The sequence below is a fragment of the Sphingomonas yantingensis genome (genome assembly GCF_014199325.1).
In the GTDB taxonomy this organism is placed as follows: Bacteria; Pseudomonadota; Alphaproteobacteria; order Sphingomonadales; family Sphingomonadaceae; genus Sphingomonas; species Sphingomonas yantingensis.
In genome coordinates this window covers 1-56,543 of the sequence record NZ_JACIJJ010000003.1, presented here as the reverse complement: position 1 = coordinate 56,543, position 56,543 = coordinate 1, and the positions used below count along the sequence as shown (strand labels likewise).

The window sequence follows — 56,543 nt, the reverse complement described above, 5'->3', positions numbered from 1 at the left end:
CGCGCGCTGTCGTCGGCACTGGCGGCGGTGCGCGGCGACGATGGCCGTTGCCGGCTGCACGACCGGATCGTGCGGCCGATGGCTGCTTGCGCGCACTTCGACGGTAAGCCTGCGACCGCCGACGCCATCGCGCCGGCAGCTCCACGATGGCCGCCCTTACAAAGCCATGTCGGCGTTCGCCGCTAGCGATCGAGGGCGAGGAGCGCGAAGGTCGCGAGCCAGTGTTCGCCCATATAATCGTCGCCCAGATGCGGCAGGCTGGCGGCCAGATGGCGAACCGCGCTCGCTTCCGAGAGGCTGGCGACCGGGTGGACTTCTCCCAGCGCGGCGGCGATTTCGCGCCAGCACCAAGCCCGGCTGAGGTTGAGGCCGTCGAGATGTGCGATCTTGCCGTCGCTGCGGTCGGAAACCCGCGCGGGGGTGAACAACGTCGCCGGATCGCCCGATGCGGCGCGGGGCAAGAAGCCGTCGAACCAGTCCCGGAACGCCCCGGCGCCGAGCACCCGGCTCATCAGCAGCGCCTCGCAAAGGGCGGGCGACAGGAACTCGTCGCCGCCCGGCTCCCATGCCTGGCAATCGCGATCGCCGCCGAACCAGCCGGTCGCCGCGTTGACGATCGCCTCGCGGAGGTGCGCGTCGCGGGCCTCGGCCCATTCCCAGGCGAGCGTCAGCGCGAACGCGATGTTGAAATGCGTGCCGACCCGGAGTGGGTAGGTCAGGCGCGGCAGGAACGTCGCCAGCCGCTCGGCCAGCAACCGGGCGAGCGGTTCCAGCGCCTCTCCCCACCCCGCGTCGTGGCGAACCGCCTCGCCATGCAGCGCCAGCGCCCATGCCCAGCCATAGGGCCGCTCGAACCCGGCCGCGCCCGGCCGCAGGAAATAGGCGACCTCGCCCGCCACCTTTTCGCCCACGAACATCGCGTCGGCACGCGCGCGGATCGCGGGGGTGAGATCGATATCGGGGAATCGGCGGATAAGGCGAAGCAACTGCCACCAGCCATGGACACAGCTGTGCCAGTCGAAACTGCCATAGAAGATCGGATGCAGCGCCGAGGGCGTCTGCGCATCCTCCGGCCCGTTCAGCAAATGCATCAGCACGTTGGGATATTCGCGATCGATATGCCCGAAGGTCATCGTGGCGAAACGGGCGGCGGTGTCGCGGTCGAGCTGGGTCATGCGATCATCAGGTAGAGGAGCGCGATGTTGAACGCGAGTAGCGGCAGCGCGGTCGGCACCTGTGCCCGGATCACGCCGTATCTGTCCTTCAGATCCAGCAGAGCGGCCGGCAGCAGATTGAAGTTCGCCGCCATCGGCGTGAGGAGCGTGCCGCAGAACCCCGCCAGCATGCCCACCGCCGCGACGATCGCCGGATCGCCCCCCGCCCCGCGGATCAGGAGCGGCACGCCGACCGCGGCCGCCATCACCGGGAACGCGGCGAAGGCGTTGCCCATCACGATCGTGAACACCGCCATGCCGATGCCATAGGCGGCGACCGCGCCGAAGACGCTGCCTGCCGGGATGACGGCACCGATCAGCCGGCCGACCACTTCGCCCACCCCGGCCAGCGCGAACACCGCGCCGAGGCTGGCGAGCATCTGCGGCATCACCGCGACCCAGCCAATATCGTCGATCAGCCCGCGCCCGGCAACGATCGGCTCGTGAAGCCGCGCCCGCAAGAGCCAGGCACATAGGCCGAGCGCGACCAGCGTCCCGATCGTAAGCGCGACCAGCGTCGCCTGCTTGGGATCGACCCAGCCGGGAAACGCCTTGAACGCGAGCGTCCCGAGCACAGCCGTCGCCGGAATGACGAGCGCGGGTGCGAATACGCGGGCGCCGTACCGATCCTCGGCCGGCGGTGCGGGCTCGGCACGGCGCATCCGGCCCGAGGCGGCGATGCCGACCAGCGCAAGGACGAGCACGCCATTGGCGATATCGCCCAGCCGATTGCCAGCCAGGAACGACAGCGCGATCAGCCCGTGGAACGCGGCATTGGCCCAGCGCCGGTCGCGCACGCTCGACACCGCAAAGATCGCGAAGACCGCGCCCGCGACGCCATAAACGAGGTCGAGGCCGATCACTTCGCGCGCCCCAGTCGCCGGTCGAGCCAAAGCAGCCGTGCGCCATGGATCAGGAACGCCACGATCGCGGTCGGGATCGCCCAGACCGAGAGCTGGAACGGCTCGAGCGCGATGCCATAGCCCTCCAGCACACCCTTCATCAGCAGGATCGATCCGATCGCGATGAAGATATCCTCGCCGAAGAACAGCCCGACATTGTCGGTAGCGGCGGCCATCGCCTTTACGCGTTCGCCCTCGCCCGCATCGCCGACCTGCCGCTCCGCCGCGGCCTCCGCCATCGGCGCGACGAGCGGGCGGACGGTCTGCGCCGGGCCGCCGACCGAGGTGAGGCCGAGTGCCGCGGTCACCTGTCGAAACAGGAGATAGCCAACCAGTAACCGGCCCGCCGTCGCCCCCTTGAGCCGCGCCACGAGCGCACGCGCGCGGGTCTGTAACCCTCGACGCTCCAGCAGGCCGATCACCGGCAGCACCATATAGATGGCGGTCACGTACCGTGTCTCGTTGAACGCATGGCCGAACGTGCCGAGGATGCGGACGGGGTCGAGCCCGGCGGCAAGCCCGGTGACCGCGGCCGAGACGATGATGACGAGCAGCGGATTGAACCGCAGCAGGAACCCGCCCGCGATCACCGCGATGCCGGCGAGGACGAGCATCAGCGCTTCACCCCATATCCGCCGCCGCCGGGCGTCTCGATCACCATGACGTCGCCCATGCCCATGTCAGCGATCGCGGTCGAGCCGAGGGTCTCGATGCGGCCGTCCGCGCGTTCGATCCGGTTGGCCCCCGCTCGGCCCGGCTCGCCGCCCGCGAGCCCGAAGGGCGGCACGCGGCGACGGTTGCTGAGGAGGCCGGCACGCATCGGCGCGAGAAAGCGCAGCCGGCGCACGGTGCCGTCGCCCCCGCGTCGTTCGCCCGCCCCGCCCGATCCGCGGCGGATCGCGAACTGCTCGACGAGCACGGGATAGCGTGCCTCCAGCACTTCGGGATCGGTCAGGCGGCTGTTGGTCATGTGCGTCTGGATCGCGTCGGCGCCGTCATGGTTCGGCCCTGCCCCGGCGCCGCCCGCGATCGTCTCGTAATATTGATAGGTTGCGTCGCCGAAGGTGAGGTTGTTCATCGTCCCCTGGCTTCCCGCCATCGCGCCGAGCGCGCCGAGCAGCGCATCGGTGACGACCTGGCTCACCTCGACATTGCCCGCGACGATGGCAGCCGGGTGGCGGGGGTTGAGCATCGACCCTTCGGGCACGATCAGCGTGACGGGGCGGAGGAACCCTTCGTTCAGCGGCACCGCCTCGTCCACCAGCAGGCGCAGGACATAAAGGACGGCAGCCCGCGTGACCGCGAGCGGCGCGTTGAAGTTGGTCGGACGCTGCTCGCTGGTGCCGGTGAAGTCGATCGTCGCCTCACCTGCCGCGCGATCGACGCGGACGGCGACCTTTACGACGGCGCCGTCGTCGAGTTCGTAGGCGAAGCTGCCGTCATCGAGCGCAGCGATCATCCGCCGCGCCATCGCCTCCGCATGGGCCTGAAGATGCGTCATGTAGCGGGTGACGATGCCCTGGCCCTGCTGCGCTGCGAGTTGTCGAAGCCCCTCTGCCCCACGCGCGCAGGCGGCGACCTGTGCCGCAAGATCGGCGAGGTTCTGGTCGATGTTGCGCGCCGGGTGCGCGCCGCTCGAAAGCAGCGCACGGATCGGTTCCGACTGCATGACGCCATCGGCGACGATCGGCACATCGTCGAAGATCACGCCCTCGTCCTCGATCGTCCGGCTGTCCGGCGGCATCGAGCCGGGCGTCGTCCCGCCAACATCCGCATGGTGCCCGCGCGCAGCGACATAGTAGGCGGGCACCTCGTCGCCCGCGAATACCGGCATGATGACGGTGATGTCGGGCAGGTGCGTGCCGCCGCGATAGGGGTCGTTGAGGGCATAGACCTCCCCCTCACGCATCGTGCCCGCGCGATTGGCCATGACGGTGCGGATACTCTCGCCCATCGAGCCCAGATGAACCGGGATATGCGGCGCGTTGGCGACTAGCCCCCCGTCGCCATCGAAGATCGCGCAGGAGAAATCGAGCCGCTCGCGGATGTTGACCGACGCGGCGCTTCGCTGGAGCGCGGCGCCCATCTCCTCGGCGATGCCCATGAACAGGCCGGCAAAGATTTCGAGGCGGACGGGATCGGCGGCCTCGCCGGCCCGCGCGACCGAGCGCGCCTCGCCGCGCTCGAGGTGCAGCGTTCCTTCGGACAGGACGGTTGCCGTCCAACCGGGTTCGACGACGACGGTCGAGACGGGATCGAGGATCAGCGCCGGCCCCTCAAGCACCTGCCCCACGGCCAGCGCCTCGCGCCGATAGACGGAGACGGCATGCGCAGCGCCGGCGAGGTACATGCCGACCCGCTCGATCGGTTCGCCCGGCCGCTCGGGCAGCGCGGCAGGGGGCAGCGCCTCGCCATCGCTGGCGCTGGCCTCGACACGAAGCCGCTCGACCACCAGCGTGTCGTTGCCAACGAAGCCGAAGCGCTGGCGATGCGCCGCGGCAAAGGCGGCGGTCATCGCCGCGGGGGTGCTCCAGGGCACCTCGATCGTTTGGTCGCCCCGGGCGTAGCGCAGGTGGGCGGCGGCCGCGATGCCGATGGTATCGCGGGTGACGCCCTGCGCCGAGAGCGCACCGCGCGCCTCGTCAGTAAGGGCTTCTAGCGCGGTGGACACGTCTGCATCGCCGAGGGAGACCCCGACCGTCGCCTCTCGCACCACACTGCGCTCGGCAAGGCCGATGCCGACGGCGGACAGCACGCCCGCCAGCGGGTGGATCAGCACCTGTCGCATTCCCAGCGCATCGGCGACGAGACAGGCATGCTGCCCGCCCGCGCCGCCGAAGCAGGCGAGCGCATAGGCAGAGGGATCCTCGCCCCGCGCGACCGAGACCGAGCGGATCGCGCGCGCCATGTTGGCGACCGCGATCGCGACGAGACCCTCGGCCGCGACCTCACGCGTCAGGCGGTCGCCGGTCGCGGCTTCGACCTGGTCGAGCAGCGCGTCGAGCGCCGCCTCCGATGCTACGCGATCGGGCGGCAGGTCGCGGTTCGGGCCGAACAGCGCGGGGAAATGATCGGGCTGGATCTTGCCAAGCACGAGATTGCAGTCGGTGATCGTCAGCGGCCCGCCGCGCCGGTAACAGGCCGGCCCCGGATCCGCGCCCGCCGACGCCGGGCCGACGAGCAGCCGCCCGCCGTCGAAGTGACAGATCGACCCGCCGCCCGCCGCGACGGTGTCGATCCGCATCATCGGCACCGCGACGCGCACCCCCGCCAGCACCGCGTCCGATCGCCGGTCGTAGTGGCCGGCATAGAGCGACACGTCGGTGGAAGTCCCACCCATGTCGAAGCCGATCACGCGCTCGAACCCCGCCGCCGCCGCCGTCCGCGCCATCCCGACGATCCCGCCCGCGGGGCCGGAAAGCAGCGCATCCTTGCCGCCGAAACCGTTGCCGGCGACCAGCCCGCCACTCGACTGCATGAACAGCAGGTCCGTCCCCAGCGACGCCTCCAGCCCCTCGACATAGTGGCGCAGCACCGGCGAAAGGTATGCGTCGGCGAGCATGGTATCCCCGCGCGCGACGAGGCGGGTCAGCGGCGCGGTACGGTGGCTGACCGAAATCTGCGTGAAACCCGCCGCGGCGGCGAGGTCGGCCAGCGCCGCTTCGTGCATGGTGTGCTTCCACCCGTGCATCAGCACGATCGCGACGGCGCGCAGACCCTTTGCATAGGCCGCGGCGAACGCGGCCGCAGCGGCGTCGCGGTCCAACGGAGTCACGACCGTGCCGTCCTCCGCTACCCGCTCGTCGATCTCGATCACCTCGGCGAACAGCGGCGGGGCGCGGCGGATGTCGCGGGCGAAGATGTCGGGCCGGTCCTGATAGCCGATCGTCAGCGCGTCGCCGAACCCGCGCGTGATCGCCAGCAGCACCGGCTCGCCCGCGCGCTCGAGCAGCGCATTGGTCGCGATCGTCGTACCGATGCGGATGCGGCAGGGGGGCAGCGGCCCCTCACCCACTCCAGTCAGGTCGCGGATCGCCGCCTCCGCCGCGTCATGGCGGCGGTCGGGATCGATCGAGAGCAGCTTCGCGGTGGCAAGGCTCCCGTCGGGGCGACGGGCCACCACATCCGTGAAGGTGCCGCCGCGGTCGATCCAGAAACGCCATTCGCTCATGCCGCGTGTCTGGCATCCTTCGGCCCCTTGGGGAAGCGCGCGCAGCCTGCTAGGCGGCGGCGATGCTCAACTTGAACGACGTGACCGTGCGCCTTGGCGGCCGGACCATCATCGACGGCGCCAGCGCGCGCCTGCCGCCGAAGGGTCGCATCGGCCTGATTGGGCGGAACGGCGCGGGCAAGACGACGCTGGTGCGCACGATCACCGGCGGGATCGAGGCGGATGCCGGCAGCATCGACATGCCGCGCGGCGCGCGCCTCGGCTATATTGCGCAGGAAGCGCCCGCGGGCGACAGGACGCCGTTCGAGACGGTGCTCGCCGCCGATACCGAGCGCGCGGCGCTGATGATCGAGAGCGAGACGTGCGAGGATCCCGATCGCCTCGGCGACGTGTACGAGCGGCTGATTGCGATCGACGCCTATACTGCGCCATCGCGCGCGGCGCAGATCCTCGTCGGCCTCGGCTTCGACGAGGCGATGCAGCAGCGGCCGCTCGACAGCTTTTCGGGCGGGTGGAAGATGCGCGTGGCGCTCGCTAGCCTTCTGTTCTCGCAGCCCGACCTGCTGCTCCTCGACGAGCCCTCGAACCACCTCGACCTTGAAGCCGTGATGTGGCTCGAGGATTTCCTCAAAAGCTATCCCGCGACGATCCTGCTGGTCAGCCACGAGCGCGATTTCCTTAACAACGTCGTCGACCACATCCTGCATCTGGGCGGCGGCAAGCTGACTCTCTACCCCGGCGGCTACGACGCGTTCGAGCGACAGCGGGCCGAGCGGCAGGCGCAGCTCGCCTCGGCGCGCGCCAAGCAGCAGGCCGAGCGCGAAAAGCTTCAGGATTACGTCGCGCGCAATTCCGCCCGCGCCTCCACCGCCAAACAGGCACAGGCGCGCGCAAAGATGCTCGCCAAGATGCAGCCGATCGCCGAGCTGATCGACGATCCCACGCTGTCCTTCGGCTTCCCCGATCCCGAGGAACTGCGCCCGCCGCTCGTCACGCTCGACATGGCGGCGGTCGGTTACGACGCGGTGCCGATCCTGAAGCGCCTCAACCTGCGCCTCGACCCCGACGACCGCCTTGCGCTGCTCGGGCGCAACGGCAACGGCAAGACGACGCTGGCGCGGCTGCTGGCGGCGCAGCTGCCGGCGATGGAAGGCGGCATGAATGCCAGTGGCAAAATGCGCGTCGGATACTTCACCCAGTATCAGGTGGAGGAGCTCGACCGCGACGAAACGCCGCTTCAGCATATGACGATCGCGATGAAGGGCGCCTCGCCCGGCGCGGTGCGCGCGCAGCTCGGCCGGTTCGGTTTCGCGGGCCAGAAGGCGACGACGCAGGTCGGCAAGCTGTCGGGCGGCGAGCGCGCGCGGCTGGCGCTGGCGCTCATCACCCGCGACGCGCCTCACATGCTGATCCTCGACGAGCCGACCAACCACCTCGACGTCGACGCGCGAGAGGCGCTGATCCAGGCGCTCAACGCCTATACCGGCGCGGTGGTGATCGTCAGCCACGACCGCCACATGATCGAGATGACCGCCGACCGCCTCGTCCTGGTCGACAACGGCACCGCGCGCGATTTCGACGGATCGGTCGACGACTATATCGCGATGATTCTCGGTAAGGAGCTGCCAGCCAAGGCAGAGGCGCGCGCAGCGGAGAAGAAGTCGGGCTTCGACCGCGACCAGCTCAAGGCGCTGCGCCAGCGGGCGAAGGCGGCGGAAAGCGATCTCGCCAAGCTCACCGAACAGCGCGAGGCGATCGACCGCGCGCTCGCCGACCCGGCGAAGGCGACGCAGCCGGTCGGCGACCTGATGAAGCGCCGCAACGAACTCAACGCCGCGGTGGAGACGGCGGAAGCGGCGTGGATGGAAGCAACCGAGGCGCTGGAAACGATGGCGGCGTAGGCGGCGCCAAAAGCGATGCCTTCGACTGGCGACTTCCCTCTGCTTTGTTCCCCGGCGAAGGCCGGGGTCCAGTTTCGGGGAGGGAAGCGAGGGTGCGAAACCTCACCGCCCGCATCGTAACTGGACCCCGGCCTTCGCCGGGGAACGCAGTACTGTGTGATGCCGATATGTGCCGTCTGTCCGGGCTAAGCTCGGAGAAGCCCTGCCTTTCTTCCAAAAGGCAGGGCTTCGAGCAGTTTACGCGCGCATCTGCTTCACCGCGTGATCCGCCGCACGAGCGGTCAGCGCCATGAAGGTCAGCGACGGATTGACGCACGACACCGACGCCATCTGCGCGCCGTCGGTGATGTAGAGGTTCGGCGCGTCGTGCGCCTGGCTGAACCCGTTGAGCACCGAATTGCGAGGATCGGCCCCCATCCGCGCGCCGCCCATTTCGTGGATCGCGTCGCCGGGCACGTGCTCGCTCTCGCCGCTGGTCACGTTGGTGAGGCCCGCGGCCTTCAGCATCGCCTCGCCCTGCGCCTTGGCGTCCGCCATCATCTTCAGCTCGTTCTCGCGGAAGGTGACGTCGAACTTCATCAGCGGCACGCCGAAGCGGTCGACCTTGCTCGCGTGCAGCGAGACGCGGTTGTCCTTGTAGGGCAGGCATTCGCCGAACGCGCCCATGTCGAACCGCCACGGTGCATATTTGCGCATCCCGTGCTTCATCTCCGCGCCAAAGCCGACCGGCGGCATCGGGCTGCGCGAAGCGCTGCCCTGATAGCCGTAACCGCGCTTGAACCCGACGCCCTCCTCACCGCCGATGTTGCGGAAGCGGGGGATGTAGACGCCGCCGGGACGACGGCCATATTCGATGAGGTCGGTCATGCCCGGGATCTCGCCCGACACGCCGACGCGGAAGATATGGTCCATGACGTAGCGACCAAGCGTGCCGCTATTGTCGAACCAGCTCTTCTCGCTGCCCGGCGCGCGCGAGTTCATCAGCACCTGCACCGACCCCATCGCCGAAGCGCAGAGGAAGACGAGGTTCGCGTTGACGACCTGCGCCTGCCCGGTCTTGGCGTCGATGTAGCGGACGCCGGTCACGCGCTTGGCCTTGGAATCGTATTCAAGGTTGGTGACCACCGCATCCGACTGGAGCGTCAACCGTCCGGTTGCGCGTGCAGCGGGCAGCGTCACCGCCTGCGTCGAGAAATACGCACCGAAGGAGCAGCCATTGCCGCACTGGTTGCGATGCTGGCACTTGGTCCGGTTCTGCTCGGGCTTGTCGACAGTGATGTTCGACAGCCGCGTGTTGATGAGCTTGCGGCCCGGAAACTTCGACTCCAGCCGCTGCTTCAGCCACTTCTCCGCGACGTTCATCGGCATCGGCGGCATGAATTCGCTGTCGGGCAGGTACGGCAGGTTTTCCCGCGAGCCCGAGACGCCGATATATTTCTCGACCGTGCTGTACCAGGGCGCAAGGTCGTCATAGCCGATCGGCCAGACGCCATCGATCCCCTCGCGCTTGTTTGCGGTGAAGTCCTCCTCGGCCCAGCGGAAGGACCAGCGGCCCCAGATCAGCGACTTGCCGCCGACCGCACCGGGACGGATCCAGTAGAACTTGCTGCCCTCGTCATAGGCATAGGGGTTCAGCCGGTCGTCGTTATAGAATTTGCGGCTGCTCGGCGCGACATAGCCGTGCTTGGCGATGAAGTAATCGCTGTCGCGTAGCGGTTCGGGCATCCGGTTACGCGCCGGCACCTCGAACGCGGGTTTGCCTTCATAGTCATAGCCTTCGCTGTGCTCGACCATCACGCCGCGGTCGAGCATGAGGACCTTCAGGCCCTTCTCGGTCAGTTCCTTGGCGGCATAGCCGCCGCTGATCCCCGATCCGATGACGATCGCATCGAAACGGTTGGTGGAAGCCGTCTGCATAAATCCCTCCCGGTACGCGCTCAGTACTTCAGCGCGCGCAGCGTCTTGAAGCTGGTGGTAATGTCGGGGAGATAGGGCGCGGGCGCCTCGTCATTCTCGACATAGAAATGGCGGACGTTCTTGGTCGAGGGGCGCGCGAACAGCTTGCCGAAATCGACGGTGCCGCTGCCGACCGCGGTCATCTTGCCATCAGCGCGCTGGTCCTTGACGTGGAAGGCGTAGAGCCGCGGCGCGAGCCGGTCGAGCAGCGCGCCCATGTCCTGCCCCGCGACGATCGCCCAGAACAGGTCGAGCTCGATCTTGACCAGCGCCGGGTCGGTCGCCTCGAGCAGCAGGTCGTAGAGCGTCTTGTCGCCGACCTTCGTCGTGAACTCGAAATCGTGATTGTGATAGCCGAAGCCGAGCCCCGCCTTCTTCATCTCGGTCGCGAAGCGGTTGATGTTGAGCAGCGCCGCCTTCCACGCCGCCTCGTTGCGGAACTCGGCGTTCATATAGGGCAGGATGACGGTGTCGGCGCCCAGCGTCTTCGCCATCGCGATCTGCTTAGGCAGGTCGGCGAGCAGCGCGTCATAGCCGATATGCACCGACGGCGCCTTGAGCTTCAGCCGGTCCATCGTCCGGCGCAGCATCCTGTGGTCCATAGCGTCGTAACCGCCGCCGCCATATTCGACCTCGCGATAGCCGATGCGGGCAACGGCCTCGAGCGTCTTGACGGGATCCTTCTGGAACAGCTCGCGCACGGTATAGAGCTGGAGGCCGATCGCCTTGAGCTGCGCGCCCATGGCAAGGCGCGGCATGGCGGCAAGGGCGAGCGCGCCGCCCGCGCCGCCGATCAGGGTACGCCGGTTTATCATGAGCTGTAGACCTTGTTGACCTGCGAATAGGGGAAGGCGCCGTTATACTCGCCGGGCACGGGCAGGTATTCGCGCTCCTGCGTGATGCCGATCTCGGACGTGTAATAGCCGGTGATGACGAGCTGGCGGAAGGCCTCGAACCAGTCCTTGCCGCCGGGGATCTGGCCATTCATCGCCAGCGTCAAGAGCGCGTCCTGCTGCTTTGCCGTCGCCTTGGCACCCGCGACCTTGAAGTCGGCCATCGACCGCTTGTCGATCGCGTCGAGGCCGGCGATCACCGGCTCGCGCTCCTTGGTGTACGACCAGTCGGCGAGCAGCTTCTCGATATATTGCGGCACGCCCGCGGCGATCGCGCCCGGGGTGTCGGTGGTCGGGATCACCCGCTCCGACAGCGCGGTCAGCAGCGCGCGCTGGGCTGGTGTGAAGACCGCCACGCTCGGCGGGCCTTCGCTGATGCCGGGGATGACGGCACCCTTGGTCTGCGCGGCGGTGGCGGCGGCGCGGGCGATCGGGGCAAAGGCCCCGGCCCCGAACATCGCGGCCACCCCGGCCAGCGCGGTTCTGCGGTCGATAATCACTTGGGCTCTCCTGGCAGGTCCTGCGCGATCGCCGCCTCGGGCAGCGGGCGCACCCAGATGTTGCGGAAGGATACGGGGGAGTCGTGATCCTGAAGCTGAATGGGCAGCGCGTCGGCGTGCGCGGTGTAGCTGGCGACCTTGCGCCACACGGTCGTGCCCAGCATCGCCTGATGGTTCTGGACGAGCACGCCGTTCAGGAACGCGGTGATGTAGGCGGGACGCAGCAGCTTGCCCGCCGCGTCGAAGCGCGGCCGCTCGAACACGATGTCGTAGCTCTGCCACTCGCCGGGCTTGCGCGAGGCGTTGGCGAGCGCCGGCTTAAAGCCATAGACCGAGCCCACCGTCCCGTCGGCGTAGGTGGGGTTGTTATAGCCGTCGAGGATCTGGATCTCGTAGCGTTCCATGAACCAGATACCGCTGTTGCCGCGATCCTGCGACGTCTTGGTCGGCGGGTTGGGGCTGCGGAACTCGAGGTGGAGCTGGACGTCGCCGAAGCTCTGCTTCGTGGTGAGCGGCCCGGCACCCTTGGGAATGGTCATCGCGCCGTCGGCGACCGTCCACGGTGCCTTGTCCGCTTTCCAGGCGTCGAGCGACTTGCCGTCGAACAGGACGACCGCATCCGCGGGGGCACCGCCGGGCTGCGCGGCGGGCGTCACGACGGTCGGATAGGGGCGGTCGGCGTCGTGGACGCGCCACTGATTGTTCGGCAGGACGGGCGTGTCCTTGAACCCGGGCTTGTCCTGCGCAGTCGCCGCGCCGGCCAGCCCCACCGCCGCGATCGCGGCCAGACGGATGGCTTTCACTCTCACTCCCCTCACACCTTATCGGCGGCGCGATAGGCGGCGATCAGCCGATCCTCCCCCGCGCGGCCGTCGATCGAATTGCCATGCTCCATACCGATCACGCCGTCATAGCGCTTCGACTTGAGCCATTTGACGATGTTGCCGTAATTCACCTCGCCCGACCCCGGCTCCTTGCGGCCGGGATTGTCGCCGAACTGGATATAGGCAATCTGGTCCCAGGCGTTGCCGAGCGACGGGATCAGGTTCCCCGACTGGATCTGCTCGTGATAGCAGTCCGCCAGCACCTTGATCCCCGGCCGGTCGACCGCGGTCGCCACCGCAAAGCCTTGCGCGATCGTCTGCATGAACACGCCGGGATGATCGGTTCGGGTATTGAGCGGCTCCATCACCAGCGTCAGGCCCGAATTGGTGACGATATCGCCCGCGCGCCGCATCGTGTCGACGACGCGCGCGGTCTGAATGTCGAGCGGCAGCTTGGGATCGAGAAAGCCCGTAACGATCGTCGCGCGGCTGGCGTTCAGGCGCTTGGCCACGTCGAGCGAGGCGCGGATGTCGGCAAGGAACGCGTCGCGCTCGGCCGCGTCGCCGGCGCCAAAGCGGGGACGGCTCTCGCCCCACTTCGGCATCGAGGCGACAAACACGCCCATCGTCATGCCGCGGCTCGCCAGTGCCTTCGCCATCGCGGTCTGTTCGGCGACGGTGCGGCCCGCCGCCTCGTTATCCTCCCACGCGGTGAAGCCCTGGTCGGCGGCATAGGCGATCTGTTCGATCCGCCCGCCGCGGCTCGCGAAGCTGCCCTCGTGCGGCGCGAACTTCATTGAGAAGTGCGCGGCGTTCGACTGCGGCGCCTCGGCACAGGCCGCCCCGGCGACCAGCGGTGTCGCCGCCGCAGCGGCGATCAGGCTGCGGCGAGTGACCCTCACGGCTGCATGCCGCCGCGGCTGTTGTCGCGGAAGCTGAACTGGAAGATGAGCGCGATCAACGCCGCGGCGATGGCGGGGGCGACCCACATCCCCTGCCAGTCGGCAATGGTCGGGTTGGCGGGCAGCTGCGCATAGAGGATGCCGCCGATCTGCGAGCCGAGCAGCATGCCCACGCCGTAGGTGAACAGCGTCAGCATCCCCTGCGCCTGCGCGTTCACGCCCTTGGGCGCGGCAATCGTTTGCGTATAGATCGCACCGGCGACGAAGAAGAAGTCGTAGCAGATGCCGTGTAGCGCGACGCCCAGATAGACCGCCCACAGCCCCGCCCCGCCGTCACCGATCGCGAACAGCGCGTAGCGGATCGCCCAGGCGGCCATGCCGACGAGCAGCAGCGGCTTCACGCCGAAGCGGCGATAGAGGAACGGCATCGAGAACATGAAGACGAGCTCGGACATCTGCCCGATGGCGAGCGTGCCGCCGACATTCTCGATCCCCGCCGCGCCGACATAGGGCGACGCATAGGCATAATACATGGCAAGCGGGATCGAGATCAGCGTGGCGCAGGTGACGAAGATCAGGAACGAGCGCTGCTTGAGCAGCCCGAACGCCTCGACGCACAGTACCTGGCGGACGATGCTCCCACCCTGCGGCGCATCGGCCTCTACGTTGGGAAGCGTCAGGCTGTAGAAGCCGAGCGCGAGCGACACGACCGCGGCGACGCGAAAAATCTCGGGGCTGGCCGATAGCCCCGCCCAGCCGATGATGAGGCCGGCGGCGATCCAACCGATGGTGCCGAAGGCGCGGACGAAGGGAAAGCGATCGACCCGCTCGCCGAAGCTCTTGAGCGCGATCGTGTTCGCGAGGCCCACGGTCGGCATGTAGAGGATCATGTAGCAAAGCAGCAGCCAGACGAAGGTACTGCCACCCTCCGGATTGATGAACCCCGGGAGGATGAAGAGCAGCACGCCGCCGACCAGATGCAGGATCACCATCAGCATCTTGGGGCTGAGGAAGCGCGTGGCGGCCATGCCGAGCAGGAAGGAGCCGACGATCGAAGCGATCGGCCCTACCGAAAAGGCGTTGGCAATGAGGTCGCCGATGCCCACCGTCTGCATGACCAGGCCGAGCGTCACCGCACCCGCGCCCCAGACAAAGAACTGCATGAACATCAATGCGCTGAGGCGCACCGTCAGCATGCCCGACGCCGGTCGCGCCGCGCCCGAATAGATACCTTCCGCAGCGGCCATCCGCTCGTCCTCCCCAGCGCGGGTTGCCCGCTTTGCTCCGGTGACAGGGGTATGCAGGCGATGGCGACGTGTAAAGGGTTACAATGCGGCCGCCGCAGAAAATGTGAACGCTCTCCGGGCTTCGCAATTCTTCTCAAGATACGGCTCCAACCAATTTTGAGAACAGTAAAAAGAATGATCGCCCTGTGCGATGGCGTCGCGGTTTCAAGCATGATTTACCTCGGCGGCGAGCGCAGCAGCATACGTAAACATGATTGGGGAAATGTCTGAAGATGCGAGGGGAGCGGCGCTTAATCGCGCCGCGTCGCCATCGACTGCATCCGACCTGGCGTGTGATTATTTTGGATCACCAACATAGGCTAGAAAGCAGGTGCCCTCGCCTGCCCGCTCCTGCTAGGGCGGACTGATGACGCCGCCAGACGCCCCGCTCCGCAGCCCGCCCCTGCGCGACTGGACCGAGGCCGAGCGTATCGAGGCGCTCGACGACTATGGCATCCTCGACACTCCTGCCGAGGCCGATTTCGACGAGATCGCGCAACTCGCCGCCGACGCGCTGGAGGCGCCGATCGCGCTGGTCAGCCTCGTCTCTCGCGATCGCCAGTGGTTCAAGTCCGAGGTTGGGTTCGGCGAGCGAGAGACGCCGATCGGTTCCTCGGTGTGCGCCCATGCGCTTCGAGGCGACGGTTTCCTGGTCGTGCCCGACCTGACCGCTGATCCGCGTTTCGTCGACAATCCGCTGGTCGCGGCGCCCGACGGCATCCGTTTCTATTGCGGCGCCGTCCTCTATGGAAAGCAGGGGCTCCCGCTCGGCACCCTTTGCGTTATCGACCGCGTGGCCCGGCCGGCGGGCGTGACCTCTGCGCAGCGACGCCTCCTCGAGCTGCTCGCGCGCCAAGTCGTCGCCCAGATCGAGCTGCGCCGGGCGATCGACGATGCGCGCTCGCGACGCGAAGAGCGGCAGGCCGTCGAGGCGCGCTACCAGCTCGCCGCAAGCGCGACGACCGACGCGATCTGGGACTGGGACCTCCTGACCGATCGCGTCCAGTGGAATGCCGCGCTCGAGACCGCCTATGGCCACCATCTCGACGCTGCCGAGACCGAGGGCGACTGGTGGCTGAGCCGCGTCCACCCCGACGATCGCGGCCATGTGGCGCGCAGTATCGAGGCAGCGATCGCACGCGGCGACGCGGGCTGGGCCGCTGACTATCGCTTCGTGCGGGCCGATGGCACCTATGCGCCGGTCTACGACCGCGGGTCGATCCTGCGCGACGAGAGCGGGCGCGCGGTCCGCATGGTCGGCGCGATGCTCGACCTGACCGAGCGGCGGGCGCACGAGGCGGAGCTGCGCGCCAGCAACGCGCGGTTCCGGGCGGCGGTCGATGCGATCGACGGCTATGTCTGGACCAATACGCCCGAGGGCGAGATGCACGGCGACCAGCCTGGCTGGCACGCGCTGACCGGCCAGAGCGAAGCCGAATATTCGGGCTATGGCTGGACCGCGGCGGTTCACCCGGAGGATGTCGAACCCTCGATCGCCGCGTGGAAAGCGGCACTCGCCACGCGGGGCATGTACGCGCACGAGCATCGGGTCCGGACCGCGAGGGGCGAATGGCGGCGGTTCGCAACGCGCGCAGTGCCGATGATCGGCGAGGACGGTTCGCTGCTCGAATGGGTAGGCATCCACACCGACGTGACCGAACGCCGCGAGCAGCAGGCGGCGCTTCGCGAGAGCCAGGCGCGGTTGCAATTCCTCGACGACCTGGGCCGCGCGACGGCGGAGGCGAGCGTGCCCGACGCGATCATGGCGACGACCACGCGCATGATGGCCGAACGGATGCGCGTGGCCAACTGCGCCTATGCCGATATCGATCCGGATGGCGACGGCTTCACGATCCGCGGCGACTGGTCGCGGAACGCGGCGCATTCGCTGGTCGGTCATTACCGGCTGTCGGACTATGGCGAGGAAATCTCCGGGGCGCTTCACGCGGGCCGCACCGTCGTCCTGTCCGACATTCCCAACGAACTGACCGGCGGCGCGGCGGCGAAGGCGGACAGCCTTCAGGTCGCGGCGACAGTCTGCGTCCCGCTGATCCGCCACGGCCGGTTCGTCGCGATGATGGCGGTCCACGACGACGTGCCGCACGCATGGACCGACGAAGAGGTCGCGCTGGTCGCCGCCGTCGCCGAGCGATCCTGGGCACATATCGAGCGGGTCAGCGCCGCGCGTGAGCTGGCCGAACTCAATGCCAGCCTGGAGGCGCGCGTCGCCGAGCGCAGCCGCGAGCTGCTCGTCGCCGAGGAGGCGCTGCGTCAGGCGCAGAAGATGGAGGCGGTCGGCCAGTTGACCGGCGGCATCGCCCACGACTTCAACAACCTGCTGACGATCGTCATCGGCAGTGTCGATATCGCCCGCCGCGCGCTGGGCGTCGGCGACGCGATGCGCGCGACCCGCGCGATGGGCAATGCGCAGAAAGGCGCGGAGCGGGCCGCGGCGCTGACCCAGCGCTTGCTCGCCTTTTCCCGCCGCCAGCCGCTCGATCCCAAGCCGCTCGATGTTGGCCGGTTGGTCGACGGGATGCTCGACCTCGTCAACCGCGCGCTGGGCGAGACGGTCTCGCTCGAGGTCGTCGGCGATCCTGCGCTATGGCGGGTCGAGGCCGATCCCAACCAGCTCGAGAACGCGATCCTCAACCTGGCCGTCAACGCGCGTGACGCGATGCCGGAGGGTGGCCGCTTGGTCATCGAGACGCGCAACGCCCGGGTCGAGCCGGGCGACGCGGCAGAGGTGGCGCCGGGCGATTATGTCATGGTCGCGGTGACCGACACCGGCACCGGCATGTCGCGCGACACGCTGGGGCGCGTGTTCGAACCCTTCTTCACCACCAAGGACGTCGGCCGCGGCACTGGCCTGGGGCTCAGCCAGGTCTATGGCTTCGTCCGGCAGTCGGGCGGGCAGGTGAAGATCTTTTCGCAGGAGCATGTCGGCACGACGGTACGCATCTACCTGCCGCGACTCCACCGCGAGGGGGAGGCGCCGGAGGACGAAGCGATTGCGCTCGCCGCCGCCCCGTCGCGTCAGGACGAGACGATCATGGTCGTCGAGGATGACGACGACGTTCGCGCCTATACGGTCGAGGTGCTGCGCGAGCTCGGCTATCGCGTGCTCGAGGCGCATGACGGGATGACCGCGCTGCGCCTGCTCGAACGGCGCGAAACGGCGATCGACCTGCTGTTCACCGACGTGGTGATGCCCGGCATGTCGGGCAGCGAACTGGTCGAGCGCGCCCGCGAGCTGAAAGCGGAGCTCAAGGTACTCTATGCCAGCGGCTATACCCGCAACGCGATAATGCAGGGCGGGCGGCTGGAGCCCGGCGTCGAACTGATCGCCAAGCCGTTCACCTACGAAAGCCTGGCGCGCAAGATCCGCGACGTGCTCGAGGTCTGAGCCCGTACGCCGATTGCGCTTGCGGACGCCCGCGCTTGCGCTAAAGGCCGGCGCGTCGGCCGGGCCAGCCCGGACGGCAAAGATCGCGCCGGTGCCCGAAAGGGCTTCAAAGGGAATGCGGTGCGGGCCCGATCGGCCCTAATCCGCAGCTGTCCCTGCAACTGTAAGCGGCGAGCGAGGCGAGCACGTGTCCGGCATGGCCGGGCACAGCCACTGGGGAAACCTGGGAAGGCGCCCGCCGAGCCTTGACCCGCGAGCCAGGAGACCTGCCGGCGCTGTCGCTCATCGCTGCGGTCCAGGGGATGGCCATGGCGCGGGACATGCTTCCGTTCGAGCGACGAAGCCGCGCGGCCTTTGGGGGTCGTGAACGGTGCCGGTCGCCCGGGGGCATCGCGTTCGCTCCCGCTGCGCCTGTGCGCCGTCGTTCGTCCGCGAACAGCCCCCGAACCCGTGTCCTTTGGAGCAACGCGGGGGAACTTGTTACCGATGAATACCAGCCAGATTTCGCTGATCGCGCTTGCCGCGACAGCCGCGTTTGCCGCACCTGCCGCCGCACAGACCGATCCGAGCCAGCCGGCGCGCGACGCCGAGGGCAACGAGATCGTCGTCACCGCCACCCGCTCGGCCGGCGCGGTCGAAGCGTCGAAGGTGCCCGCCTCGCTCACCATCCTGTCCGCCGACGACCTTCAGGAACGACAGGTGCGGGTCGTCAGCGACGCGCTGCGCGACGTGCCCGGCATCGCGGTCAGCCAGACCGGCGGGCGCGGCGGCCTGACCCAGGTGCGCATCCGTGGGTCCGAGAGCAACCACGTCCTCGTCCTCGTCGACGGGATCGAGGTGTCGGACCCGTATCAGGGCGAGTTCGACTGGAACACGCTGGCCGCCGACGACGGCGCGCGGATCGAGGTGCTGCGCGGGCAGCAATCGTCGCTCTACGGCTCCGACGCGATCGGCGGCGTCATTCACTACATCACCGCGACCGGACGCGAGGCGCCGGGCGTCTCGATCCGGGCGGAGGGCGGGTCGTTCGATACGCTGGCGGGCAATGCCCGGATCGCTGGCGCGGGCGACACGATCGACTATGCGCTGACGGGCACGGTCTACCGCACCGACGGCCAGCCGACCGCGCGCGGCGGCGTCCGCAACGTCGGCGTCACCAGCGCCTCGGGCAGCGCGAAGGCGAGCTGGACGCCCGCCGACAATCTCCGCCTGACCGCGGTCGGCCGCTACAGCTATACCGACGCGCTGACCAACAACAGCGACGGCGACCCGGCGAGCCCGACCTTCGGCTACACCGTCGATAGCCCCGGCGTGCGCACGAGAATCGACGGCGCCTATGGCCTCGTCCGCGGCGACCTCTCGCTGCTGGATGGCCGCTGGACGCATGCGCTGACCGGGCAGGTCGCCGACACCGTTCGGCAGGGGCTGACCCCCGCCGGCCTCGATTATGGCAACAAGGGTCGCCGCTGGAAGGGCAGCTACGAAACGGGCCTGCGCCTCGGCGACGATCGCGTCGGCCACCGCCTGTCCGCCGCAGTCGATTACGAGCATGAGGCATATCGGACGACCACCCCCTCCCCCTTCGCGTTTCAGGGTCGGCGCACGACCGAGAACTGGGGCTTCGTCGGCCAGTACGAACTAACGGTGGGCGAGGCGCTGTCGGCGGGGGCAAGCATCCGCCATGACGCCAACAATCGCTTCGCCGACGCGACGACGTGGCGGGCGCAGGCGGGATATCGCCTGCCCTTCGGCCTGCGCGTACGCGGCGCCTATGGCACGGGCGTCAAGAACCCCGGCTATTTCGACTTGTTCGGCTATTCGGACGGGCGGTACATCGGCAACCCGAACCTGCGCCCCGAAAAGTCGGAGGGTTGGGAAGCCGGGCTCGATCAGCAGATCGGCGACCGCGCGACGTTCGGCGCGACATATTTCGACAACCGGCTGAAGGACGAGATCTTCGTCACCTATCCCGCGCCCGATTTCGTCGCGACGCCGTCGAACCGCGCCACGCGGTCGAAGCAGCACGGGGTCGAGGCGTTCGTGTCGGCGCGGCCGGTCGAGCAGCTCAAGATCGACCTCGCCTACACCTACACTGACGCTACCGAGAACGGCGTGCGCGAGGTGCGGCGTCCCCGCCATATCGGCAGCGTCAACGTGACCGCGTTCAGCGCCGACAAGCGCTTCTCGGGCACCTTTACCGCACGCTACAACGGGCGGCAGGACGATCTGGCGTTCATCGACCCCAGCTTCGTCCCCGTCACCGTGTCGCTGGAGGAGTTCGTGATCGTCAACCTCGCCGCCGACTACAAGCTGACCGATCGGCTCTCGTTGTTCGGCCGGGTCGAGAACCTCGTCGGCGAGCGGAACGAGCAGGTGTTCAGCTTCGTCGGCAATGGCCGTGCCGCCTATGGCGGCGTGCGCGCGCGCTTCTGATGCGGCGGGCGGCGGCATCGCTGGTGCTGCTGCTGGCGGCCGGGTGTTCGCGCCCGGCCGCGGTGCCTGCCGCATCCGCGAAACCGCTACGCGTCATGAGTGTCAACCAGTGCACCGACCAGATCGTCCTCGCGCTGCTGCCGCCCGAGCGGATCGCGTCGGTCAGTTGGCTGTCACGCGATCCGGCCGGCTCGCTGATGGCGGGGGCGGCAAACCGCGTGCCGGTCAATCACGGCCAAGCCGAGGAAGTGCTGGCCGAGGCCCCTGATCTCGTTGTCGCCGGCAGCTTCACCACCCCGGCGCTGCGCGGCATGCTCAAGCGCATCGGTTGGCCGATGATCGAGGTCGATCACTCCAGCAGCTTCGACGATATCCGCCGCACCGTGCGACAGGTCGCCGCCGCAGTCGGCGAACCCGCGCGCGGTGAGGCGCTGATCGCGGGGATGGACGCCCGGCTGGCGGAGGCGGCGCGGCGGTCGGTCCACCACCCGCGAGTCGCGGCGTGGGACGGCAGCGGCTTTGGCGCCGCGTCGGGGACGCTTTACGACGCGGTGCTGACCGCCGCTGGCGCCCGCAACGTTGTGCGCGAAATGGGCGGCTACAGTTATGGCCGGCCCGACATCGAGACATTGCTCAAGCTCGCCCCAGACCTGATCGTACAGGGCGCCGCCGTCCGCGCGGGCGGCAGCTTGGGCGACGAGATCACCAACCACCGCGTCGTGCGCGAACGGTGGAAAGGTAGGACGCTTCGCATCCCGCAGGCCTATTATGTCTGTGGCACACCGATGATCGGCGAGGCGGTGCTGCGACTGCAGGCGGAGATGGCGGCGTGAGGCGGCTGGTCCTGCCGTTGCTGACGCTCGCGATCCTCGCGCTGGCGGCCGCATCGCTGCTCGCCGGACCCGTCTGGCTGTCGCCCGCGACAGTCGCGGCGGCGCTTGCCGATCCGCAGCCCTCGCTTGCCCGGCTGCTGATCGTCGAGGTGCGGCTGCCGCGCCTCGTGCTTTCGCTGATGGTCGGGGCGATCCTCGGACTCGCGGGCGCGGTGTTGCAGGGGCTACTGCGCAATCCGCTGGCCGAGCCGGGGCTGCTGGGCGCATCGTCGGGCGCGTCGCTGGGCGCGGTGATCGCCATCTATTACGGGTTCGCCGCCAGCGCCGGGCTGGCGACGCCGATCTTCGCGCTCGTCGGCGCGCTGGTGGCGGTGGGCATCGCCTTTGCGCTGTCGCGGACGGGGGGCACGCTGTCGCTGATCCTTGCCGGAGTCGCGGTTTCCACGCTGGCGTCGGCGGGGGTCAGCCTGGCGCTCAACCTCGCACCCAATCCGTTCGCCGCATACGAGATCGTCACGTGGCTGATGGGGTCGCTCGCCGACCGGAGCTGGGACCATGTGACCCTGGCCGCGCCATTCATCGCGCTCGGGGCGACGCTTCTCGCATTCACCGCGCGCGGACTCGATGCCCTTACGCTCGGCGAACGACAGGCGGAGAGCCTTGGCGTCGACGTGAGCCGACTGCGGCTGCTGGCGCTGATCGGCACCGCTGCCGGCGTCGGCGCGGCAACGGCGGTGACGGGCGCGGTGGGCTTTGTCGGACTGATCGCGCCGCATCTCGCCCGGCCGCTGGTGGGGCATCGGCCCGGCGCCGCGCTGGCGCCGGCGGCGTTGATCGGCGCCGCGCTCGTCCTTGCGGCCGACGTCGCGACAAAGATCGCCGGGCCGGCGCTCGACCTCAAGCTCGGGGTGCTGATCGCGGTGGTCGGCGCGCCTTTCTTCCTGTGGCTGGTCCTGCGTGTGCGACAGGTGGCGCCGTGACGCGGCTTGCGCTCGGCGGCATCACGCATCGACGGGGTGCGCGCACGGTGCTCGCCGGCGTCGATGCGGCGTTCGAGAGCGGGCGGCTGACCGCGGTCATCGGTCCCAACGGCGCGGGCAAGTCGACGCTGCTCGCGATCGCCGCCGGGCTGCTGCGCCCTGACGCCGGAACCATCACGCTCGACGAACGGGCGATCCGGGCCATCCCGCCACGCGAGCTCGCCGCGGTCCGGGCCTATCTGCCGCAATCGCCGCGCGCGGAATGGCCCGTCCGCGTCGAGCGGCTGGTCGCGCTCGGCCTGTCGCAACATCTGCCCGTCTTCGGTCCGTTGCCGGGGCGCTGGCGGTTGGCGGTCAGCGGTGCGCTGGCGCGGTTCGACCTGATCGCGCTGCGTGATCGCCCGGCGACGCGGCTGTCGGGCGGCGAGCTTGCCCGCGCGATGCTCGCGCGCGCGGTGGTGGGCGAGCCGCGGGTGCTGATCGTCGACGAACCGAGCGCCGGGCTCGATCCACGCCACGCGCATGAGGCCGCGCGCCAGTTGCGGGCGCTGGCGGACGACGGGTGTGCGGTCGTCGTCGCGCTCCACGATCTCGATCTCGTCAGCCGCATCGCCGACGATGTCGTCGCGCTGAAGGATGGCCGCCTGCATGCGAGCGGCCCCGCCGAAGCAGTCCTGACCGAACCGACGCTCGGCGCGCTCTACGACATGCCGGTCCGGGTCGACCGGGCGGGCGGGCGCGCATCGGTCCGGTTCGGGGACTGAGCCCCCTGTCCCATCGCCCGCCTTTCCTTTGGCGCGGGGCATGGTAACAGCAGGACCGATGTCGCGCAGCGTCCCCCCTCCCGAAATCGATCCCGCAACGGGCCGTGCGATCGTCACGTCGTTCGATGTGGCCGCGGCGGCGGGGGTGTCGCAATCGACGGTCTCGCGCGCGCTCCGCAACCTCGACAGCGTCAGCGCCGAGACGCGCGAGCGGGTGCTCGAGGCGGCGGCGCAGCTCGGCTATCTGCCCGACCTGCGCGCCGCCCGCCTGCGACAGGCGACGACGGGGTGTATCGCGCTGGTCCTGATCGTGCCTGCGGGGCTCGACCGGGCGACGCTCAATCCCTTCTATTACGACCTCGTCGCCGCAATCGAGGGGGCGGCCGCGGTCGACGGTCGCCGCATCCTGCTCTCGTTCCAGGACGAGGAAACGGGCTTCGATGCCGAGTTCGAGCAGCGGCGAGAGGCCGACGGCATGATCGTCGTCGGCAGCGCGACCAACGCGGCCGGCTGGGCGCACTTCACCCGCGCTGCCGCACAGGGGCGGCGCGTCGTCGCCTGGGGCTCGCCGCACGACGACCTGCCCACCGTCCGTGCCGACAATCGCGACGGCGCGCGCCAGGCGGTCGAGCACCTCCATGCCCGCGGTCGCCGCCGCATCGCCTTTGCCGGACCCGGCTGGGAACGGCACGCCGCCTACGCCGAGCGGCGCGAGGGCTATCTGGCCGCGCTGGCCGCCGTCGGGCTCGACCCCATCGACGTGTCCGGTGCGAGCATCGGCGAGCGCGAGGCACAAGGAGCAGCGGCGATCGCCGGCCTGATCGACACCGATCCGCGCGCCGATGCACTGTTCGCCGCCAGCGATCTCGTCGCGCTCGGCGCGTTGCGGGCGCTGCGCGAAGCGGGGCTGTCGGTGCCGGGCGATGTGGCGGTCGTCGGCTTCGACGGCATCCAGGGTGTCCGCCACTGCGATCCGGCGCTGACGACGGTGGCACAGGATGCGCCCGCCGCGGGCCGTGCGCTGGTCGACGCGCTTCTGCGCAACATCGCCGGCGCGCCCGTCGGATCGAGCCGGGTCCCCGTCCGGCTGGTCGTCCGCGCCAGCACCTAAGGTCGCTTGTCACCGCCCGCGCCGCGGCGCACAACCTCGATCAGTGTGTTTTCGGGGAGCAAGGCATGGCGACGATCTACGACGGACAGGTGCAGCGATATAACAGCGTCGCCCGGGCGCTGCACTGGATCCTCGCCATCCTCATTATCGGCAATCTGGCGGGTGGGCTGCTCCATGACGCGCTGGAAGGCGTGGTCGAGGTCATGCCGATCCACAAGGCGACGGGGCTGCTGATCCTTGCACTCACCGTCTTTCGGATCGTCTGGCGGCTGACCAATCGCCCGCCGCCGCTGCCCGGCCATGTGCACGGGCTGGAGCGGACCGCGGCGCAGGCGGCGCACGCCGGCCTCTATGCGCTGATGCTCGTCATGCCGCTGACCGGCTGGATCTTCAGCTCGGCGGGCAAGTGGCCGCTGAGCTTCTACGGCCTGTTCGACGTGCCCAAACTGCCCTTCACCAAGGGCGATCCGATCGTCGGCGCGGCGCATGAGGGGCACGAGATCCTCGGCTGGGTGTTCCTCGCGCTGATCGTCCTGCACATCGCGGCGGCGCTGCGCCACCATTTTGTCCTCAAGGACAACGTCCTGCGCCGCATGGCGTGACGGCAACGAAGCCCCTCCCTGACAGGGAAGGGGTTGGGGTGGGTCGGCTTGTTCGTGGCGATTGGCTCGCCCATCACGGGCCTACCCACCCCCGGCCCCTCCCTTTCAGGGAGGGGAGGATCTTCTATTTCAGCGTCGGCGAGTCGAGGTTGAGCGCGCTCGCCGGCAGTACTTCGAGATTCGGATAGGCCTTCCGCAGCGGCTCGACGAAGCTCTTGGCGTCGCCGACCACGACGATGCTCGTTCCCTTCGTATCGAACAGCCGCGCCGCCGCGGCCCGTACCGCTGCCGGATCGACCCCCTCGACCGAGGGGATGAAGCGGCCGAGTTCGTCGATCCCCACTTGCTCGACGACATAGTCACCGACCAGCCCGGCGATCCCCGCATTGGTCTCGATCGTCCGGCCGAAGCTGCCGACGAGCACGGCCTTGCGCGTGGCAAGTTCGCTCGCCGGTGCGGGCTGCATGCCGAGGCGCTGCATCTCGGCGGTGATGATCGACACGACGTCGGGCGCGGACGGGTTCTTGGTCTGGGTCGAGGCGGTGAACGGCCCCACCCCGCGCCGCGCGTCGAGGCCCGATCGCGCTCCATAGGCAAGGCCGCGTTTGATACGAATCTCCTGATTGAGCCGCGAGGTGAAGCCGACGCCGAGCGTCGCGTTCGCCACCTGCCCCGCATAATATTGCGGGTCCGACCGCGCGAGGCCGGGCCGCGCGACGACGACGCCCGCCTGCCCCGCATCAGGCAGGTCGACGACGATCACGCGCGGCGCAGCGGCGGCGGTCTCGACCCTGGCCGCAGGGGCGGCCGCGCCCTGCCCCTTCCAGTCGCCGAACAGGCGCTGCGCCAGCGCGCGCCCCGCATCGGCGCGCACGTCGCCGACGAGGATCAGCGTGCTGCGCTCGGGCCGCCAACTCGCGCGATAAGCCGCGGTCAGATCGGCGGGCGTGATCGACTTCAGGCTGGCGGGCGTCCCGCTTTCGGGATTGCCATAGGGCGCGGCACCATAGACCGCGCGCGCGGCGACCAGCTGCGACAGCGCGCCCGGGTCCTTGAGCTGCACCGTGAGGCCGTCGATCGTCTGTGCCCGCGCGCGGTCGAGTTCTTCGGCGGCGAAGGCCGGGTTGCGCGCGACGTCCGCCAGGATCGTCATCGCGGGCGCGAACTGGTCCGACTTCACCGACAGCGTGACCGCCGACCCGTCCCAATCGGCGTCGCTACCGATCGATCCGCCTAGCGACTCGACCGCCTGTGCGATCTGCGTCGCACTGCGTGTCTTCGTTCCCTTGGTCAGCAGCCCGGCGGTCATGCCCGCCAGCCCCGCCTTGCCCGACGGATCGAGCGCCGCGCCGCCATCGGCGACGAGCTGTGCCGAGACGAGCGGCAGGCCGGGTCGGTCGACGACGATGACGCGCATCCCGTTGGCCAAACGAGTCTCGACCGGCTTCGGCAATACCGGCACCACCGCGGCACCCGGCGCGGGCGGCGCGATGCGGTCGGCGGCGGCGGCCTGGGTATGGACGACGATGCCGGGCGGCACAGTCAGCGGTGTCGCGCGGACCGTGGAGGCGATGGCGATCGTGTCGCCCTTCGCGCCCTTTGCCGCATCGGCCGAGTTATAAAGCACGGTCGAGGACCGCTGCGGCGTCAGATAGCGGCGGGCGACGCGCTGGACGTCGGCGGGCGTGACCGCGGCGATCGCGGCGAGCCGCTTGTCCGCGGCGGCGGGGTCGCGCTCGACGATCACCCCCTGCGCCAGTTGCGATGCCTTGCCCTCGGCCGTCTCGCGGCTCTGCAGCGCCTCGGTCAGCAGTTCGTTCTTGGCCTCGGCCAGTTCGGCGGCGGTGACGGGTGCATCGCGCAGCCGCGCGATCTCGGCGGTCAGCCCCGCCTCACCCTCGGCCGCGGTCTTGCCGCCGGCGAGGATCGCATAGACGCTGAACAAGCCGGTGCCCTGCTTTGAATCGTAGAAGCTCGCCGCCTGTGCTGCAGTCTGATCGCGGTAGACGAGGCTCTGATAGAGCCGCGAGTTTTCGCCGCCCGCCAGCACGGTGTTTAGCACCGACAGCGCCGCGGCGTCCGGGCTGTTCGCCGGCGGGATCGGATAGCTGACGAGGACGGCGGGCAGCGGCGTGTTCGGCTCGTACACCGTATAGCGCTTCGCCGCGGTCGGCTCGGGCTCCGCCACGGTCACGCGGGGGATCGGGCGGTCGGGCTTCTTGATGCCGGCGAAATACTTGTCGACCCAGGCATCCAGCTGCTTCGGGTCGAAATTACCCGCCACGACCAGCACCGCATTGTCGGGCCGGTAATAGGTCGCGTGAAAGGCGCGGATGTCCTCGACCGTCGCGGCGTCCAGATCCTCGATGCTGCCGATGCCGGGGCGCGCATAGGGATGCACGGTGTACGCCGCCATCGGGCGATAGAGGTAGAAGAGCTTGCCATAGGGCTGGGCCAGCACGCGGCTGCGCAGCTCCTCCTTCACCACGTCGCGTTCGGAGGCGAAGACCTTGGGGTCGACCACCAGCGTCGCCATCCGGTCGGCCTCGGCGAACAGCAGCCGTTCGAGGTGATTGGCGGGCACCACTTCGTAATAGTTGGTATAGTCGTCGTCGGTGGAGGCGTTGTTGTAGCCGCCGACATCCTCGGTCAGGCGGTCGAGCTGCTCGTCGACCAGGTTGCGCGTGCCCTTGAACATCAGATGCTCGAACATGTGCGCGAACCCCGACCGGCCGGCGGGATCGTCCTTCGACCCCACATCGTACCAGACCTGCACCGACACGTTCGCCGTCTTGGTATCGCGGATGGCATAGACGCGCAGGCCGTTTGGCAGCGTGCGCTGGGTAAAGGCGATCGGCTCGACGCGGGTGGCGGCGGGGCGGTCCGCCTGCGCCAGCGCGGGAACGGGCGAAAGCAGGGTCGCGGCGAGCAGGATGGCGGCGAAACGGGGCATCGGTCACTCCGGCAGACGGAAGCGCGGAGTTGTGGCGCGCGCGCGGCGACTGTCAATCGCGCGGTTGCGGATGTTACCGGTCGCGGGTTCCGTCCCATCATCGGACAGGCGCAAATCGACCCCTGCTGCCCGCCCGCGCTTTCCTATATGGCGCGGCGATGCAGTGGCGGCGGATCAACGGACGGTGGGCGGCGGGCGCGATCGCGCTCGCGCTGGTCGGCGCGTTCGGTGCGCATGCCACGATCGCCAGCCGCGAGCAGGTCGAGCAGCCCGCACCCATCCTCGCCGACGGTTACGACGCGGCCGAGCATTTTCCCGGTGCCGCGCTCGAACTGGCGGTCGCCGACAATGCGGCGCCTGCCCCGGGCACGACGGGCACGATGCCGCTGCCCGACCTGCCCATCCCGACGAGCGCGGTCTATACCGGATCGGCGGGCATCGTCGCGGCGCAGCCCTTTCGCCTGCGCGGGTCGGCGATCGACCAGTCGCGCGCGCTCAACTGCCTGACGACGGCGATCTATTACGAGGCGGCGAGCGAGCCCGATGCCGGGCAGCGCGCGGTCGCACAGGTGATCCTCAATCGCGTTCGCCACCCGGCCTTTCCGGCAACCGTCTGCGGCGTCGTCTATCAGGGGTCGGACAAGCGCGGGTGCCAGTTCAGCTTCGCGTGCGACGGGGCGATGGCGCGCGTGCCGATGCGCCGCTGGTGGGAGCGCGCGCAGCGGGTCGCGGCGGCGGCGCTCAACGGTCAGGTGTTCGCGCCGGTGGGCTTGGCGACGCACTATCACACCTACGCGGTGACGCCCGCGTGGAACCGCGGGCTGGTGATGACCGATGCGGAGGGCGCGCATTTCTTCCATCGGTGGAAAGGCTATTGGGGCACCGCCGCGGCCTTTCGCGACCGCTATTTCGGCGGCGAGCCGATGCCGGGGCCGCTTCGCCCAGCGCTGAACTTCGCGAGCGTCGTGTCGGGCGGGGCGGCATCGCCTGCGCCAGTAGCAGCGCCGGTTGTCGCAGGCCCGCCTAGTGCGCCGGCCGCGGCACTCGTCACCCCGCCGCAGCAGGTCCAGGCGGCGTATGCGGAAAGCGGCACCGCCGTCGCGAAGGCGGACGAGTCGCAGGTGCTCGACAAGTGGAAGGACAGCGGCAAGCCGATCCGGTGAGCCCTGCCGAGATGACGAAAGAAGGGGTGGCTCCTTCGCGAAGCCACCCCATCCATCAGCGCCGATACTGGCGGTCGTTCTTCTGCACCTTGATCCGCGCCGACAGCGCATCGAAGCGGCGGTCGAGGTCGCGGCGCTCCTGAAGCGAGAGCCCGCCGCCCGACCGGCGATAGCGGTTCTCCAAGACCGTCAGGTCGCGGAACTGCGCGCGAAGCCGCACCGCCTCGTTCCGGTTGAGCGCGCCCGAGCGGATGCCCTGATTGATCCGCTGCTCCAGCCGCGCCTGCCGGGCGTTGATGTTCTGCCACGCCTGCGCATTGGCGGCCATCGGAACCGAGGTGGCGGCGACGGCGAGGCCGGCGAGCATCAGCGAAAACTTCTTCATGATCTGTCTCCTCCAGAACCGGCCGGGGGCGGCCGATGGGGAGGGTTATGACCATCGGCTGTCGCGAAGGTTTCGCGGGGGCCGCCCGAAATTGTCGCAAACCGTCCCCGGCCGTCCCGGTTCGTTCAGGTCAGTCCATGCCCGGATACATCTCGAACCGGGGGAGCGAGCCGATGCTGTCCATCCACGGCAACCGATCGCGCACCATGATCTCCGCGCCCGGCGGCGCGGCTTCCGGCGCATCGAGCGTCGCCGACTGGATATCGACGATGCCAGGCAGGACCGCCGCGTTGCGGTAGAAAAGCCCCGTGCCGCAGGTGCCGCAAAAGGCGCGCATCGCGCCTGGCGAGGATTCGTAATCGGTGGGCGTGCCGCTGACCGTCACCTGATCCTCCTTGAAGGCGATCCAGCCGACCATCGGGGCGCCCGCCGAGCGGCGGCAATCGGCGCAGTGACAGATAGCGTGATGCTCGGGCTCGCCGATCGCCTCGTACCGCACCGCGCCGCATCGGCATCCGCCCGTCATCGTCATGAGACTTCCTCCCGCCTATTGTTCGATGTATGTTCTCACGCAATCCGTGGCGCCGCAAGCGCCTAACTTGCCGCCCCCCTGCCCCGACCTTACGTGCGAGCCGATGACCGATCCGCGAAACGCCCTTACCGACGCGCCCTATCTCAAGAGCCTGAACGAGCCGCAGCGTCAGGCGGTGCTGACCACCGACGGCCCGGTGCTGGTGCTCGCGGGCGCGGGAACGGGCAAGACCGCAGCGCTCACAGCCCGGCTCGCGCACCTGATCTATACCCGCAAGGCATGGCCGTCGGAAATCCTCGCCGTCACCTTCACCAACAAGGCGGCGCGCGAGATGCGCGAGCGCGTCGGCCGGCTGATCGGCGACGCGGTGGAGGGGATGCCGTGGCTCGGCACCTTCCACTCGATCGGCGCGAAGATGTTGCGCCGCCATGCCGAGCTGATCGGGCTGCAATCGAACTTTACGATCCTCGACACCGATGACCAGTTGCGGCTGCTCAAGCAGCTCATCACCGCTGCCGATCTCGACGAGAAACGATGGCCCGCGCGTGCCCTCGCCGGGCTGATCGACGAGTGGAAGAACAAGGGGCTGACCCCCGCTGATGTCGATGCGGGCGAGAGCGAGCGTTACGCGAACGGGCGCGGACAGGAGCTGTACCAGCAATATCAGGCGCGGCTGCTCGCGGTGAACGCCTGCGACTTTGGCGACCTGCTGCTCCACGCGCTGACGCTCTTGCGCAAGCACCGCGAGGTGCTGGAGCAGTATCAGCAGCGGTTCAAATACATCATGGTGGACGAGTATCAGGACACCAACAGCGTCCAGTATCTGTGGCTGCGCCTGCTGGCGCAGCAGCGCCGCAACCTGTGCTGTGTCGGCGACGACGACCAGTCGATCTATTCGTGGCGCGGCGCGCAGGTGGAGAACATCCTGCGGTTCGAGCGCGACTTTCCCGGCGCGACGGTGATCCGGCTCGAGCAGAATTACCGCTCGACCCCGCATATCCTGGGCGCGGCGGGCGGGGTCATCGCCAACAATGGCGGGCGGCTCGGTAAGACGCTGTGGACCGAACTCGATGCGGGCGAGAAGGTGCGCGTGCTCGGCGTGTGGGACGGGCCGGAGGAAGCGCGCCGCGTCGGCGAGGAGATCGAGAGCCAGCAGCGGCGTGGTCTATCTCTCGACGACGTCGCCATCCTCGTGCGGGCGCAGCACCAGACACGCGAGTTCGAGGACCGCTTCATCTCGATCGGGATGCCGTACCGCATCGTCGGCGGCTTCCGCTTCTATGAGCGTGCCGAGATCCGCGACGCGCTCGCCTATCTCCGCGTGGTGTCGCAGCCTGCCGACGACCTCGCCTTTGAGCGGATCGTCAACGTGCCCAAGCGCGGCCTCGGCGACAAGGCGGTGCAGAAGGTGCACCAGCTTGCCCGCGCCGAAGGACTGCCGCTGACGAGCGCGGCGGCACGCATCCTCGATACTGACGAGCTGACGCCGCAGGCACGGCGGTCGCTGGGCAATTTCGTCGGCGATATCGCCCGCTGGCGCCAGATGGGCCAGACGCTTCCCCACCCCGAACTCGCTCGCCAGATCCTCGACGAGAGCGGCTACACCGCCATGCTCCAGAACGAGAAGTCGGCGGAGGCGGCGGGGCGGCTCGAGAATCTGTCCGAGCTCGTCCGCGCGATGGAGGAGTATGAGAGCCTCGGCGCGTTTCTCGAGCATGTCAGCCTGGTGATGGAGCGCGAGGGCGGCGTGCGCCAGCCCGAGGTGACGATCATGACGATCCACGCCGCCAAGGGGCTGGAGTTCGACACCGTCTTCCTCGCCGGGTGGGAGGAAGGGCTGTTCCCCTCACAGCGCGCGCTGGACGAGGGCGGGACCGCCAGCCTGGAGGAGGAGCGCCGCCTCGCCTATGTCGCGATCACGCGCGCGCGGCAGCGGGCGACGATCCTGCACGCGGCCAATCGCCGCATCTACGGGCAGTGGACCAGTTCGCTGCCCAGCCGTTTCGTCGGCGAATTGCCGCCCGAGCATGTCGAGGTCGAGACCACCATGTCCGGCGGTGAGAGCCTGTGGCGCGCCAACTGGTCCGAGCGCGCCGACCCGTTCGCCGATGTCGGCCGCGGCACCGGCCGCGGGCCGGGGTGGCAGCGCGCGGCCGCCGGCGGCTTCACCCGCGATGCCCCGCGGGTGGTCGAGGCGCGCGCGTCGGCGATCAGCTTCGGCAACAAGGGGCGCGACGACTTGTCGACCGGGATGCGCGTCTTTCACCAGAAATTCGGCTACGGCACGATCGACGCGATCGAGGGCAACAAGCTGGAGGTCGAGTTCGAGCACGCCGGACGCAAACGCGTGATGGACAGCTTCGTCTCGATCGGTTGATCGAAATCAGCTTCAATCGAAACGCGGAGGTAAGGATCGCGGGGTTAAGCGGCCGTTATGAACCAGAGGGTCGCGCCTCCCCAACCTGCCCCTCACGTGCCTGCCGACGCGGCGCGTTGGATGGACGCGATGCGCGCCATCCTCGCGATCACCGTCGCCTTCTCGCATGGCTGGGGGCTGATCGTCGCCGATCACCGGCCGGGTGACGCGCTGGTCGGGCGACCGTTCTTCTTCCTCGCCGGCTTCGCGCATCCGGCGGTGATGCTATTCTTCGTGCTGAGCGGGTTCTGGATCGCCAAGAGCGTCGCCTCGCTCAATGCGCGCGGTTGGTCGTGGCGCGTGTTCCTGTCCGATCGGTGGAGCCGTCTTGCGATCGTGGTCTATCCGGCGCTGCTGATCGGCGGGCTGATCGACGCGGCCGGCCTCTGGTGGCTGCGAACGCCGACCCATCTGGGCCAGACCGACGTGTGGTTCCTGCCCAGCGACCTATCCCCGGCGCTGACGATGAAGGCGCTGGCGGGGAACTTCGTCTTTCTCCAGCACATCGCCTTTCACCCGCTCGGCTCGAACGGCCCCTTGTGGAGCGTCGCGTTCGAGTTCTGGTTCTACATCTGGTTCGCCGCGCTTTGGCTCGCGATCCGGCGACGGCGATTCGAGCCGCTGCTGCTGACGCTGGCGCTCGGGTTCGTCTCGCCGATGCTTGCCTATGGCTTCCTTTGCTGGCTGACGGGCGTCGCGGCCTACCACCTGCGTACGCGCAGTTCGCCGCGCTCGCTGGTGCCGTTTGGGTTCATCCTGGGGATCGCGCTGATCTGGGCGCGGATGGGTGACTGGTTCGGCGAGGACCTGATCCTCGCGAGCGCCGCCGCGCTGTTCGTCGCGGCGCTGGCGATGCGCGATCCGCGCTTTCCCGCGATCCTGGCCCCGATCGCCCGCTTCGGCGCGTCGAGCAGCTTCTCGCTTTATGCGATCCACTTTCCCATCATGACGCTGGCGGCGGGGCTGATCGTCGGCCCTGCACGACTGGCGCCGGGCATGGCGGCGATCGGGGTGGTGATCGCGGTGCTTGCCGGGACCATCGCCGTCGCGCACGTCTTTTCCCGGCTGACCGAGGCGAGAACGGCCGTGCTCCGCCGGTGGCTGACCGCCCCGCGCGGCGCGGCCCAACCCGCCGAATAGATCAGCGCTCGACCGCGAAAACAACCTCGCCGCCGTACTTGTCGTCGAGCGGGTTGAATTCATGGAACACGTCGAACGGCTCGTCGGTGCGGCCGATGTTCGACAGACCGATCAGCTTGAACGTGCCGAGCTTGGTCTCACGGGGCGGATTGCCGTTTAGGCGCACCGTCACGGCATCGACGAACATGTCGCCATGCCGCGTCCAGATCGCGTGCGGGGCGAGCAACACGTCAGTGCGATTATAGGTCGCCGCCACGCACGCCTTGCGGACGATGGCTTCGAAAATGGTCGGCGCGGGGCCTTCGGGCTGGGTCAAGGGAGCATTCCTGTGCTTCAAAAGCGAGGCCCGCCTAGCGCCTCTGCCGCGGTGCAGCAACAATCGGTTCGCGCAAGCTCGGTTCCCTCCGGCGCAATCGTCCGGTCACGGAACGCGGCTATCGCCGGCTCGTTCGCGCTATCCTGAACGAGGAGTTTAACGACATGCCCTATGTGAAGACGCAGGACGGAACCGATCTGTACGTCAAGGACTGGGGCAGCGGCCGCCCGGTCGTGCTCATCCATGGCTGGCCGCTCAACGCCGACAGCTGGGAGCCGCAGGCGATTGCGCTGGCCGAGGCCGGGTATCGCGCCATTGCCTATGACCGGCGCGGGTTCGGCCGGTCGGGCCAGCCTTGGGGCGGGCACGACTATGACACTTATGCCGACGACCTGAAGGCGGTGCTGGAAGCCGCGGGCGCGACCGAGGGCGTCGCCCTGGTCGGCTTTTCGATGGGCGGCGGCGAGATCGCGCGGTACATGAGCCGGCATGGCGGCGCGGGCGTGACGCATGCCGCGCTGATCGGTTCGGTCGTACCGGGTATCGTCCAGAGCGACGCCAACCCGCACGGCGTGCCCGAGGCGCAGCTGGCCGAGATCGCCGGCCAGATCACCAAGGATCGCGCGAAGTTCTTCCAGGGCTTCTTCCGCGACTTCTACGGCGTCGGCCTCGTCAGCCACCCGGTGAGCGACGCGTTCCTTCAGGATAGCTGGAACGTCGCGATGCAGGCCAGCCTGCATGCGACGCTGGAAGCGGCCAAGGCGTGGGGCTTCACCGACTTCACCCCGGACCTCACGGCATTTCAGGTGCCGACGCTCATCATCCACGGCACGGGCGATGCGACGGTGCCGATCCAAGCGACTGCGCATCGGGCGGTCGACGGGATCGCCCGCAATCAGCTGGTGGAATATGCCGGCGCGCCGCACGGCCTGTTCGCCACCGAGAGCGATCGCCTGACGAAGGACCTGCTCACCTTTCTGGGCGGCTAGTCCTCGTGGCGATGGTGCCGCCGCCGCCATTTGGCGGCGGTGCGCACTCGCCAGAACCAGTCAGCAGCGAAATAGCCAACGAGCGCGCTGACCGCCGAAATGACGAGCAGTCCGAACAGCATCGCCGGCGCAGCTTCCGAAAACAGCCAGCCGAGCCACTCCGACACGCTGGCCTTGGTTTCGATCAGCGCCATGAAGCCCGATACGTCGGCGCTTCGCCTCAACAGGAAATTGCCGAGCCACGCCGAGGCGAGCAGGATGAACGGCGTGGTCAGCGGGTTGCTAAGGAACGTCATTCCCGCCGCGATCGGGATGTTTGCCCGGAACGGCAGCGCCAGCATCGCCGCCCCCGCGATCTGAAGGCCGGGGATCATTAGGAAGATGCCGACGAACAGGCCGAGCGCGGTGCCGCGCGGCACCGACCGGCGGGTGAACCGCCACAATTCGGGCGCAAGGACGCGGTGCGCGACAGGGCGCAGGATGCGGACCTGCTCCAGTTGCTCGCGCGTCGGCACGTTCGCCGCGATCTGGCGCGCCAGCCAGTCCTTGCGCTTCTTGGGCTTCACGTCAGCCGCGGTCGCGCAGCAGGCGCTGCTGCTCGCGCTTCCAGTCGCGCTCCTTGATCGTCTCGCGCTTGTCATGCGCCTTCTTGCCCTTGGCGAGCGCCAGCTCGACCTTGGCCCGCCCGCGTCCATTGAAATAGATGCTGAGCGGCACGAGGGTCATCCCCTCGCGCGCGACCGCGCCGTGGAGCTTGGCTATCTCACGCGCGTGAAGCAGCAGTTTACGCGGCCGCTTGGGCACGTGATTGTGCCGGTTGCCGTGGCTGAACTCGGGGATGTTAGCGTTGACGAGCCACACCTGTTCGTCGCGTACCTCGGCATAGCTTTCGGCGATCGACCCCTCGCCGAACCGCAGCGACTTCACCTCGGTGCCGGTGAGCGCCAGCCCCGCCTCATACACGTCCTCGATGAAATATTCGAAGCGGGCGCGCCGATTCTCGGCGACGATCTTCTTCTTGTCGAATGTGGTGGGGCGCGGACGTGACATGGGAGGGCGGGAGATAAGCGCGGGCGACGCGAAAGGGAAGCGCGGCTTGCAACGAACGGCGCCAGTAGGCATCATCGGCACACTGTGCGAGGAGATCGCGATGCTGACGTCCATCCTGATCCTCACTTTCGCCGCTGCCAACCCTACGGGACAGGCACGCGCGCGCGATGCCGGTTCGGTCTCGACCATCGGCCAGCCGACCAATACCTACGGCCATGCCAAGGCGAGCGAACGGGCCATTTGCCTGCGCAACAAGATCAGCAAGCAGAACGAATGCCGCACGCGGGCCGAGTGGACGCGTGTCGCGGCGCAGATGCGGCCCGAGCGCTGACCCCATCCGGCCGGGGAGCGGCGTCGGTACCGCCCCTTGGCACCCTCATCTTTGGTCCATGTCGTCGTCCAGTCGACGACGAACCACGTACCTGTTCGCGTCGGCCCCGTCCCCTCATGGGGCCACGATCAGGAGATTGGATGATGAACGCTCGCTTTTCGGCTCTGATGCTGTCGGTCGCCCTCGCCGCGTCGCCGGCGATGGCCCAGAAGAACCCGATGGTCGGCGGTGCCGCCATGTATTCGACCAAGGACATCGTCGACAACGCCGTCAATTCGAAGGATCACACGACCCTCGTCGCCGCGGTGAAGGCCGCCGGCCTGGTCGAGACGCTGAAGGGCCCCGGTCCGTTCACCGTCTTCGCGCCCACCAACGCCGCCTTCGCCAAGCTGCCCGCCGGCACCGTCGACACGCTGGTGAAGCCCGAGAACAAGGCGACCCTGACCGGGATCCTCACCTATCACGTCGTCCCCGGCCGGATCATGGCCGCCGACATCGCCAAGAAGATCGCCAAGGACGGCAGCGCCACCTACACCACGGTGCAGGGCGGCACGCTGACCTTTGCCAAGGCGGGCAAGGGCTACACCGTCAGCGATGCCAAGGGGAACACGGCGAACATCACGATCGCCAATGTTCGCCAGAAGAACGGCGTGATCCACGTGATCGACACCGTACTGATGCCGTAATCGCCGAATCCCGTGCCGGGCTGGTCGTTCAGATCAGCCCGGCATGGGCCAGCGCGGCGTCGACCGCCGCCTTCGACGCCGCCGATGGCTCGGTCATCGGCAGGCGCAGTTCGGGCGAGAAGCCGGCGCGCACCTTCGACAACGCATACTTGATCGGGCCGGGTGAGGCGTCGCTGAACAGCGCCATGTGAAGCGGGAACAGCCGGTCCTGAAGCGCCAGCGCCCCCGCATGGTCGCCGCCCGCGATCGCCGCCTGGAACTCGGCGCACAGCCGCGGCGCGACGTTCGCCGTCACCGAAACGCAGCCGCGCCCGCCCATCGCGACGAAGCCCAGCGCGGTATCGTCGTTCCCCGACAGCTGGCAGAAATCCTCGCCGCACGCCGCACGCTGCATCGACACGCGTGCCAGCACGCCCGTCGCATCCTTCACGCCGACGAACACACCGGGAAAATCGGCCACCAAGCGCCCCATCGTCTCGACCGCGATGTCGGTCACGGTACGCGCGGGCACGTTGTAGAGCACGATCGGAAGCCCGCCCTCAGCCGCCAGCTTGGCGAAATGCGCATAAACGCCGTCCTGGTTGGGGCGGTTGTAATAGGGCGGCACGAGCAATGCCGCCGCCGCCCCGGCATCGCGCGCGGCGTGCATGTGTTCGAGCGCCACCGCCGTGTCGTTCGACCCGCAACCGGCGATCACCGGCACGCGGCCTGCAGCCTGCTCGATGCAGACGGCGAGAACGTGGTTGTGCTCGGCGATCGACATCGTCGCCGCCTCCCCCGTCGTCCCACAGGGGACGAGCGCGGCCGATCCTTCCTCGATCTGCCAGTCGATCAGCGCGCGAAACTGAGCCTCATCGAAGCGGCCGTCGCGAAAGGGCGTGGCCAACGCCGGAATCGAACCCGAGAACATGTGGAGGAAACTGCCCGTCAAGAGGATTTTCGGGGGCGACAGATAGGGCGGGCGTGCATATCCTGTCCAGCATGGCAGCTATGTTTTCCAAGCTCGTCCTGATCGGCGCCGGCGTATCGGGTGCCGCCCTGACCGCACAGACGATGGTGCAGCCCCTGCCCCAGTCGTACCCTGCGCAACGTCAGAGCTGGCCGCCCCGCGGGCTCGACCAGGTGGTCCCCACCCAGACTGCGCCGCAAACGGCGCAGCCGACGCCGCAGGCCACCTACGACCCGCTGGTGGCGACCATCGACACGTGGAAGCGGCTGCAACAGTCCGACAGCTGGCCCTTCTTCGACTATGCCAATTTCCTCCTCGCGCATCCGGGCTGGCCGGGCGAGAGCGGGCGGCGGCTGGCGGCAGAGGCGGTGCTGGACAGCGGCGCGACCTCGCCCGCGCTGGTGGCGCGCTTCTTCGAACGGTTTCCGCCCACGTCCGGTGCTGGGCGAGCGCGTTATGCCGAGGCGCTGATGGCGCTCGGCCGGACCGGCGAGGCGCAGGAGCAGGCGCGGCTCGCCTGGCGGCGCGGGCCGCTTCGCCCGACGGACGAGGCCAAGCTCATCACCGGCTTTCCCGGTGCGATCGGCCCCGCCGACCATGACGCGCGGATGGACGCGCTGCTGTGGGAAGGTGCGACGAGCGCGGCGCAGCGGCAGCTGGCGCTGGTGTCGCCGGGACGGCGCGCGCTCTACGCCGCGCGCCTCGCTTTCCGCACGCGGGCGGTCGATGCGTCGAGCTACGACGCGGCGGTGCAGCCCGCCGATCGCGACGATGCCGGCTACATCGCCGACCGCGCGCAGTGGTTGCGGAATGGCGGATCGAGCCCGGCGGCACGCTCGTATCTGGCGCAGCCGCGGCGGACGCTGACCCCGCCCGCCGATGTCGAGGCGTGGTACGAGGTGCTGCTCGCCAATGCCCGTGGCGCGGCGGCGGATCGGCAATATCAGGTCGCCTACGATATCGCGCGCCAGATCGACGATGCGTATCCAAGCGGCACCGACGTCTCGACGCGACCCTATGGCGAGCGTGACGACTATACCTCGCTTGCCTGGCTGGCGGGGCAGACGGCGCGCCGCAACCTCAGCCGCCCCCGCGATGCGGCGTACATGTACGCACGTTATGCCGGCGGATCACGGACGCCGCAGACGCAGTCCAAGGGCTTTTACTGGGCGGGCCGCGCGTCCGAAGCGGCGGGGGACGGAGCGGCGGCGCAGAATTATTACGCACAGGCCGCGCAGTGGCCCGACCTCTATTACGGCCAGCTCGCGTCCGAGCGGATGGGCCGTGCGATCCCGCGCGTGGCGGAGGGCGCGCCCGCCCCGGTCGATCCCGCCGTCCGAGACGCCTTCTTCCGGCGCGAGGTGGTGCGGGCGACGCGGCTGCTCGGACAGCTCGGGCGCACCGCGGACCAGTCGCTGTTCGTTCGCCAGATCGCCAACGACGCGAAGAGCGCGTCGGACCACGCGCTCGCCGCCGAACTGGCGGGCCAGATCAACCGCCCCGACCTGCGCGTCATGGTGGGGCGCAGCGCCTCGCTCAACGGGCATGTCGCACTCGTCGGCACCGGATATCCGACGCTGCCGACCAACGGCGCCGCCGCGGCCAACTTCACGATGGTCCATGCGATCGCGCGGCAGGAGAGCCAGTTCGACCGCAATGCTGTCAGCCGCGCGGGCGCGCGCGGGCTGATGCAGCTCATGCCCGGCACCGCGCGGGAGCAGTCGGGCAAACTCGGCCTCGGCTACAATCTTGCCGGACTGACTGGCGATCCGGGCTACAACGTCCAGCTCGGCTCCGCCTATTTCCAGCGGATGCTCGATTATTACGGCGGCAGCTATCCGCTGGCGGTCGCCGCCTACAATGCCGGCCCGGGCAACGTGAACAAGTGGCTGGCGGCGAACGGCGACCCGCGCCAAGGCCGCGATATCGTCGAGTGGGTCGAGGACATTCCGATCAGCGAGACGCGCGGCTATGTCCAGCGGGTGCTGGAGAATGCGGTGGTGTACGACCTGCTCTACCCCGACCGCGCGCGGTCGCGGGGGCCGGCGAACCTGTCCTTCTATCTCGGCAAGTCGCGCCCCGGCTGATGGAACCGCGTCCGAACTACATCACCCCGGCGGGGTACGCTGCGCTCAAGGCCGAATACGACCAGCTGCTCGGCACCGAGCGTCCGGCGATCGTAGAGGTCGTGTCTTGGGCCGCGGGCAATGGCGATCGCTCGGAAAACGGGGATTACCTCTACGGTCGCAAGCGGATGCGCGAGATCGACCGGCGGCTGGGCTTCCTCGCCAAGCGGATGAAGGCCGCGAAGGTCGTCGATCCCGCCCGCGCGGAAGATCGCGGACGCGTCTTCTTCGGCGCGACGGTCACGATCGCGGACGAGGACGACAACCAGCGCACCGTGACGATCGTCGGCGACGACGAGGCGGATGCCGGCACCGGCCGCATCGGCTGGCACTCGCCGATCGCCCGTGCATTGAAGGGGGCGGCGGTCGGCGACCTGCGCACGGTCGAACTGCCCGCCGGGCCGCGCGAATATGAAGTGCTGTCGATCGCCTATCCCGACGCCTAGGCGCGGCCCCGTGCGACCAAGCTGGCTCCCGCTGCGACAGGCCGCATTTTGGCCATGCTGCACTGCGAGCCTGTGCTGCTAGGGTCGCGATGCCGCAATGACGGCAACGGGTTCAGGTACGGGATCGAGAATGACGGTAATGACGACGCAGCGGTTGATCGTGTCGGGACGGGTGCAGGGCGTCGGCTATCGCGACTACACGGTGCGGCAGGCCAAGGCGCTGGGCGTGACCGGCTGGGTCCGGAACACGCGCGATGGCCGCGTCGAGATGCTCGCCTCGGGTGACGACGAAGCGCTGGAGCGGTTCGTCGAGGCGTGCCGGTCGGGCCCGGCGCTCGCCCGCGTCGACGCCATCGACGCGCGGCCGGACAATGAAGAGCGCAGTGCCAAGGGCTTCACGAAGCGCTTCACGGCCTGATCGAGCGACAGGCATGAAAAAGGGGCCACGGAGATGATCCGCGGCCCCTTTTTCCATAGGATGACGAAGGGCTGGTTAGCCCTTGTAGGTCACCTTCTTCACCGCCTCGATCACCTTGGCGGCGTCGACCAGCGCCAGCTTTTCGAGATTGGCGGCGTAGGGAAGCGGCACGTCCTCGTTGGTGACGCGCAGGACCGGCGCATCGAGGTCGTCGAAGCCCTGCTCCATCGCCACCGCGACGATCTCGCTCGCGATCGAGCAGGTCGGCCAGCCTTCCTCGACCACCACCATGCGGTTGGTCTTCTTCAGGCTCTTGAGCACGGTCGCGGTGTCGAGCGGACGCAGCGTGCGCAGGTCGATCACCTCGGCGTCGATGCCCTCGCCCGCCAGCTTCTCGGCGGCTTCCAGGCTGACGCCCACGCCGATCGAATAGCTGACGATCGTCACGTCCTTGCCCGGCCGCATCACCCGCGCCTTGCCGATCGGCAGGACGAAGTCGTCGAGCTTCGGGACGTCGAAGCTGCGGCCGTACATCAGTTCGTTCTCGAGGAAGACGACGGGGTCCTCGCTCCGGATCGCGGCCTTGAGCAGGCCCTTGGCATCGGCCGCGTCATAGGGCGCGATGACGATCAGGCCGGGGACACTGGCGTACCAGGGTCCATAGTTCTGGCTGTGCTGCGCGCCGACGCGGCTCGCCGCGCCGTTGGGGCCGCGGAACACGATCGGGCAGCGCATCTGACCGCCCGACATGTAGTTGGTCTTGGCCGCCGAATTGATGATGTGGTCGATCGCCTGCATGGCGAAGTTGAACGTCATGAACTCGACGATCGGGCGAAGGCCGCCCATCGCCGCGCCCGTACCGATGCCGGCAAAGCCATATTCGGTGATCGGCGTGTCGATCACGCGCTTGGACCCGAACTCGTCGAGCAGGCCCTGCGTCACCTTGTACGCGCCCTGATACTCCGCGACTTCCTCGCCCATCACGAACACACGGTCGTCGGAGCGCATTTCCTCGGCCATGGCGTCGCGCAGCGCTTCGCGCACGGTCTGCTTAACCATCTCGGTCCCCTCGGGAACCTCGGGCGCGGCATCGCCCTCGTTCGAGGCGGCCTCGAACAGCTGGCGAGTGCCGGTGTCGACCTTTTCCTGCGACGGGTGGGCCGAATCCTCGACCTTGTCGTCCTTCTTCGCGTCCGCGCTCGCCTCGGGCGCAGGCGTATCGTCCTTGGCAGCGGCGGCCGGCGCCTCGACGCTGCCGGCATCCTCACCCTCTTCGGCGAGGAGCGCAATGACGGTGCCGACCTTCACGTTGTCGGTGCCCTCGGCGACGGCGATCTTCGCGATCGTGCCCTCGTCGACGGCCTCGAACTCCATCGTCGCCTTGTCGGTCTCGATCTCGGCGAGGATGTCGCCGGATTTCACGGTGTCGCCTTCCTTCACCAGCCACTTGGCCAGCGTGCCCTCTTCCATCGTGGGCGACAGTGCCGGCATCTTCAGTTCGATCGCCATCTCAATAGGTCTCCACCAGCACTTCGGTGTACAGCTCGCCCGTCTCGGGCTCGGGTGCGTTCTCGGCGAAGTCGGCGGCTTCGCCGACCACCTTGCGGATTTCCTGCTCCAGCGGCTTGAGCTCGGCCTCGGTCACGCCGAGCGCTTCGAGCTCGCGCTTCACCGCCTCGATCGGGTCGGACTTGTCGCGGACGGCCTGCACCTCGTCGCGGCTGCGATATTTGGCGGGGTCGGACATCGAGTGGCCGCGATAGCGATAGGTCTTCATCTCGAGGATGATCGGCCCCTTGCCGCCGCGCACCCAGGCCAGTGCCTCCTCAGCCGCGCCGCGGCAGGCGAGCACGTCCATGCCGTCGACCTGGATGCCCGGGATACGGAAGCTCTCGCCGCGCTTGTAAAGCTGATCCTCGGACGAGGCGCGGTTGACCGACGTGCCCATGGCGTACTGGTTGTTCTCGATCACGAAGATGATCGGCAGCTTCCAGAGCTCGGCCATGTTGAACGCTTCGTACACCTGACCCTGATTCGCGGCGCCGTCGCCGAAATAGGCCATGCAGACGCCGCCATCGTCGGCGTACTTGTGCTTGAAGGCGAGGCCGGCGCCCAGCGACACCTGCGCGCCGACGATGCCGTGGCCGCCATAGAATTTATGCTCGGTCGAGAACATGTGCATCGACCCGCCCTTGCCCTTGCTGATGCCGGCCGCGCGGCCGGTCAGCTCGGCCATGATGACCTTGGGATCGATGCCATAGGCGAGCATGTGGCCATGGTCGCGATAGCCGGTGATGACCGAATCCTTGCCGACCTCGAGCGCCGACTGGAGTCCGACCGCGACCGCTTCCTGACCGATATAGAGGTGACAGAAGCCGCCGATCAGGCCGAGGCCATAGAGCTGGCCCGCCTTTTCCTCGAACCGGCGGATCAGCAGCATCTGCTTGTAGAAGTCGAGCAGTTCCTCTTTCGAGGCTTCGTAACGCTGGGGCTCGGCGGGCCGCTCACGATTGGGGATCTGGGGGTCGCTCTGGGCGGCGCGCGCCGGTGACTTGGCCACGATGATGAAACCTCGTTCCTTGGGGAGCTACACGGTTGGCCGGCCTATAGGCGCGAACCTTCGATCGGTGCAACGCCGTAGCGGCATCGGGGGTCCGGGAATACGTCTGCTTGCGTGCGCGCGGGTGCGTTCGTAGGGCGTTGGGCATGAACCGCTCCCCCCTCGCCCCCGCCGCCTTTCCTGACCTGCCCGCGATCGCCGGCGTCTCGCTGCGCACCGCGCGTGCGGGGTACAAGGCGTGGGAGCGCGCCGACCTGACGCTCGCGATCCTCGATGATGGCACCAGCGTCGCGGGCGTGACGACGAAGAGCCGCTGCCCCTCGCCCGAGGTAGAGTGGTGCCGCAGGGCCCTCGTGCTGGGCCGCGCGCGCGCGCTGGTGGTCAATGCGGGGAACGCCAACGCCTTTACCGGCAATCGCGGGCGGGCGGCGGTGGAGGCGATCGCGGCGCGAGTGGCGGGGGCGCTGGCGTGCCAGCCCTCCGACGTGTTCGTCGCCTCGACCGGGGTGATCGGCGTGCCCCTGCCGATCGACAAGGCGGAGGCGGGGCTCGACGCCGCACTCGCCGCGCCGGTGGTCGCATGGGAGGGTGCCGCGAACGCCATCGCCACCACGGATACCTTCGCGAAAGGTGCGTCGGCGACCGCGATCGTCGACGGGCGCACGGTGACGATCAGCGGCATCGTCAAGGGGTCCGGCATGATCGCGCCGGATATGGCGACGATGCTCGGCTTCATCTTCACGGACGCCGCGGTCGAGCCGGGCTTTCTTCAGAAGGCGCTGGAGGATGCGAACGAGACGACCTTTTCCTGCATCACTGTCGATGGCGACACCTCGACCAGCGACACGGTGCTCGCCTTTGCGACGGGCCATGCGGGCAACCGGCCGCTCGGGCGCGAGGACGATGCCGGCGCCGACGCCTTCCGCGCGGCACTCGCCGATGTCTGCCGCCAGCTCGCGCACCTCGTGGTGCGCGACGGCGAGGGTGCGTCGAAGTTCATCCGCATCGACGTGGACGGTGCCGAAAGCGACCGCAGCGCCCACCGCATTGCGATGAGCATCGCCAACTCGCCGCTGGTCAAGACCGCGATCGCGGGCGAGGACGCCAATTGGGGCCGCGTCGTCATGGCGGTCGGCAAGGCGGGCGAGCCGGCCGAGCGCGACAAGCTCTCCATCGCGTTCGGCGGGATCGAGGTCGCGCGCGACGGCTTGGTGGTCGAGGGGTATGACGAGGCGCCGGTCGCCGCGCACCTGATGGGCGACGAGATCGAGATTTCGGTCGACCTGAAGCTCGGCGACGGCCGCGCGACGGTCTGGACCTGCGACCTGACGCATGGCTACATCGCCATCAACGCCGATTATCGGAGTTAAGTTGTGCTCCCGCGAAAGCGGGAGCCTAGAGCCGCGGGCGCTGCCGTAGGCGGCGCTGGACTCCCGCTTTCGCGGGAGTACGGGGCGCTACGCCGCTTGCGCGAACAGGCTAAAGCTTTGCGGCAGCTTCTTCGGCGCCTTGCCCGCGAGCGTCTTCTCGATCGCGTCGATCGCGGTGAGGAGGTCTCGCTGCGGATAGGGCTTGGCGAGGCAACCCGCCGCCAGCGACCGCGCCTCGCCCGGGCAGTTGCCCGTCACGAACAGGACGAGCGCGCCGCGACCCCGCGCCAGTTCGGCGACGGTGACACCGCTGCCGTCGGCCAGTTCGACATCGACGAGCACGAGGTCGATCTCGCCCTCGCCCGACAGAATCAACGTCGCGTCGGCGACGCGATCGAGCGTGGCGACGACTTCGAACCCCGATTCGCTGAGAAAATACTCGGTGTCGAACGCGACCAGCGGCTCGTCCTCGACGATGAGGATGCGCGTGATCCGCCGCTTCTTGCGTCCGAACAACATGGCCTGACTGGTTATCCCTCACGCGACTCGGCCCCATGGACCATGGCGTGCACAACATCCTACGCGAGACAGACGATCCCGGCGCACGAATTTTTTGCCGCCGGGCCTCGCTTGCACTATCAGCCGCCCCCGTGTCCAAGCCCACAGAACAGCATCGCATCGCAAAATTGCTCGCCCGTGCCGGAATTGCGTCGCGGCGAGAGATCGAGCGGATGATCGAGGATCGCCGCATCGCCATCGACGGCGTGCCGATCGAGACCCCCGCCACCCTCCTCGAAAACCTGCGCGGCGTCACGGTCGACGGACAGCCAGTCGCCGCTCCCGCGCCCGCCCGCCTGTTCCGCTTCCACAAGCCCGCGGGCGTGCTGACCGCCGAGCGCGATTTCACCGGCCGCAAGACGATCTACGACATCCTGCCCCACGACATGCCGCGCGTGGTCCCGGTCGGCCGCCTCGACCTCAATACCGAGGGGCTGCTGCTGCTCACCACCGACGGCGAGCTGAAGCGCGCGCTCGAATTGCCGGCGACCAAGGTCAAGCGCACCTATCGTGCTCGTGCGTTCGGCGAAGTCAGCCAGGCGCAGCTCGAGGATCTGATCGAGGGCGTGGAGATCGAGGGCGTCCGCTACGGCTCGATCGACGCCAATCTGGAGCGGCGGACGGGCGCGAATGTCTGGGTCGAGATGACGCTGACCGAGGGCAAGAACCGCGAGGTCCGCCGCGTGCTGGAGCATCTGGGCCTTCGCGTCAGCCGCCTGATCCGCACCAGCTACGGCCCGATCCCGCTGGCCGACATGCCGATCGGCGCGGTGGACGAGGTGCGCCAGCACGACCTGATCCAGTTCCGCCGCGAGTTGAAGCTGCCCGCCGAAAAGCGCAGCGACACGCCGCTCGCCACGCGCGCCCGCCCGGTGAAGGTCGAGCGCGAGGAAGCGGCACCGGCCGAGCGCAGCCCGCGCCGCGCGCCGGCCGCCGCCCGCCCCGCCGCCCCGCGCAAGCGCGAGCAGCCGGAGCTTCTCGAAACCGACCGCCGCCGCCTGCCCGGTCGCGACGCCGCCGCCGGTCGGTCGGCCCCCGCGGGTCGGGGCGCGCCGCGAAGCCGTCCGCTGCGGGAGGATGCGCCGGCTGACGCTGCGCCCATCCGCAACCAGCGCGGCAAGCCGCGGCGCACCAGCGACAGCAAGTTCGGCAACCCCGCGCCCCGCGCCGAGCGTCCGCGCAATCCGTCGGAGCGGACAGCCCGTCCCGCCGACACGGATCGCAGCGCCGGCACGCTGCGCCCGCGCGCCGAAGGCGATCGGGCTGCGGGTCCCCGCACTGGCTGGGCAAAGCCGCAGCGCAACGACCGGCCCGGTAAGCCGCGCAACGCCGCGTCGCCAGCCCCGCGCGACGATCGCGAGCGGCCGGCTCGGGGCGATCGACCTGAAGCGCGACGGAGCGGCACAACTCGTTCGCCTCGCACCGACGGCGATCGCTCATCCAACCCCCGCCCGCCGCGCGGTGACGGACCGCCTCGCCGCCCCGGCGGGAAGCCGGGCGGCCCGCGAAAGGGTCCCCGCTGATGCGTATCATCGCCGGCACCGATCGCGGCCGCCCGCTGATCGCGCCCAAGGGTGACGCCACCCGCCCCACCGCCGACCGCGTGCGAGAGGCGCTGTTCTCGATGCTGCTCAGCCGCGTCGGCAGCTTCGAGGGGCTGGCGGTCGCCGACCTTTTCGCCGGCTCCGGCGCGCTGGGGCTGGAAGCGCTGTCGCGCGGCGCCGAAAGCTGCGTCTTCGTGGAGCAGGATCGGGGCGCCCTCGACGCGCTCAAGGCCAATGGCGTGAAGCTGGGGCGCAAGCTCGACGTCCGCGCGCAGTCGGTGCTGGCGCTGGGGCCGGTGCAGCAACCACTCGACATCGTGATGATGGACCCGCCCTACGGCACCGGGGCGGGATCGGTTGCACTGGAGCGACTGACCCGGCTCGGCTGGATCGGGCCGGCGACCTGGGTCAGCATCGAGACGGCGAAGGACGAGGCGGTCGAGGTCAAGGGCTTCGCCATCGACGCGTGGCGCGTCCACGGAAAGGCACGGCTCACGCTGCTTCGCGCCGAAAGCTGACTGGCGTTCAGCCAAGGGTCACCAAGCGCCCGATAGCTCGCTCTTCGAACAGCGAAGGGAGAGAGAAATGCGCGATAACCGCCGCCGCTCCGGCCGCCTGGCGCTTGCCGTCGCCGCCGCGACGTTTGCAGGGGCCCTCACCGCCTGGGCCGAACCCTCGGCCCACAATCTCGACAATGTCGAGCGCGAGATCGCTGCGGTCGTCAGCAATGTCCGGAACGACAGCGCGCCCGCGCTCGCCGCAATCGATCAGGCGTTGCCGAAGAGCCTGACGATCGTCAGCAAGAGCCAGTAGAGCCCGCCCGACAGCGCCATCGCCACGGGCAGCGTCAGGCACCAGGCGAGTGCCATGTTGCGGATCGTCCGCGCCTGAAGCCCCTGCCCGTTGGCGACCGCGGCACCCGCGACGCCCGACGACAGGATATGCGTCGTGGACACGGGAAGGCCGAAGCGATCGGCGGCCAGGATCGTGCACGCCGCCACCAGCTCGGCCGAGGCGCCCATGCCATAGGTCAGGTGCTGCTTGCCGATCTTCTCACCAACGGTGACGACGATCCGCCGCCAGCCGACCATCGTGCCGAGACCCAGCGCCAGCGCCACCGCGATCTTGACCCAGAGCGGAATGTAGCGGGTGCTCTGTTCCAGCTGCTTGCCATACCCCTCGATCGCGGCCTTCTCGGCCGGGGAAAACTGCGCCGCGGTCGCCTTGTCTTTGAGCGCCAGCCTGGTTGAATCGAGGACGAGGTACATGTCGGCGCGCAGGTTGCGCGTGGCGGCGGCGGGCACCTTCGCCAGCGCGCCGTAGCCGCTCACCCGGTCTGCCACGTCGCGCGAGATCGTCGCGATCGCCGCCTGGGCCTCGGGCGTGCCCACTGCGCGCGTCTGAAGCGATCGGGTCAGGATCGCGCGGGCGTTTTCGGGCGGCAGCGGGGCCGAACCGCCCCTTGCCGCAAACACCGTCGCGGCACGCTCGGCCGACTGGATGAACACCGGCGTCGCGCTCTCGGGCATCGTGCGGTTGAGCGCATAGGCGGTGGGCGCACAGCCGATCAGGATCAGCATGATGAGGCCCATCCCCTTCTGCCCGTCGTTCGACCCGTGGCTGAACGAGACCGCGGTGCAGGTGAAGATGAGGAGCGCCCGGATGCCGCCGGGCGGCGGGGCGTCCCCGCGCGGCGCCTCGTACAGCGCCCTGCTGCGCAGCACGCGCTGCATCGCGAACAGAAGCACGAACGCCGCGACGAAGCCGATCACGGGCGCCATCGCCAGGCCGCTCAGGACCTTCTGCGCCTGGCTCCAGTCGACGCCCGCGGTCCCCGAAAGCGAACCCGACGCCATCAGCTGGTTGGCAAGGCCGACGCCCAGCACAGATCCGATCAGCGTGTGGCTCGACGAATTGGGCAGTCCCACATACCAGGTGGCGAGGTTCCAGAGCACCGCCGCGATCAGCAGCGCGAAGATCATCGCATAGCCCGCCGCCGAGCCGACATTGATGATGAGCTCGACCGGCAGGAGCGTGATGATCGCATAGGCGACGGCTCCCGACGACAGCATCACGCCGAGGAAATTGAAGAAGCCCGACCAGACGACCGCGAAATGCGCGGGCAGCGAATTGGTGTAGATCACCGTCGCGACTGCGTTGGCGGTGTCGTGAAAACCGTTCACGAACTCGAACCCGAGCGCGATCACCAGCGCGAGCGCGAGGAAGGCGAATACGCTGACTGCCAGCGTCTCGCCGACCTGCTGCGTGTCGATCACGACGCTCGCACAGGCAAAGGCGAAACCGCCTGCGATCAGCAGCAGGAACAACAGCCGCGCGAGCGGGTGGTGACGGCGATCCAGATCAGGGCCGCTCGCGGCGGGACTGAGCGGGTCTTCGGACGCGAGGGCGGCGGTAGCCATGGGTTCGCCCTGTGCGCTGTTGATGACCGATTTATGACATGGATCATGCCGCCCGATGCGATCGCAGGACGGTGAAGTCGGTCCACAACGGAGCCGTTGTGCCCCACTGCCGAAACAGTGCATCCGTTTCGGTCCGGCGTTGTTCCGTATTCGTACCATTTCGCGCATCATCGGACCATGAGCGATCCAGCCGAATTTACCCCTGGTACCGAGGCGTGCGTCACCGCGTCCGAACTCGTCCGCCAGTTCGGGCTGTGGCAGGAGCGCGCGCTCCAGCAGCCTGTCTTCGTCCTGCGCCGCGGCAGGCCGAGCCTTGTTCTCACCTCGCTCGATCTGATGCGCCGGCTCTGCGCGCCGCACAGCGCCGCGCCCGACACCGCGCTGTCGACGCTGCTGATGGATGCGATGCGCGAGAGCGTGCTGGTCGTCGACGGGGCGGGCCGTCTGGGCGAGATCAACCGGGCGGCGCGCGTCGCCTTCGGCGGCGGCGGCGCGGCGGCGGGACTGCCGCTTTCGCGCTTGTTCGGCGAATCGGTCGCCGGCTTCCTTCAGGATCTTGCCGACCGGTCGCGGCGGGTGGGCGCGCCTGAGCTGGCGGAAATCGCGCTCCGGGATCGGCGGTACAGCATCGTCATCGTCCCGTTCGGAGACGGCGCGCTGATCGTCGCCGACGATGTGAGCGTCGACGACGAGGGTGAGGAAGCCGCGCTTCGGCTGAGCGCGATGGGTGCGGCGTTCGACGCGCTGCCGGGGATCGGATGGGCGCGGATCAATTTGCGCGGCTATATCGGTGCGGTCGGCGCGTCCCTTGCTGCACTGACCGGGATCGAGCGCACGACGCTGCTGGCGGTCCGTTTCGTTACGCTGATCGACGCGGGCGACCGCGCCGCAGTGGCGCAGACGATCGACGAGGTAATCGGCGACGGGGCGGCGCGACAGCTCCCGGCCCGGCTTCAGCGGCGGGACGGCGGCTCGATCGCGGTCGACCTGTCCCTCGCCGCGGTCCGCGGGCGCAGCGGGGTGGAGCAGGTGACCATCGCGCTGGCAACGGTCCACGCTCCCCACAAATCGTAAACGCGCGATCAACCAGGTCTTTACGCCTCTCGGTATAGGTCGTCGGGGTACGCCTGCGTACCGCCAATGGTGGTTGGGTTCGGTCAGGCAAAAGGGGTGTCGATGTCGGCGGAGACGATTCGGGCGATCGAGACGCGCGGTACCGCGGGCGTCGTCGCTGCACTGGTCGCCGCCGATGGCAGCGCGGCGCACCCGCACTGGCGCGCGCTCGTCGCGCCGGCCGCGCCGATGCGCGACGTCGCCGACGCGCTTCACATCATCTGTATGCTGCACGGCCGGCATCCGGGCGTCCACGACCACGCGCTGTCGCACGGCCAGCCCGACGCGGTGATCCCGTGGCTCGAGGACGCCGCCGCCGCGTTCGCGGTCGAGCGTGAGCGGATCGCCGCGCTCGTTTCCGCGGTCGGCCCGCTGCCCAGCACGCCCGGACAGGCCGAGAGCGAGGCCGCCGTCTCCGGCCAACGCCACGCGCTCGACACGCTCGTGCAGTCGGACCGCGTAGGCTGCGCCATCGGTGCCGCCGCCGCGCTGGTGATGGACTGGGGCGCGATCCGGCGGCTGCTCGACCGGGCGGGCGATCGCCTGGGGCTGGACCGCCAGCCGACGCTGCTGCCCGACCCCATCTCCACCGCGATCGCCATCGACAGCATCATGAGCGGCCCGGCGGCCGAACGTGCCGCGCTGTTCGGCGCGCAGCAGTTTCTCGCCCAGCAGCGCGGGCTATGGGACCTGCTCGAGGCCCGCGCGAGCGCCCGCAACGCGAGCTGAACGCGACGAACGCGCTTGCCGCCCGCGGCGCGCGGCCATAACCGGTCCATCGATAAGGAAAGGACCGCCATGCGTTTCGAGGGCACAAGCGACTATGTCGCCACCGACGACCTGAAGGTCGCGGTCAACGCCGCGGTGAAGCTGCGCCGCCCGCTGCTCGTCAAGGGCGAGCCGGGCACGGGCAAGACCGTGCTCGCGCACGAGATCGCCCGCGCGGTCGGCGCACCGCTGATTGAATGGCACGTCAAATCGACGACCAAGGCGCAGCAGGGCCTGTACGAATACGACGCGGTCGCGCGGCTTCGCGACGGCCAGCTCGGCGATCCGCGCGTCCATGAAATCGGCAACTACATCCGCCGCGGCAAATTGTGGGACGCGTTCACCAGCCCCGAGCTCCCCGTTCTGTTGATCGACGAGATCGACAAGGCGGATATCGAATTTCCCAACGACCTGCTCCAGGAGCTCGATCGGATGAGCTTCGACGTCTACGAGACGGGCGAGCGGGTGACCGCGGCCGAGCGGCCGATCGTCGTCATCACGTCGAACAACGAGAAGGAGCTGCCCGACGCGTTCCTACGCCGCTGCTTCTTCCACTATATCCGCTTTCCGGACCGTGAGACGATGCAGTCGATCCTCGACGTGCATTTTCCGGGCATCCAGAAGATCCTCGTCAACCGCGCGCTCGACATCTTCTACGAGCTTCGCGAGGTGCCAGGGCTCAAGAAGAAGCCGTCGACCAGCGAACTGATCGACTGGCTGAAGCTGCTGCTCGCTGAGGACATGCCGCTCGATGTTCTGCAATCGCGCGACAGCCGCAGCGCGATCCCGCCGCTGGCCGGGGCGCTCATCAAGAACGAGGCCGATGTGATGCTGTTCGAACGCCTCGCGTTCATGGCGCGCCGCGGGGGCTGAGCGGAACCGGACTGATCATCCGAATTATCACATTGCTTACCGAGGTTTAACCAAGCCGGGCAACCCTATGGCGAGGACCGCTTGTATAGAGTGCACGCGGTCCGAGACAGGGGTCGGTAAGCGATGCGTATCCTGACGTTCGTGGTTTGCGTGCTGGCGGCGATGTTGGCCGCCGTGCAGGCCAAGGCGAACATCATCGAGCAATATAATGGCCAGTGCGTGCCCTTTGCGCGCGCCGTGTCCGGCATTAAGATCTGGGGCGATGCCTGGACCTGGTGGGATCAGGCCAGGGGTAAGTACGAACGCGGCCACGCGCCCCGCGTCGGCGCGGTGCTCGTCTTTGCGCAGACCGGCCAGCTTCGCCTCGGCCACGTCGCCGTGGTCAGCCGCATCGTCGAGGATCGCGTGGTGATGCTGACGCACGCCAACTGGTCGCGATTCGCCGGCGAACGGGGCAGGGCCGAGCAGGACGTCACGCTGTTCGACGTTTCCGAGCGCGGCGACTGGAGCCGAGTGCGCGTCTGGTATCGCGACAATGGTGGGCTGGGCGGCAGCACCTATCCTACCTACGGCTTCATCTACCCCGCCGGTGGCGACGCGCCGCCCGCGCGCGCGCTGCCTGAACTGAGCAGCGCGGCGCCTGATTATGTCGGATCGTTGATCGACGCGTACGCGCGTTGAGCAACCCACCTCGTCACCCCGGACTTGATCCGGGGGTGATGTGGAACACTTACGGCGGCTTAACCACCGCGCGCTACAGGTCAGGGCGATGGCCCTCTCCCGCTCGACTCGGATTTCGATCATCGCGGCGACGCTGGTTGCGCTGTCCGTGCGCGTCGCCGCGGCCCGCGGCGGGCTGTGGTTGGACGAGGCCTGGTCCGCCGTGTTCGCGCGCGACGCGAGCACGGCGATCGGCGTGCTCAGGATCGGGCACGACAACAATCATATCCTCAATAGCTGGTGGCTTCAGATTGTCGGCTGGGGCGCGCCGCCGATCGCAATGCGGGCGGTGTCGATCGCGTGCGGGACCGCGGCCGTGCCCGTCGCGGCCGCGGTCGCCGGGCGGACGGGGCCACGCGCGGCGATGCTTGGCGCATGGCTGTTCGCGCTGTCGCCCGTGCTCGTCACCTATGGATCCGAAGCGCGCGGCTACGCGCCGATGCTGCTCGCACTGCTCATCGCCATCCTGTTGATCGGCCGCAGTATCGATGCGCCGGACAAGCCGAAGCCGGCGATCGGTATTGCGCTTGCCCTCATAGTGGGCACGCTGGCGCAGCTGACGATGCTATTCGCGGTGCCCGCGCTCATCGGGTGGACACTGTGGGCGTACCGGGGCGAACGGCCTGTGGCGTCAACGATTCGGCTGCTCGGTCCGGGCGTCGTGCTGTCGGGCGGCGCGGCCGCGGCCGTCCTTGCGGGCGGCCTTGCGATCGGCAGTTATACGCCCTTTTCGGTGAGCGCCTGGGCGGACGGCCTCGGCGAACTCGCGCGCTATACGCTGGCGATCGGATGGCTGCCGAAGCCGACGCTGCTCGTCCTGACCGTCGCGGGGACCGCGGCGCTGGTGGTGGCGGGCGCGCGCGAACACCGCGCGGCGCTCACGGGGCTGACCGTGCTCGCCTTCCCGATCGCGGTGGCGGTGCTCGGCATCGGCAACAGCGGGCTTGCACGCTACTATCTGATCGCTGCGGCGGTCCTGTTGCTGGCGATCGCGCAAGCGCCGCGGATCGCCGCGTTGCCGCTGTCGATCGTGATCCTGGGCGGCAGCATCCTCGGCGATCTCGATCTCGTCCAGAATCTGCGCGCCGACCCGCGACAGGCGATCGCCGCGATGGCAAGCGCGCGACCGGGTGGCGCGACCTATGCGGTGGAGGCGCCACGTGATTCGGCGGTCATAGACGTGGCCGCCGCACAGGTCGGCTATGCCGCACGCCTTGTCGAGGCACCCTGCCCCGCCGCCGACTTCCTCTTCGTCACCCGCGACGGCGACGCCCCTTCCCCCGACAGCCCGCGCCGCTGCGGCGTCGCCTACACCGCGATTGCGGGTGCGCGAACGACGGGGCTGTCGGGCAATCACTGGCAGCTCTACTTGCGCGCGCGCTGAAGCGTCGCCACACCGGCCCCATGTTCATCGGCTTTGTCGAGGCGCTGCGCGCCGCGGGGGTGCCCGCCAGCCTCAAGGAGCATCTGCTGCTGCTCGAGGCGCTGGATGCCGAGGTGATTGAGCGGACGCCCGAGCAATTCTACTATCTGTCCCGTGCCATCTTCGTGAAGGACGAGGCGCTGATCGACCGCTTCGATCGGGTGTTCGCGCATGTCTTTCGCGGCCTGACCGCCCCCGCGGGCGAGCAGGCGGCGATCCCGGAAGAGTGGCTGCGTGCCGTCGCCGAAAAGTATCTGACGCCCGAGGAGATGGCGAAGATCGAATCGCTCGGCTCCTGGGACGAGATCATGGAGACGCTAAAAAAGCGGCTGGAGGAACAGGAAGGCCGGCATCAGGGCGGCAACAAGTGGATCGGCACCGGCGGCACCAGCCCCTATGGCAATTCGGGCTACAATCCCGAGGGCGTGCGGATCGGCGGCGAATCGAAGCACAAGCGCGCGATCAAGGTCTGGGACAAGCGCGAGTTCGCCAATCTCGACAACACGCGCGAGCTCGGCACCCGCAACATCAAGGTGGCGCTGCGCCGCCTGCGCCGCTTCGCGCGCGAAGGCGCCGCCGACGAGCTCGACCTCGACGCAACGATCGCCGGCACCGCGCGGCAGGGGTGGCTGGACGTCCGGATGCGGCCCGAGCGGCACAACGCGGTCAAGCTGCTCCTATTCCTCGATGTCGGCGGGTCGATGGATCCGTTCGTCCGGCTGGTCGAGGAGCTGTTCTCCGCCGCCACCGCCGAGTTCCGGCACCTGGAATTTTTCTACTTCCACAATTGCGTGTACGAGGGCGTGTGGAAGGACAATCGCCGCCGCCATGCCGAGCGCACGCCGGTGCGCGAGATCATCCACCGCTTCGGCCCCGATTATCGCCTGATCTTCGTCGGCGATGCGTCGATGAGCCCCTACGAGCTGTCGCAGCCCGGCGGGTCGGTCGAGCATTTCAACGAGGAAGCGGGGCTCGTCTGGCTGAAACGGATGACCGATACGTGGGGCGCGGCGGCCTGGCTCAACCCGGTGCCGGAGGCCTATTGGGGCCACACCCAGTCGATCGGCCTCGTCCGCCACGCGATGGCGGATCGCATGTATCCGCTGACCATCGCCGGCCTCGACGCGGCGATGCGCAACTTGGTTCGCAAGCGGTGAGCGTTGACAGCGGGGCCCCGGCGCTTCAATAGCCGCCGCTCACCGCATCGAGGCCCGATGGCGGAGTGGTTACGCAGAGGACTGCAAATCCTTGCACGCCGGTTCGATTCCGGCTCGGGCCTCCATCTGCCTGTCGATTTTCATGCCAAACTGCTCATGTTTGCAAAACGAGCAGCTTTAATGGCCGACGGGTCAGGGCTCGTTGATCACAGCCAAAAGATTACGTGGCAGCGAGGGCAACAGCAGAAAAGAGGACCGCCGGGCAGCGATCGTAGCGTGTGGCGACGCGTCGCCAGTCTTCGAGGCGACCGAACATGACCTTGATGCGGCCGCGACGCCGGTACCAGCGCTTACCTTATCTGACCGGCTCGTTGCGCGATCGTCGGGCCGGGATGCGGGGCTGGATGCCCTTGGCCTGAAGAGCGTCCCTGAACGGGTCGACGTTGTCGCCGCGGTCGATGAGCAGCCACTGCGTTTTTGGCTGATTGTCTAGAAGCGCCGCCGCGCCGGTATAATCGCTGACCTACCCGGCGGCCAGGAAGAAGCTCAATGGGCCGCCATTCGCATCGGCAGCGGCATGAAGCTTGGTGTTCATGCCGCCCTTTGTGCGTCCGATCAGGCGGCCGGCTGGCGCTCGTCGGGGTAGTTGCGGCTCTCGGGCTCGCCTATCGCTATCATGCGCGCAGGGTCGCGGCGCCAATCCTCGCCCTCGCCTCCTTCGTGCAACTACTCTTCATGTCAGCCTCTGGGCGGGGGGCTTGCAGCGGCTGGCAGTCGGTGGTCTGCCGTTTCTCCTCCCGCTAATGCTGCAACAGTCACTGGACATGTCTCCGCTCGATGCTGGAAAGGTGCTGATTGCGTCGGCCACCGGCGGCTTGGCGGCCCGCTTCTTCGTACCCTGGCTGCTCGACAGGCTCGACATCCGCGCAGTGATGGCTGCATGCGCGCTCGGCGCTTCGATTGGCACTGGCGTTTTGGCAGCGGTGGACCGCACCACGCCAGTCTGGCTTATCGCGGCCTGCCTTGCGATCGTCGGTGTCGTCCGCTCAGGATTCTTCATTCCGGCAACAGCAATAGCCTATGTCGATCTCGATCCCCGTGCGATCGGCCAGGCCACGGTGCTCCTGACGATGGCCCAGCAGTTCAGTATCAGCCTGGGTGTTTCGCTGTCCGCCGGGTTACTGCACAATTCTGTCTGCTCAGACGCGTCGCCGCCGGCGGCAAATTTTGCGCTCGCCTTCGCCGGCATCGGATTTGCATCAAGCCTGTCGCTGATCTGGATTACTCGATTGCGTGCCAATATAGGAGAAGCGCTGCGCCAGGCTGATTGACCTCGGTGTAACGAATTTTTTGCGATCATAACTAGGGTCAGGACTCGTTGATTACAGCCAGAAGATGACGGTGGCAGCGAGGGCGACGGCGGAGAAGAACGCGGTGGGGCAGCGGTCGTAGCGGGTGG

The 56,543-nt window shown here is 68.5% G+C and carries 50 protein-coding genes, 1 tRNA gene, 1 pseudogene and 1 riboswitch (1 of these 53 running past the window's edge); of the genes and pseudogenes, 30 read left to right on the top strand and 22 right to left on the bottom strand.

The genetic code is table 11. The annotated features are described in order from the left end of the window. Window positions 1–186, top strand: partial view of a hypothetical protein gene (locus FHR19_RS10085; RefSeq protein ID WP_184027810.1) — the 3' portion only. It extends 75 nt beyond the left edge of the window; the window shows 186 of its 261 coding nt (coding positions 76–261); the start codon falls outside the window, past its left edge; it ends in the stop codon at window positions 184–186. On the opposite strand, the gene FHR19_RS10080 is transcribed toward FHR19_RS10085, so the two are convergent. The 4 genes from FHR19_RS10080 to FHR19_RS10065 are packed head-to-tail and all read right to left on the bottom strand — an operon-like array spanning window position 183 to window position 6,287. After that, a complete protein-coding gene (locus FHR19_RS10080) occupies window positions 183–1,175 on the bottom strand; it encodes a DUF2891 domain-containing protein (protein ID WP_184027807.1) in 993 nt (330 codons plus the stop codon). The genes FHR19_RS10085 and FHR19_RS10080 overlap by 4 nt on opposite strands. Then, complete coding sequence (locus FHR19_RS10075) at window positions 1,172–2,077, bottom strand: 5-oxoproline transporter, DUF979 family subunit (RefSeq protein ID WP_184027804.1); 906 nt, start codon at window positions 2,075–2,077, stop codon at window positions 1,172–1,174. Before FHR19_RS10075 ends, FHR19_RS10080 begins: the two co-directional genes overlap by 4 nt. Beyond that, complete coding sequence (locus tag FHR19_RS10070; RefSeq protein WP_184027802.1) at window positions 2,074–2,730, bottom strand: DUF969 domain-containing protein; 657 nt, start codon at window positions 2,728–2,730, stop codon at window positions 2,074–2,076. Before FHR19_RS10070 ends, FHR19_RS10075 begins: the two co-directional genes overlap by 4 nt. Further along, entirely contained in the window at window positions 2,730–6,287 is a 3,558-nt protein-coding gene (locus tag FHR19_RS10065) for a hydantoinase B/oxoprolinase family protein (RefSeq protein ID WP_184027800.1), read from the bottom strand. Before FHR19_RS10065 ends, FHR19_RS10070 begins: the two co-directional genes overlap by 1 nt. Before the next feature lie 62 nt (window positions 6,288–6,349). Between FHR19_RS10065 and FHR19_RS10060 the strand changes: the two genes are divergently transcribed. Beyond that, window positions 6,350–8,188 carry an ABC-F family ATP-binding cassette domain-containing protein gene (locus tag FHR19_RS10060; protein ID WP_184027798.1) on the top strand — a complete coding sequence of 613 codons (1,839 nt, stop codon included), beginning with the start codon at window positions 6,350–6,352 and terminating at the stop codon, window positions 8,186–8,188. 237 nt (window positions 8,189–8,425) lie between these two features. Here the strand turns inward: FHR19_RS10060 and FHR19_RS10055 are convergent, their stop codons facing one another. The 6 genes from FHR19_RS10055 to FHR19_RS10030 are packed head-to-tail and all read right to left on the bottom strand — an operon-like array spanning window position 8,426 to window position 14,510. Beyond that, window positions 8,426–10,105, bottom strand: a complete 1,680-nt coding sequence (locus tag FHR19_RS10055) for a GMC family oxidoreductase (RefSeq protein WP_184027796.1) — start codon at window positions 10,103–10,105, stop codon at window positions 8,426–8,428. A 20-nt stretch (window positions 10,106–10,125) separates the two neighbouring features. Beyond that, window positions 10,126–10,959, bottom strand: coding sequence for a sugar phosphate isomerase/epimerase family protein (locus FHR19_RS10050; protein ID WP_184027794.1), 834 nt, complete (start codon window positions 10,957–10,959; stop codon window positions 10,126–10,128). After that, the gene (locus FHR19_RS10045; RefSeq protein ID WP_184028907.1) at window positions 10,956–11,534 is read right to left on the bottom strand and encodes a gluconate 2-dehydrogenase subunit 3 family protein; all 579 of its coding nucleotides are present in this window, start codon (window positions 11,532–11,534) and stop codon (window positions 10,956–10,958) included. Before FHR19_RS10045 ends, FHR19_RS10050 begins: the two co-directional genes overlap by 4 nt. Then, window positions 11,534–12,340: a 3-keto-disaccharide hydrolase gene (locus FHR19_RS10040; protein WP_343053233.1), complete on the bottom strand. Its 807-nt coding sequence runs from the start codon at window positions 12,338–12,340 to the stop codon at window positions 11,534–11,536. The genes FHR19_RS10045 and FHR19_RS10040 overlap by 1 nt, the downstream gene beginning before the upstream one ends. An 11-nt stretch (window positions 12,341–12,351) precedes the next feature. Next, window positions 12,352–13,263: a TIM barrel protein gene (locus tag FHR19_RS10035; RefSeq protein WP_184027792.1), complete on the bottom strand. Its 912-nt coding sequence runs from the start codon at window positions 13,261–13,263 to the stop codon at window positions 12,352–12,354. Beyond that, the gene (locus FHR19_RS10030) at window positions 13,260–14,510 is read right to left on the bottom strand and encodes an MFS transporter (RefSeq protein WP_184027788.1); all 1,251 of its coding nucleotides are present in this window, start codon (window positions 14,508–14,510) and stop codon (window positions 13,260–13,262) included. Before FHR19_RS10030 ends, FHR19_RS10035 begins: the two co-directional genes overlap by 4 nt. 406 nt (window positions 14,511–14,916) lie before the next feature. Between FHR19_RS10030 and FHR19_RS10025 the strand changes: the two genes are divergently transcribed. From FHR19_RS10025 to FHR19_RS09995, 7 genes are all read left to right on the top strand, one after another. Continuing rightward, the gene (locus tag FHR19_RS10025; RefSeq protein ID WP_184027786.1) at window positions 14,917–17,955 is read left to right on the top strand and encodes a PAS domain-containing protein; all 3,039 of its coding nucleotides are present in this window, start codon (window positions 14,917–14,919) and stop codon (window positions 17,953–17,955) included. A 72-nt stretch (window positions 17,956–18,027) separates the two neighbouring features. After that, a riboswitch (cobalamin riboswitch) is annotated at window positions 18,028–18,243 on the top strand. Between the two features lie 198 nt (window positions 18,244–18,441). Next, window positions 18,442–20,388: a TonB-dependent receptor plug domain-containing protein gene (locus tag FHR19_RS10020; protein ID WP_184027785.1), complete on the top strand. Its 1,947-nt coding sequence runs from the start codon at window positions 18,442–18,444 to the stop codon at window positions 20,386–20,388. Window positions 20,389–20,483: 95 nt separating this feature from the next. Continuing rightward, window positions 20,484–21,221, top strand: a complete 738-nt coding sequence (locus FHR19_RS10015) for an ABC transporter substrate-binding protein (RefSeq protein WP_184027782.1) — start codon at window positions 20,484–20,486, stop codon at window positions 21,219–21,221. Beyond that, complete coding sequence (locus FHR19_RS10010) at window positions 21,218–22,201, top strand: iron chelate uptake ABC transporter family permease subunit (protein WP_184027780.1); 984 nt, start codon at window positions 21,218–21,220, stop codon at window positions 22,199–22,201. Before FHR19_RS10015 ends, FHR19_RS10010 begins: the two co-directional genes overlap by 4 nt. Beyond that, window positions 22,198–22,965, top strand: coding sequence for an ATP-binding cassette domain-containing protein (locus FHR19_RS10005; RefSeq protein WP_184027778.1), 768 nt, complete (start codon window positions 22,198–22,200; stop codon window positions 22,963–22,965). The genes FHR19_RS10010 and FHR19_RS10005 overlap by 4 nt, the downstream gene beginning before the upstream one ends. Window positions 22,966–23,023: 58 nt before the next feature. Then, complete coding sequence (locus FHR19_RS10000) at window positions 23,024–24,076, top strand: LacI family DNA-binding transcriptional regulator (RefSeq protein ID WP_184027776.1); 1,053 nt, start codon at window positions 23,024–23,026, stop codon at window positions 24,074–24,076. Between the two features lie 89 nt (window positions 24,077–24,165). Then, the gene (locus FHR19_RS09995; RefSeq protein WP_184028903.1) at window positions 24,166–24,678 is read left to right on the top strand and encodes a cytochrome b/b6 domain-containing protein; all 513 of its coding nucleotides are present in this window, start codon (window positions 24,166–24,168) and stop codon (window positions 24,676–24,678) included. A gap of 124 nt (window positions 24,679–24,802) precedes the next feature. Here the strand turns inward: FHR19_RS09995 and FHR19_RS09990 are convergent, their stop codons facing one another. Continuing rightward, on the bottom strand, window positions 24,803–27,631 hold the full coding sequence (locus FHR19_RS09990; RefSeq protein ID WP_184027773.1) for a M16 family metallopeptidase: 2,829 nt from the start codon (window positions 27,629–27,631) through the stop codon (window positions 24,803–24,805). Window positions 27,632–27,789: 158 nt separating this feature from the next. Between FHR19_RS09990 and FHR19_RS09985 the strand changes: the two genes are divergently transcribed. Continuing rightward, window positions 27,790–28,794 carry a cell wall hydrolase gene (locus FHR19_RS09985; protein ID WP_184027771.1) on the top strand — a complete coding sequence of 335 codons (1,005 nt, stop codon included), beginning with the start codon at window positions 27,790–27,792 and terminating at the stop codon, window positions 28,792–28,794. A 55-nt stretch (window positions 28,795–28,849) separates the two neighbouring features. Here the strand turns inward: FHR19_RS09985 and FHR19_RS09980 are convergent, their stop codons facing one another. Both FHR19_RS09980 and FHR19_RS09975 read right to left on the bottom strand, forming a co-directional pair. Next, the gene (locus FHR19_RS09980; RefSeq protein WP_184027768.1) at window positions 28,850–29,179 is read right to left on the bottom strand and encodes a hypothetical protein; all 330 of its coding nucleotides are present in this window, start codon (window positions 29,177–29,179) and stop codon (window positions 28,850–28,852) included. Window positions 29,180–29,309: 130 nt separating this feature from the next. Next, the gene (locus FHR19_RS09975; RefSeq protein ID WP_184027765.1) at window positions 29,310–29,711 is read right to left on the bottom strand and encodes a GFA family protein; all 402 of its coding nucleotides are present in this window, start codon (window positions 29,709–29,711) and stop codon (window positions 29,310–29,312) included. 103 nt (window positions 29,712–29,814) lie between these two features. Between FHR19_RS09975 and FHR19_RS09970 the strand changes: the two genes are divergently transcribed. Together FHR19_RS09970 and FHR19_RS09965 are read left to right on the top strand one after the other, a co-directional pair. Continuing rightward, window positions 29,815–32,088, top strand: coding sequence for an ATP-dependent helicase (locus FHR19_RS09970; protein ID WP_184027762.1), 2,274 nt, complete (start codon window positions 29,815–29,817; stop codon window positions 32,086–32,088). A gap of 129 nt (window positions 32,089–32,217) precedes the next feature. Continuing rightward, window positions 32,218–33,267, top strand: coding sequence for an acyltransferase family protein (locus FHR19_RS09965; RefSeq protein ID WP_184027760.1), 1,050 nt, complete (start codon window positions 32,218–32,220; stop codon window positions 33,265–33,267). Between the two features lies 1 nt (window position 33,268). Here FHR19_RS09965 and FHR19_RS09960 read toward each other — a convergent pair whose 3' ends face one another. After that, complete coding sequence (locus tag FHR19_RS09960; protein WP_184027758.1) at window positions 33,269–33,583, bottom strand: hypothetical protein; 315 nt, start codon at window positions 33,581–33,583, stop codon at window positions 33,269–33,271. A 164-nt stretch (window positions 33,584–33,747) separates the two neighbouring features. On the opposite strand from FHR19_RS09960, the gene FHR19_RS09955 reads away from it, so the two are divergent. Further along, a complete protein-coding gene (locus tag FHR19_RS09955) occupies window positions 33,748–34,572 on the top strand; it encodes an alpha/beta fold hydrolase (RefSeq protein WP_184027756.1) in 825 nt (274 codons plus the stop codon). On the opposite strand, the gene FHR19_RS09950 is transcribed toward FHR19_RS09955, so the two are convergent. Continuing rightward, on the bottom strand, window positions 34,569–35,138 hold the full coding sequence (locus FHR19_RS09950) for a DUF2062 domain-containing protein (protein ID WP_343053232.1): 570 nt from the start codon (window positions 35,136–35,138) through the stop codon (window positions 34,569–34,571). The genes FHR19_RS09955 and FHR19_RS09950 overlap by 4 nt on opposite strands. Before the next feature lies 1 nt (window position 35,139). Beyond that, window positions 35,140–35,622, bottom strand: coding sequence for an SsrA-binding protein SmpB (gene smpB / locus FHR19_RS09945; protein WP_184027752.1), 483 nt, complete (start codon window positions 35,620–35,622; stop codon window positions 35,140–35,142). A 100-nt stretch (window positions 35,623–35,722) separates the two neighbouring features. On the opposite strand from smpB, the gene FHR19_RS09940 reads away from it, so the two are divergent. After that, a complete protein-coding gene (locus tag FHR19_RS09940) occupies window positions 35,723–35,953 on the top strand; it encodes a hypothetical protein (RefSeq protein WP_184027749.1) in 231 nt (76 codons plus the stop codon). Between the two features lie 143 nt (window positions 35,954–36,096). Beyond that, window positions 36,097–36,639 carry a fasciclin domain-containing protein gene (locus tag FHR19_RS09935; protein ID WP_184027747.1) on the top strand — a complete coding sequence of 181 codons (543 nt, stop codon included), beginning with the start codon at window positions 36,097–36,099 and terminating at the stop codon, window positions 36,637–36,639. A gap of 28 nt (window positions 36,640–36,667) precedes the next feature. On the opposite strand, the gene dapA is transcribed toward FHR19_RS09935, so the two are convergent. Further along, window positions 36,668–37,549: a 4-hydroxy-tetrahydrodipicolinate synthase gene (gene dapA, locus FHR19_RS09930; protein WP_184027745.1), complete on the bottom strand. Its 882-nt coding sequence runs from the start codon at window positions 37,547–37,549 to the stop codon at window positions 36,668–36,670. A gap of 71 nt (window positions 37,550–37,620) precedes the next feature. Between dapA and FHR19_RS09925 the strand changes: the two genes are divergently transcribed. From FHR19_RS09925 to FHR19_RS09915, 3 genes are all read left to right on the top strand, one after another. Next, a complete protein-coding gene (locus FHR19_RS09925; RefSeq protein WP_246359464.1) occupies window positions 37,621–39,675 on the top strand; it encodes a lytic transglycosylase domain-containing protein in 2,055 nt (684 codons plus the stop codon). Next, window positions 39,675–40,160, top strand: a complete 486-nt coding sequence (gene greB, locus FHR19_RS09920; protein WP_184027743.1) for a transcription elongation factor GreB — start codon at window positions 39,675–39,677, stop codon at window positions 40,158–40,160. Before FHR19_RS09925 ends, greB begins: the two co-directional genes overlap by 1 nt. A 130-nt stretch (window positions 40,161–40,290) precedes the next feature. Continuing rightward, on the top strand, window positions 40,291–40,578 hold the full coding sequence (locus FHR19_RS09915; protein ID WP_343053231.1) for an acylphosphatase: 288 nt from the start codon (window positions 40,291–40,293) through the stop codon (window positions 40,576–40,578). Window positions 40,579–40,653: 75 nt separating this feature from the next. On the opposite strand, the gene FHR19_RS09910 is transcribed toward FHR19_RS09915, so the two are convergent. Continuing rightward, window positions 40,654–42,087 (bottom strand): pyruvate dehydrogenase complex E1 component subunit beta, encoded by a 1,434-nt coding sequence (locus FHR19_RS09910; RefSeq protein ID WP_184027741.1) that lies wholly within the window; start codon window positions 42,085–42,087, stop codon window positions 40,654–40,656. 1 nt (window position 42,088) lies between these two features. Further along, window positions 42,089–43,138 carry a pyruvate dehydrogenase (acetyl-transferring) E1 component subunit alpha gene (gene pdhA / locus FHR19_RS09905; protein WP_184027738.1) on the bottom strand — a complete coding sequence of 350 codons (1,050 nt, stop codon included), beginning with the start codon at window positions 43,136–43,138 and terminating at the stop codon, window positions 42,089–42,091. A gap of 146 nt (window positions 43,139–43,284) precedes the next feature. Here pdhA and argJ point away from each other — a divergent pair, with 146 nt between their 5' ends. Beyond that, window positions 43,285–44,508: a bifunctional glutamate N-acetyltransferase/amino-acid acetyltransferase ArgJ gene (gene argJ, locus FHR19_RS09900; RefSeq protein WP_184027736.1), complete on the top strand. Its 1,224-nt coding sequence runs from the start codon at window positions 43,285–43,287 to the stop codon at window positions 44,506–44,508. Window positions 44,509–44,595: 87 nt separating this feature from the next. On the opposite strand, the gene FHR19_RS09895 is transcribed toward argJ, so the two are convergent. Next, window positions 44,596–45,027 (bottom strand): response regulator, encoded by a 432-nt coding sequence (locus FHR19_RS09895; protein ID WP_184027734.1) that lies wholly within the window; start codon window positions 45,025–45,027, stop codon window positions 44,596–44,598. 131 nt (window positions 45,028–45,158) lie between these two features. Between FHR19_RS09895 and FHR19_RS09890 the strand changes: the two genes are divergently transcribed. The 3 genes from FHR19_RS09890 to FHR19_RS09880 all read left to right on the top strand — a co-directional run bounded on the left by FHR19_RS09890 (window position 45,159) and on the right by FHR19_RS09880 (window position 47,423). Next, a complete protein-coding gene (locus FHR19_RS09890) occupies window positions 45,159–46,589 on the top strand; it encodes a pseudouridine synthase (protein ID WP_343053230.1) in 1,431 nt (476 codons plus the stop codon). Then, a complete protein-coding gene (gene rsmD, locus FHR19_RS09885; protein WP_184027730.1) occupies window positions 46,589–47,128 on the top strand; it encodes a 16S rRNA (guanine(966)-N(2))-methyltransferase RsmD in 540 nt (179 codons plus the stop codon). Before FHR19_RS09890 ends, rsmD begins: the two co-directional genes overlap by 1 nt. Window positions 47,129–47,195: 67 nt before the next feature. Beyond that, entirely contained in the window at window positions 47,196–47,423 is a 228-nt protein-coding gene (locus FHR19_RS09880) for a hypothetical protein (RefSeq protein ID WP_184027727.1), read from the top strand. Here the strand turns inward: FHR19_RS09880 and FHR19_RS09875 are convergent. Then, window positions 47,378–49,030 carry an inorganic phosphate transporter gene (locus FHR19_RS09875; protein ID WP_184027725.1) on the bottom strand — a complete coding sequence of 551 codons (1,653 nt, stop codon included), beginning with the start codon at window positions 49,028–49,030 and terminating at the stop codon, window positions 47,378–47,380. The genes FHR19_RS09880 and FHR19_RS09875 overlap by 46 nt on opposite strands. A gap of 177 nt (window positions 49,031–49,207) precedes the next feature. Here FHR19_RS09875 and FHR19_RS09870 point away from each other — a divergent pair, with 177 nt between their 5' ends. The 7 genes from FHR19_RS09870 to FHR19_RS09840 all read left to right on the top strand — a co-directional run bounded on the left by FHR19_RS09870 (window position 49,208) and on the right by FHR19_RS09840 (window position 55,209). Continuing rightward, window positions 49,208–50,104, top strand: a complete 897-nt coding sequence (locus FHR19_RS09870; protein WP_184027723.1) for a PAS domain-containing protein — start codon at window positions 49,208–49,210, stop codon at window positions 50,102–50,104. A gap of 102 nt (window positions 50,105–50,206) precedes the next feature. Beyond that, complete coding sequence (locus FHR19_RS09865) at window positions 50,207–50,872, top strand: DUF6975 family protein (protein WP_184027721.1); 666 nt, start codon at window positions 50,207–50,209, stop codon at window positions 50,870–50,872. 69 nt (window positions 50,873–50,941) lie between these two features. Beyond that, window positions 50,942–51,784 carry an AAA family ATPase gene (locus FHR19_RS09860; RefSeq protein WP_184027719.1) on the top strand — a complete coding sequence of 281 codons (843 nt, stop codon included), beginning with the start codon at window positions 50,942–50,944 and terminating at the stop codon, window positions 51,782–51,784. Between the two features lie 123 nt (window positions 51,785–51,907). Further along, window positions 51,908–52,465 (top strand): CHAP domain-containing protein, encoded by a 558-nt coding sequence (locus FHR19_RS09855; RefSeq protein ID WP_184027717.1) that lies wholly within the window; start codon window positions 51,908–51,910, stop codon window positions 52,463–52,465. 88 nt (window positions 52,466–52,553) lie between these two features. Further along, the gene (locus FHR19_RS09850; protein WP_184027714.1) at window positions 52,554–53,888 is read left to right on the top strand and encodes a glycosyltransferase family 39 protein; all 1,335 of its coding nucleotides are present in this window, start codon (window positions 52,554–52,556) and stop codon (window positions 53,886–53,888) included. Between the two features lie 20 nt (window positions 53,889–53,908). Continuing rightward, window positions 53,909–55,084 carry a vWA domain-containing protein gene (locus FHR19_RS09845; RefSeq protein WP_184027711.1) on the top strand — a complete coding sequence of 392 codons (1,176 nt, stop codon included), beginning with the start codon at window positions 53,909–53,911 and terminating at the stop codon, window positions 55,082–55,084. 51 nt (window positions 55,085–55,135) lie between these two features. Beyond that, a tRNA-Cys gene (locus tag FHR19_RS09840) sits at window positions 55,136–55,209 on the top strand. An 81-nt stretch (window positions 55,210–55,290) separates the two neighbouring features. Here the strand turns inward: FHR19_RS09840 and FHR19_RS09835 are convergent. Beyond that, window positions 55,291–55,712 (bottom strand): annotated as a pseudogene (locus FHR19_RS09835) (IS5 family transposase); the annotation flags it as partial. A 130-nt stretch (window positions 55,713–55,842) separates the two neighbouring features. On the opposite strand from FHR19_RS09835, the gene FHR19_RS09830 reads away from it, so the two are divergent. Then, window positions 55,843–56,415, top strand: coding sequence for an MFS transporter (locus FHR19_RS09830; RefSeq protein WP_184027708.1), 573 nt, complete (start codon window positions 55,843–55,845; stop codon window positions 56,413–56,415). The last annotated feature ends 128 nt before the right edge of the window (window positions 56,416–56,543 follow it).

What these genes read in the sequence shown, in the direction of transcription:
- smpB (WP_184027752.1), bottom strand. Translation starts at nt 35,622, where the DNA reads ATGTCACGTCCGCGCCCCACCACATTCGACAAGAAGAAGATCGTCGCC.
- FHR19_RS10020 (WP_184027785.1), top strand. Translation starts at nt 18,442, where the DNA reads ATGAATACCAGCCAGATTTCGCTGATCGCGCTTGCCGCGACAGCCGCG.
- FHR19_RS10015 (WP_184027782.1), top strand. Translation starts at nt 20,484, where the DNA reads ATGAGTGTCAACCAGTGCACCGACCAGATCGTCCTCGCGCTGCTGCCG.
- FHR19_RS09975 (WP_184027765.1), bottom strand. Translation starts at nt 29,711, where the DNA reads ATGACGATGACGGGCGGATGCCGATGCGGCGCGGTGCGGTACGAGGCG.
- FHR19_RS09990 (WP_184027773.1), bottom strand. Translation starts at nt 27,631, where the DNA reads ATGCCCCGTTTCGCCGCCATCCTGCTCGCCGCGACCCTGCTTTCGCCC.
- FHR19_RS09970 (WP_184027762.1), top strand. Translation starts at nt 29,815, where the DNA reads ATGACCGATCCGCGAAACGCCCTTACCGACGCGCCCTATCTCAAGAGC.
- FHR19_RS09910 (WP_184027741.1), bottom strand. Translation starts at nt 42,087, where the DNA reads ATGGCGATCGAACTGAAGATGCCGGCACTGTCGCCCACGATGGAAGAG.
- FHR19_RS09965 (WP_184027760.1), top strand. Translation starts at nt 32,218, where the DNA reads ATGCGCGCCATCCTCGCGATCACCGTCGCCTTCTCGCATGGCTGGGGG.
- FHR19_RS09870 (WP_184027723.1), top strand. Translation starts at nt 49,208, where the DNA reads ATGAGCGATCCAGCCGAATTTACCCCTGGTACCGAGGCGTGCGTCACC.
- FHR19_RS09980 (WP_184027768.1), bottom strand. Translation starts at nt 29,179, where the DNA reads ATGAAGAAGTTTTCGCTGATGCTCGCCGGCCTCGCCGTCGCCGCCACC.
- FHR19_RS09845 (WP_184027711.1), top strand. Translation starts at nt 53,909, where the DNA reads ATGTTCATCGGCTTTGTCGAGGCGCTGCGCGCCGCGGGGGTGCCCGCC.
- FHR19_RS10050 (WP_184027794.1), bottom strand. Translation starts at nt 10,959, where the DNA reads ATGATAAACCGGCGTACCCTGATCGGCGGCGCGGGCGGCGCGCTCGCC.
- FHR19_RS09985 (WP_184027771.1), top strand. Translation starts at nt 27,790, where the DNA reads ATGCAGTGGCGGCGGATCAACGGACGGTGGGCGGCGGGCGCGATCGCG.
- FHR19_RS09935 (WP_184027747.1), top strand. Translation starts at nt 36,097, where the DNA reads ATGAACGCTCGCTTTTCGGCTCTGATGCTGTCGGTCGCCCTCGCCGCG.
- argJ (WP_184027736.1), top strand. Translation starts at nt 43,285, where the DNA reads ATGAACCGCTCCCCCCTCGCCCCCGCCGCCTTTCCTGACCTGCCCGCG.
- FHR19_RS09955 (WP_184027756.1), top strand. Translation starts at nt 33,748, where the DNA reads ATGCCCTATGTGAAGACGCAGGACGGAACCGATCTGTACGTCAAGGAC.
- dapA (WP_184027745.1), bottom strand. Translation starts at nt 37,549, where the DNA reads ATGTTCTCGGGTTCGATTCCGGCGTTGGCCACGCCCTTTCGCGACGGC.
- FHR19_RS10055 (WP_184027796.1), bottom strand. Translation starts at nt 10,105, where the DNA reads ATGCAGACGGCTTCCACCAACCGTTTCGATGCGATCGTCATCGGATCG.
- FHR19_RS09850 (WP_184027714.1), top strand. Translation starts at nt 52,554, where the DNA reads ATGGCCCTCTCCCGCTCGACTCGGATTTCGATCATCGCGGCGACGCTG.
- rsmD (WP_184027730.1), top strand. Translation starts at nt 46,589, where the DNA reads ATGCGTATCATCGCCGGCACCGATCGCGGCCGCCCGCTGATCGCGCCC.
- FHR19_RS09860 (WP_184027719.1), top strand. Translation starts at nt 50,942, where the DNA reads ATGCGTTTCGAGGGCACAAGCGACTATGTCGCCACCGACGACCTGAAG.
- FHR19_RS10060 (WP_184027798.1), top strand. Translation starts at nt 6,350, where the DNA reads ATGCTCAACTTGAACGACGTGACCGTGCGCCTTGGCGGCCGGACCATC.
- FHR19_RS09940 (WP_184027749.1), top strand. Translation starts at nt 35,723, where the DNA reads ATGCTGACGTCCATCCTGATCCTCACTTTCGCCGCTGCCAACCCTACG.
- FHR19_RS10000 (WP_184027776.1), top strand. Translation starts at nt 23,024, where the DNA reads ATGTCGCGCAGCGTCCCCCCTCCCGAAATCGATCCCGCAACGGGCCGT.
- FHR19_RS09925 (WP_246359464.1), top strand. Translation starts at nt 37,621, where the DNA reads ATGGCAGCTATGTTTTCCAAGCTCGTCCTGATCGGCGCCGGCGTATCG.
- FHR19_RS09855 (WP_184027717.1), top strand. Translation starts at nt 51,908, where the DNA reads ATGCGTATCCTGACGTTCGTGGTTTGCGTGCTGGCGGCGATGTTGGCC.
- FHR19_RS10080 (WP_184027807.1), bottom strand. Translation starts at nt 1,175, where the DNA reads ATGACCCAGCTCGACCGCGACACCGCCGCCCGTTTCGCCACGATGACC.
- FHR19_RS10025 (WP_184027786.1), top strand. Translation starts at nt 14,917, where the DNA reads ATGACGCCGCCAGACGCCCCGCTCCGCAGCCCGCCCCTGCGCGACTGG.
- FHR19_RS10065 (WP_184027800.1), bottom strand. Translation starts at nt 6,287, where the DNA reads ATGAGCGAATGGCGTTTCTGGATCGACCGCGGCGGCACCTTCACGGAT.
- FHR19_RS10030 (WP_184027788.1), bottom strand. Translation starts at nt 14,510, where the DNA reads ATGGCCGCTGCGGAAGGTATCTATTCGGGCGCGGCGCGACCGGCGTCG.
- FHR19_RS09915 (WP_343053231.1), top strand. Translation starts at nt 40,291, where the DNA reads ATGACGGTAATGACGACGCAGCGGTTGATCGTGTCGGGACGGGTGCAG.
- FHR19_RS09865 (WP_184027721.1), top strand. Translation starts at nt 50,207, where the DNA reads ATGTCGGCGGAGACGATTCGGGCGATCGAGACGCGCGGTACCGCGGGC.
- FHR19_RS09875 (WP_184027725.1), bottom strand. Translation starts at nt 49,030, where the DNA reads ATGGCTACCGCCGCCCTCGCGTCCGAAGACCCGCTCAGTCCCGCCGCG.
- FHR19_RS10070 (WP_184027802.1), bottom strand. Translation starts at nt 2,730, where the DNA reads ATGCTCGTCCTCGCCGGCATCGCGGTGATCGCGGGCGGGTTCCTGCTG.
- FHR19_RS09895 (WP_184027734.1), bottom strand. Translation starts at nt 45,027, where the DNA reads ATGTTGTTCGGACGCAAGAAGCGGCGGATCACGCGCATCCTCATCGTC.
- FHR19_RS09880 (WP_184027727.1), top strand. Translation starts at nt 47,196, where the DNA reads ATGCGCGATAACCGCCGCCGCTCCGGCCGCCTGGCGCTTGCCGTCGCC.
- greB (WP_184027743.1), top strand. Translation starts at nt 39,675, where the DNA reads ATGGAACCGCGTCCGAACTACATCACCCCGGCGGGGTACGCTGCGCTC.